The organism is Flavobacterium sp. WC2509 (genome assembly GCF_052683105.1).
In genome coordinates this window covers 115,344-173,014 of the sequence record NZ_JBQZFG010000001.1, presented here as the reverse complement: position 1 = coordinate 173,014, position 57,671 = coordinate 115,344, and the positions used below count along the sequence as shown (strand labels likewise).

45 protein-coding genes (1 of these 45 only partly in view) are annotated in these 57,671 nt (G+C 34.0%); 24 read left to right on the top strand and 21 right to left on the bottom strand.

Annotated elements, in window-relative coordinates; translation table 11 throughout:
• The 10 genes from ACUN3A_RS00675 to ACUN3A_RS00630 all read right to left on the bottom strand — a co-directional run.
• A protein-coding gene (locus ACUN3A_RS00675; protein ID WP_445549422.1) for an SRPBCC family protein crosses the window boundary here: on the bottom strand, window positions 1-142 show its 5' end (the start). 317 nt of this gene lie to the left of the window's left edge; only the first 142 of its 459 coding nucleotides appear in the window; it begins with the start codon at window positions 140-142; its stop codon lies beyond the left edge, outside the window.
• Window positions 143-342: 200 nt separating this feature from the next.
• Window positions 343-1,089, bottom strand: a complete 747-nt coding sequence (locus tag ACUN3A_RS00670; protein WP_445549421.1) for a hypothetical protein — start codon at window positions 1,087-1,089, stop codon at window positions 343-345.
• A 164-nt stretch (window positions 1,090-1,253) separates the two neighbouring features.
• Window positions 1,254-1,625, bottom strand: coding sequence for a hypothetical protein (locus ACUN3A_RS00665; protein ID WP_445549420.1), 372 nt, complete (start codon window positions 1,623-1,625; stop codon window positions 1,254-1,256).
• 172 nt (window positions 1,626-1,797) lie between these two features.
• Complete coding sequence (locus ACUN3A_RS00660) at window positions 1,798-2,601, bottom strand: HNH endonuclease (RefSeq protein ID WP_445549419.1); 804 nt, start codon at window positions 2,599-2,601, stop codon at window positions 1,798-1,800.
• A 626-nt stretch (window positions 2,602-3,227) separates the two neighbouring features.
• Complete coding sequence (locus ACUN3A_RS00655; RefSeq protein WP_445549418.1) at window positions 3,228-4,334, bottom strand: NADH:flavin oxidoreductase; 1,107 nt, start codon at window positions 4,332-4,334, stop codon at window positions 3,228-3,230.
• Between the two features lie 22 nt (window positions 4,335-4,356).
• On the bottom strand, window positions 4,357-4,482 hold the full coding sequence (locus tag ACUN3A_RS00650; protein ID WP_445549417.1) for a hypothetical protein: 126 nt from the start codon (window positions 4,480-4,482) through the stop codon (window positions 4,357-4,359).
• Window positions 4,483-4,552: 70 nt separating this feature from the next.
• Entirely contained in the window at window positions 4,553-5,971 is a 1,419-nt protein-coding gene (locus tag ACUN3A_RS00645; RefSeq protein WP_445549416.1) for a TolC family protein, read from the bottom strand.
• 273 nt (window positions 5,972-6,244) lie between these two features.
• On the bottom strand, window positions 6,245-9,469 hold the full coding sequence (locus ACUN3A_RS00640) for an efflux RND transporter permease subunit (RefSeq protein ID WP_445549415.1): 3,225 nt from the start codon (window positions 9,467-9,469) through the stop codon (window positions 6,245-6,247).
• A gap of 9 nt (window positions 9,470-9,478) precedes the next feature.
• Complete coding sequence (locus ACUN3A_RS00635; RefSeq protein WP_445552799.1) at window positions 9,479-10,621, bottom strand: efflux RND transporter periplasmic adaptor subunit; 1,143 nt, start codon at window positions 10,619-10,621, stop codon at window positions 9,479-9,481.
• A gap of 219 nt (window positions 10,622-10,840) precedes the next feature.
• The gene (locus ACUN3A_RS00630; protein WP_445549414.1) at window positions 10,841-11,419 is read right to left on the bottom strand and encodes a TetR/AcrR family transcriptional regulator; all 579 of its coding nucleotides are present in this window, start codon (window positions 11,417-11,419) and stop codon (window positions 10,841-10,843) included.
• Window positions 11,420-11,693: 274 nt separating this feature from the next.
• Between ACUN3A_RS00630 and ACUN3A_RS00625 the strand changes: the two genes are divergently transcribed.
• From ACUN3A_RS00625 to ACUN3A_RS00550, 16 genes are all read left to right on the top strand, one after another.
• Window positions 11,694-12,728 (top strand): LacI family DNA-binding transcriptional regulator, encoded by a 1,035-nt coding sequence (locus tag ACUN3A_RS00625; RefSeq protein ID WP_445549413.1) that lies wholly within the window; start codon window positions 11,694-11,696, stop codon window positions 12,726-12,728.
• A gap of 250 nt (window positions 12,729-12,978) precedes the next feature.
• Window positions 12,979-15,144, top strand: a complete 2,166-nt coding sequence (locus tag ACUN3A_RS00620; RefSeq protein WP_445549412.1) for an alpha-glucuronidase family glycosyl hydrolase — start codon at window positions 12,979-12,981, stop codon at window positions 15,142-15,144.
• A gap of 71 nt (window positions 15,145-15,215) precedes the next feature.
• A complete protein-coding gene (locus ACUN3A_RS00615; protein WP_445549411.1) occupies window positions 15,216-16,334 on the top strand; it encodes an endo-1,4-beta-xylanase in 1,119 nt (372 codons plus the stop codon).
• A gap of 241 nt (window positions 16,335-16,575) precedes the next feature.
• Complete coding sequence (locus ACUN3A_RS00610; RefSeq protein WP_445549410.1) at window positions 16,576-18,009, top strand: MFS transporter; 1,434 nt, start codon at window positions 16,576-16,578, stop codon at window positions 18,007-18,009.
• A 19-nt stretch (window positions 18,010-18,028) separates the two neighbouring features.
• On the top strand, window positions 18,029-19,057 hold the full coding sequence (locus ACUN3A_RS00605; protein ID WP_445549409.1) for a glycoside hydrolase family 43 protein: 1,029 nt from the start codon (window positions 18,029-18,031) through the stop codon (window positions 19,055-19,057).
• Window positions 19,058-19,077: 20 nt separating this feature from the next.
• The gene (locus tag ACUN3A_RS00600; protein ID WP_445549408.1) at window positions 19,078-20,814 is read left to right on the top strand and encodes a glycoside hydrolase family 43 protein; all 1,737 of its coding nucleotides are present in this window, start codon (window positions 19,078-19,080) and stop codon (window positions 20,812-20,814) included.
• A 99-nt stretch (window positions 20,815-20,913) separates the two neighbouring features.
• Window positions 20,914-21,924 (top strand): GntR family transcriptional regulator, encoded by a 1,011-nt coding sequence (locus ACUN3A_RS00595; protein WP_445549407.1) that lies wholly within the window; start codon window positions 20,914-20,916, stop codon window positions 21,922-21,924.
• Window positions 21,925-21,927: 3 nt separating this feature from the next.
• A complete protein-coding gene (locus ACUN3A_RS00590; protein WP_445549406.1) occupies window positions 21,928-23,412 on the top strand; it encodes a xylulokinase in 1,485 nt (494 codons plus the stop codon).
• A gap of 4 nt (window positions 23,413-23,416) precedes the next feature.
• Window positions 23,417-24,742, top strand: a complete 1,326-nt coding sequence (xylA, locus tag ACUN3A_RS00585) for a xylose isomerase (RefSeq protein ID WP_445549405.1) — start codon at window positions 23,417-23,419, stop codon at window positions 24,740-24,742.
• Between the two features lie 131 nt (window positions 24,743-24,873).
• Window positions 24,874-25,530, top strand: a complete 657-nt coding sequence (gene fsa, locus ACUN3A_RS00580; RefSeq protein WP_445549404.1) for a fructose-6-phosphate aldolase — start codon at window positions 24,874-24,876, stop codon at window positions 25,528-25,530.
• 485 nt (window positions 25,531-26,015) lie between these two features.
• The gene (locus tag ACUN3A_RS00575) at window positions 26,016-29,180 is read left to right on the top strand and encodes a SusC/RagA family TonB-linked outer membrane protein (RefSeq protein ID WP_445549403.1); all 3,165 of its coding nucleotides are present in this window, start codon (window positions 26,016-26,018) and stop codon (window positions 29,178-29,180) included.
• 12 nt (window positions 29,181-29,192) lie between these two features.
• Window positions 29,193-30,827, top strand: coding sequence for a RagB/SusD family nutrient uptake outer membrane protein (locus ACUN3A_RS00570; RefSeq protein WP_445549402.1), 1,635 nt, complete (start codon window positions 29,193-29,195; stop codon window positions 30,825-30,827).
• Window positions 30,828-30,844: 17 nt separating this feature from the next.
• Window positions 30,845-32,218 (top strand): glycan-binding surface protein, encoded by a 1,374-nt coding sequence (locus ACUN3A_RS00565; RefSeq protein ID WP_445549401.1) that lies wholly within the window; start codon window positions 30,845-30,847, stop codon window positions 32,216-32,218.
• Window positions 32,219-32,289: 71 nt separating this feature from the next.
• Window positions 32,290-34,506: an endo-1,4-beta-xylanase gene (locus tag ACUN3A_RS00560; RefSeq protein ID WP_445549400.1), complete on the top strand. Its 2,217-nt coding sequence runs from the start codon at window positions 32,290-32,292 to the stop codon at window positions 34,504-34,506.
• Window positions 34,507-34,624: 118 nt separating this feature from the next.
• The gene (locus tag ACUN3A_RS00555) at window positions 34,625-36,253 is read left to right on the top strand and encodes a GH35 family beta-galactosidase (protein WP_445549399.1); all 1,629 of its coding nucleotides are present in this window, start codon (window positions 34,625-34,627) and stop codon (window positions 36,251-36,253) included.
• Window positions 36,254-36,293: 40 nt separating this feature from the next.
• On the top strand, window positions 36,294-38,222 hold the full coding sequence (locus ACUN3A_RS00550) for a sialate O-acetylesterase (RefSeq protein ID WP_445549398.1): 1,929 nt from the start codon (window positions 36,294-36,296) through the stop codon (window positions 38,220-38,222).
• A gap of 221 nt (window positions 38,223-38,443) precedes the next feature.
• Here the strand turns inward: ACUN3A_RS00550 and ACUN3A_RS00545 are convergent, their stop codons facing one another.
• Window positions 38,444-39,019, bottom strand: coding sequence for a helix-turn-helix domain-containing protein (locus ACUN3A_RS00545; protein WP_445549397.1), 576 nt, complete (start codon window positions 39,017-39,019; stop codon window positions 38,444-38,446).
• 213 nt (window positions 39,020-39,232) lie between these two features.
• On the opposite strand from ACUN3A_RS00545, the gene ACUN3A_RS00540 reads away from it, so the two are divergent.
• From ACUN3A_RS00540 to ACUN3A_RS00525, 4 genes are all read left to right on the top strand, one after another.
• Window positions 39,233-40,915 carry a GH39 family glycosyl hydrolase gene (locus ACUN3A_RS00540; RefSeq protein ID WP_445549396.1) on the top strand — a complete coding sequence of 561 codons (1,683 nt, stop codon included), beginning with the start codon at window positions 39,233-39,235 and terminating at the stop codon, window positions 40,913-40,915.
• 106 nt (window positions 40,916-41,021) lie between these two features.
• The gene (locus ACUN3A_RS00535) at window positions 41,022-42,320 is read left to right on the top strand and encodes a PQQ-dependent sugar dehydrogenase (protein WP_445549395.1); all 1,299 of its coding nucleotides are present in this window, start codon (window positions 41,022-41,024) and stop codon (window positions 42,318-42,320) included.
• Between the two features lie 308 nt (window positions 42,321-42,628).
• Window positions 42,629-43,783 (top strand): porin, encoded by a 1,155-nt coding sequence (locus ACUN3A_RS00530; RefSeq protein WP_445549394.1) that lies wholly within the window; start codon window positions 42,629-42,631, stop codon window positions 43,781-43,783.
• 21 nt (window positions 43,784-43,804) lie between these two features.
• Window positions 43,805-45,235 carry an anion permease gene (locus tag ACUN3A_RS00525; protein WP_445549393.1) on the top strand — a complete coding sequence of 477 codons (1,431 nt, stop codon included), beginning with the start codon at window positions 43,805-43,807 and terminating at the stop codon, window positions 45,233-45,235.
• 677 nt (window positions 45,236-45,912) lie between these two features.
• On the opposite strand, the gene ACUN3A_RS00520 is transcribed toward ACUN3A_RS00525, so the two are convergent.
• Entirely contained in the window at window positions 45,913-48,738 is a 2,826-nt protein-coding gene (locus ACUN3A_RS00520; protein ID WP_445549392.1) for a glycoside hydrolase family 2 TIM barrel-domain containing protein, read from the bottom strand.
• Window positions 48,739-49,261: 523 nt separating this feature from the next.
• On the opposite strand from ACUN3A_RS00520, the gene ACUN3A_RS00515 reads away from it, so the two are divergent.
• Window positions 49,262-49,417 (top strand): hypothetical protein, encoded by a 156-nt coding sequence (locus tag ACUN3A_RS00515; RefSeq protein ID WP_445549391.1) that lies wholly within the window; start codon window positions 49,262-49,264, stop codon window positions 49,415-49,417.
• An 89-nt stretch (window positions 49,418-49,506) separates the two neighbouring features.
• Window positions 49,507-50,046, top strand: a complete 540-nt coding sequence (locus tag ACUN3A_RS00510; RefSeq protein WP_445549390.1) for a PRC-barrel domain-containing protein — start codon at window positions 49,507-49,509, stop codon at window positions 50,044-50,046.
• Window positions 50,047-50,189: 143 nt separating this feature from the next.
• On the opposite strand, the gene ACUN3A_RS00505 is transcribed toward ACUN3A_RS00510, so the two are convergent.
• The 7 genes from ACUN3A_RS00505 to ACUN3A_RS00475 all read right to left on the bottom strand — a co-directional run bounded on the left by ACUN3A_RS00505 (window position 50,190) and on the right by ACUN3A_RS00475 (window position 53,514).
• Window positions 50,190-50,612 (bottom strand): VOC family protein, encoded by a 423-nt coding sequence (locus ACUN3A_RS00505; RefSeq protein WP_445549389.1) that lies wholly within the window; start codon window positions 50,610-50,612, stop codon window positions 50,190-50,192.
• Between the two features lie 4 nt (window positions 50,613-50,616).
• On the bottom strand, window positions 50,617-51,003 hold the full coding sequence (locus tag ACUN3A_RS00500) for a DoxX family protein (RefSeq protein WP_445549388.1): 387 nt from the start codon (window positions 51,001-51,003) through the stop codon (window positions 50,617-50,619).
• A 230-nt stretch (window positions 51,004-51,233) separates the two neighbouring features.
• A complete protein-coding gene (locus tag ACUN3A_RS00495) occupies window positions 51,234-51,656 on the bottom strand; it encodes a VOC family protein (protein ID WP_445549387.1) in 423 nt (140 codons plus the stop codon).
• 10 nt (window positions 51,657-51,666) lie between these two features.
• Window positions 51,667-52,086 carry a VOC family protein gene (locus ACUN3A_RS00490; RefSeq protein ID WP_445549386.1) on the bottom strand — a complete coding sequence of 140 codons (420 nt, stop codon included), beginning with the start codon at window positions 52,084-52,086 and terminating at the stop codon, window positions 51,667-51,669.
• A complete protein-coding gene (locus ACUN3A_RS00485) occupies window positions 52,083-52,382 on the bottom strand; it encodes a hypothetical protein (protein ID WP_445549385.1) in 300 nt (99 codons plus the stop codon). Before ACUN3A_RS00485 ends, ACUN3A_RS00490 begins: the two co-directional genes overlap by 4 nt.
• Window positions 52,383-52,387: 5 nt before the next feature.
• On the bottom strand, window positions 52,388-52,837 hold the full coding sequence (locus ACUN3A_RS00480; protein ID WP_445549384.1) for an SRPBCC family protein: 450 nt from the start codon (window positions 52,835-52,837) through the stop codon (window positions 52,388-52,390).
• Window positions 52,838-53,085: 248 nt separating this feature from the next.
• Complete coding sequence (locus ACUN3A_RS00475; RefSeq protein ID WP_445549383.1) at window positions 53,086-53,514, bottom strand: VOC family protein; 429 nt, start codon at window positions 53,512-53,514, stop codon at window positions 53,086-53,088.
• A gap of 136 nt (window positions 53,515-53,650) precedes the next feature.
• On the opposite strand from ACUN3A_RS00475, the gene ACUN3A_RS00470 reads away from it, so the two are divergent.
• The gene (locus tag ACUN3A_RS00470) at window positions 53,651-54,628 is read left to right on the top strand and encodes a GlxA family transcriptional regulator (RefSeq protein ID WP_445549382.1); all 978 of its coding nucleotides are present in this window, start codon (window positions 53,651-53,653) and stop codon (window positions 54,626-54,628) included.
• Between the two features lie 422 nt (window positions 54,629-55,050).
• Here ACUN3A_RS00470 and ACUN3A_RS00465 read toward each other — a convergent pair whose 3' ends face one another.
• Together ACUN3A_RS00465 and ACUN3A_RS00460 are read right to left on the bottom strand one after the other, a co-directional pair.
• Window positions 55,051-55,569: a hypothetical protein gene (locus ACUN3A_RS00465; RefSeq protein ID WP_445549381.1), complete on the bottom strand. Its 519-nt coding sequence runs from the start codon at window positions 55,567-55,569 to the stop codon at window positions 55,051-55,053.
• A 155-nt stretch (window positions 55,570-55,724) separates the two neighbouring features.
• Complete coding sequence (locus ACUN3A_RS00460; RefSeq protein WP_445549380.1) at window positions 55,725-56,255, bottom strand: hypothetical protein; 531 nt, start codon at window positions 56,253-56,255, stop codon at window positions 55,725-55,727.
• Between the two features lie 703 nt (window positions 56,256-56,958).
• On the opposite strand from ACUN3A_RS00460, the gene ACUN3A_RS00455 reads away from it, so the two are divergent.
• Window positions 56,959-57,318, top strand: coding sequence for a helix-turn-helix domain-containing protein (locus ACUN3A_RS00455; protein WP_445549379.1), 360 nt, complete (start codon window positions 56,959-56,961; stop codon window positions 57,316-57,318).
• The last annotated feature ends 353 nt before the right edge of the window (window positions 57,319-57,671 follow it).

The window sequence follows — 57,671 nt, the reverse complement described above, 5'->3', positions numbered from 1 at the left end:
GTATAACAATCGTTTTTCCTATTTCTGATTCGCCAGTAGTGTCTTCCGTCCACCATTTAGATATCCCATTAATAGTTGACAAGGCTTCATACACTTTTTGAGACGAAGCTTTAATTCCTACTCGATGTTTTATATTAACCATGACTTTTTCATTTTGAGTTCTTGAATTGTCTGAATTTATTCTGCATTAATAACTAAGATATTGATATTGAGTTATTTGTCGCTAAATTAATTCCTTTTTTTGGATTTGCCAAATCATCCCAAATACAAAACCAACTTCCCATTAAGCCAGTTGCCGAAATCCGTTGTAGATGTTACCAGCAGTTTTTTGACTTTCTTTTATTAATATTGAAAATTTAGTTTTGTTAGTACTCCTGTATATGTTCCTGTAATATTATTTTGTGCATTTGAAAAAGAAAAATTGATTGTATATATTCCATTATTATATGAAATGCTTGTTTGTCCACTTGTCATATCATCAGAACTTAAAGAATTTTTCGAAACTAATGCTCCATTTTTAATTACAACATCTTTATTTATGCCAGTATGGTCAATAAATGGATCATTAAAATTCACATTAGTATGGGAGTTTTTGACATTGTATGTTGTGTATTGAACGCTTCCAGGATTTAGACTTGAACAATACATATTAAAATCTATTAGCTGGGTTATTTTGTCTGAATAAATGAAATTATTATTTTGTATTGTTACTTCGTCATTTGTTAAAATAATATAAAATCGTCTACTGTCATAAGTCACGTCAGTACCTGTATAATTTGGTTTTATAAATCCTTTTGTTAGATTTTTTTCTACACCGTTTATAATTAATTTTCCACTATTTGTTGGAGTGTTATCTGTTGGAGTGTTATTTGTCGGAATGTTATTTGTGGGAATGTTATTTGTGGGAATGTTATTTGTGGGAATGTTATTTGTGGGAACGTTATCTGTTGGAGTGTTATTTGTTGGAGTGTTATTTGTTGGAATGTTATCTGTTGGAATGTTATCTGTTGGATTATCATCATTTTTTGTACAAGATGAAAATAGAATTATTGAAGTTAATAATGTAAAAATTAATTTTAGTTTTCTCATAGTATTATTTTTTTAGGTGCAAAATTGCTTGTAACATTCTGTTACTATAGTGGGTTTGGGACTAAATTAATCTCTGTTTTCGGATTTGACACATCTCCTAAATACAAAATCAGCTTACCATTAAGCCTATTGCCCAAATCCGTTGTAGCTGTTGTGAGCAGGTATTATTTTTCCCAATGATCTACTCGAATACTAGTTAAAGTTGAGTCTGAGTTAAAACTTACAATCAAAGTTTTTGTTTCAATTGGGGCAATATCACTTCCATAATCTGTGTAAATTTCATATCGAAGTTGAAGAGAATCCTTTTCTTCACTCAACTGATTTTTTCCAAGTAGCCTCTCTGTTTCAGTGAATTTCATTCCAGGCTTTAAGTAATTTTTTGAAAGATCTTCAATCATTAATTCTCTATGATTATAGTCAATGTCATTTCGAGTATTCCATCTGCTTTGATTAAATTTTATTTCTTCTTGCTCTTGTTTACACGAAACAAATATTAGAATTATGACTAAGAAAGGTAAGTAAAGATTATTTCTCATTAGCAGTATTTTTGTTTATGCTTGTTCCTAACGTCTTGGTACTTCAGCGGGTTTGGGACTAAATTAATCCCATTCTTCGGATTTGCCAAATCATCCAAATACAAAACTATTTTTCCATTAAGCCAAATGCCCAAATCCGTTGTAGTGGCTGTTAGTGGTTCGTTGTTTTTATTTAGTCCGTTTTTCTGTCAATAAATATTTTAGTTCTGTGATATTCTAAATAAGTTTTCTTAATTGCTTTGTTTGGAATTTGTATTCTTTTTCCATTTATATTTTTTAGAATTTCGGTTAGAGGTAAACTTAATTTACTATTTTCTGAAACTGTCACAATATTAAGTTCGTCAGTTAATGTAAAATACCCTTTGTCAAATAATTTATCGTATAAAACAGATAAACAAAGTCCGTTAGTTGGGTCGAGTCTTGTTTCTTTTTTGTCTGCCCAAGGAATTATATGACTTGCTACTAATAAACTTTCTTCAGCTAATTTTGAAACACAACAACTATTGTTGAAATTTCGCAAAACTCCTTTTCTGAATTTAGATTGATTTATACGAACATTTATTTCTAGTTTTTTATTTTCAATTTCATAGTCGTTAAGTTCGTCCTCGATGTTGATTTTGTCTAATAGAAATGGATTAGCAAAAAACTCCTTAATATCTTTTGGATTTGGATTATTAGTTATTTTAAGAGTATGATTTTTTATGTTTCCAACCCATCTTTTTCCAACATTTGTCTTTGTGTCTTTGGAATAGAATTCTTCTTTGAATAAGTCTTTTATAAATTTGAAAGGCAAAACATAATAGTCTGTTTCTATATTCGGTTGTGAATAGATAATCAAATTGAAATCGTCTCCAAATTTGTCAATGTATATTGTTTTCAACTTATTGCTACTTACAGCAAACCAAAAATTTGTATGAGGTTGAGCAACCAAAACATAATTAGTCTTTTTTAATTCTCTTATTTTTTCCTCTGTCATTTCTGTTTTTCTCCGTTTCGTTTTTTTACAATGACCACTAACTAGATAGGCGCCACACTATAACTTATATACACCCAAATCTGCTCGGATAAGCACAACTAGCAACCATACATTTCCAAATATACTTTATTTTTTCAATTCATTAAATGTTTATTGTTTCCTTCCGAGCACTTGTATTTCATAAATAGTTATCTCATAACAATCCTATTGAATTTTTCATGAAAACGATGTCTTTTGCCAACAGAGTTATACAATAGGAGAATTAAGTTGGTCATAATGTATAACTAAGTTTGTATATATGAGAATTTAATTTACTTAAATGAGAGTATAGTTATCAATTATAATAACAAAGTTGGTCATAAAGGCTGACTTTGTTCTCTAATTTGAGAATAAAGTTCTCAAATTAGAGAACTTTATTGGTCATAATAGCTAATAGAGTTGTAATATTCCAACTGAGAATTAGAATTTTTGGATATTCTAAAAAATAGTATAAAGCGAAAAACGCCGTAAAACCGAAGTCTTACAGCGTCATTCAAATTAAATAATAAAAAAAGGGTATTGTCTCCAACCTCAGCCCAATGCAAAATACTGCTCAGTCGCTGAAATTGTTTATCTGCTTGTGAAATTTATTGTAATATCAATTCGCCCAAAGCTTCTTTACTGAATCCTACAAGCTGATCTGTTTTTCCAGCTCTTATTTTTGCAGTCCAATTTGGGTCTGAAAGTAAAGGTCTTCCAACGGCAACCAAATCAAAATCGCCTCTATCGAAACGTCTTGTCAGTTCATCCAAAGAGGCAGGCTGAGAACTTTCGCCTGCAAAAGCACCAAAGAAATCACCAGAAAGTCCAACAGAACCAACGGTAATAGTTGGAGCTCCGGTTACTTTTTTGGCCCATCCTGCAAAATTCAGATCCGATTTTTCAAATTCAGGTTCCCAGAAACGGCGTTGTGAACAATGCAGAATATCAACTCCCGCATCCACAAGAGGCGTAAGCCACGCATCCAACTGCTGAGGCGTTTCCGCTAGTTTATAATTGTAATCAGAAGGTTTGAATTGAGAAAAACGCATAATAACCGCAAAATCATTTCCGACTTGTTTTCTGATTTCTTTCACCACTTCAATTGCAAATCGATTGCGTTCCTTTAATGTTTTTCCGCCGTAAATATCAGTACGCAAATTGGTTTCAGCTCTAAAGAACTGGTCAATTAGGTACCCGTGCGCACCGTGAATTTCGATAGTGTCAAAACCTAATCTTTTGGCATCGGCAGCAGCTTTTCCAAAAGCAATAATCGTGTCTTCAATATCCTTTTCAGACATCGTATTTCCGTTATTGAAATCAGGACGATTCAATCCAGACGGGCCTTCAAAAGGAACTGGAGGAACCCAGCCCGAATGATGATTGTCCATAATTCCCATGTGCCAGATTTGTGGCCCCATTTGACCTCCGGCAGCATGAACTTCATCAATTACTGTTTTCCATCCTTTTAGTGCTTTATCGCCATAAAAGTGAGGAACATTCCCATCATTGGATGACGAAGGCCTGTCGATAACTGTCCCTTCGGATAGTATTAAACCCACTTCACCTTCGGCTCTTTTTTGATAGTAAGCTGCTACTTCATCAGTCGGAATTCCGTTTGGTGAAAAAGAGCGCGTCATTGGCGCCATTACGATTCTATTTTTAAGATTTAGCGTCTTCAGATTGAAAGGCGTAAATAAATTAGTTGTGCTCATATTTTTTATAATTTAGATTTTATTAATTTTTTGGAGCAGAAAGATTAGGTTTTTCATCAACACTTGTCCCGCTATCCGTTATAATCTTTGTGGGCTGAACCCCAGCCCACAAAGGATTTCCACTGCTATCGGGGCTAATAGAGAGCATTTTGTTTTTTTAACAGTATTCAAAAAAATCCGTGTTAATCAGTTCAATCCGTTTAATCTGTGGCCAATTATCATCTCCAACCGCCACCCAATGCGCGGTATAGCTCAGTATTGGCAGATAATTGTTCTCTTTTTATGTTGGCTAATTCTAACTCGCTTTGCAATAAACTCGCCTGTGCAGAAAGTACTTCAAGGTATTCTGCCATTCCGTTTTTGAATAACATTTTTGCATTTTTGATGGCTTGCTGTAAGGTTTTTACACGCTCTTGCAAAATGGATTCTTGTTGGTGCAGTTTCTCTACTTTTACCAAAGCATCCGATACTTCACTAACCGCTACTAACACCGATTGTCTGAAATTCAAAACCGCTTTTTCTCTTTCCGCTATAGCGATATTATATTGCGTTTTTAATTTTTTATTATTCAGTAATGGCTGTGTCAAACCTCCGGCAACAGTCCCGAATAATGAAGCCGGAATAGTAAACCAATTACTTGATTCAAAAGAATTTAATCCGCCTTGAGCTGTAATTCTAAGTGCAGGATACAAATCGGCTTTTGTGATTCCGACATTTGCATTCGCAGATTTCAGAGCCAATTCAGCGCTTTTTACATCAGGTCTTCGGTTTATTATTGAAGAAGGAATCCCGATTGAAGCATTATTTTTTACTTCTACAGCACTAAGAGCAATGCTTCTTTTTTTCGAATTTGGGAATGAACCTGTCAAAACACTCAAAGCATTTTCCTGAATCGCAATGTTTTGTTCCAATAAAGGAACCAATTGCGCCGCATTTAATTTCTGCGCCTCCGATTGCTGAATAGCTAATGAAGTTACTTGTCCGGCATCAAATTTCAATTTGATGATAGTGGTTGTGCTGTCAATTAACTGTACGTTTTTCTTAGCGATTTCTAATTGTGCATCCAGCATCAAAAGATTGTAATAGCCATTTGAAACATTTGCCACAATAGTAGTCTGCAGTGCTTTTTTCACTTCTTCCGATTGAAGATAATTAGCAAAAGCTCCTTTCTTCTGGTTTTTGATTTTTCCCCAAATATCGGCTTCCCACGAAAGTGAAACTCCAGTCGAAAAATCATCAATATGTTTTGCGCCTAATGCCTGATCCAGAGTTCTTCCCGTAAAACTGTTATCAGAAGGATTATTGGTATTGGCAGTTACAAATAAATTGGCTTGTGGTACATTTCCCCATTTGGCTTGCGTGAATCTGTATTGTGCGATTTCAATGTTTTTAGTCGCAATCTGCAAATCATTGTTTCTTACAACGGCGCTGTCAATCAGCTGAATGATATCTTTTTCTGTAAAGAAATTTTTCCACTCCAAATCACCGATGCTGGTAGTATCTTTTGAAACCGATGCATTCCTGAAATTCTCAGGAAATGCATTTTTTGGAGTTTCAATATCCTTCGAAACAGTACAGGATACTATTGTGGCGATCAAAATAGCGATCATCACGGTTTTGGTTATATACTTTTTCATTTTATTTTTCGTAATTAAATTTATTTTTAAACACATAGAAACATAGAATTTATAGGGGATTAAAAGAGTTTAATAGACGTTCCACTTCTCTCATAGTTCGTCTATGTGAAAAATATTTCTATTTCTATTCATTCTTTATTTTCGTAATTAGATCTATGTGTCTATGTGGTTCAATTTTTATTTATATAGAATTACACCTAACGAGTTAGTTGTAATCTTGGTTACTAAATTTCTGGACAGCTATCTTTTTTAGTTTCAAGATCTTTTGACACTTTATACGCTATGTACGTGAGGCTGATGATGATTGTCACCAGAATTGTTGTGATGTAATTTTCCATTTTTATTTTCGTAGTTATGAGTTACAGCTACTGGTTTTCCAGTAACTTTTTCTTGTAAATATTGGAATACGATGAATAAGACAGGGATGATTAACAACCCTAGAATTACTCCCGAAACCATTCCTCCGGCGGCACCAATACTGATGGAGTGGTTACCCTGAGCCGATGGACCTGTGGCGTACATCATTGGAATTAATCCAACAACGAAAGCCAGGGATGTCATTATAATTGGACGTAAACGCAGTTTCGCAGCGTCAATTGAGGCTTTGACTAATGGCTGTCCTGATTTTCTTTTTTGGACGGCAAACTCTACAATCAGAATCGCATTCTTGGCGAGCAATCCGATAAGCATTACCAAGGCAACCTGCACATAAATGTTGTTTTCAATTCCAGTCAAACCAATGGCTACAAATACTCCAAAGATTCCAGCAGGGATGGAGAAGATTACTGCCAAAGGCAAAATGTAACTTTCGTACTGTGCTGCAAGTAGGAAGTAAATGAATATCAGACACAATAGGAAAATCGTAGTTGATTGCCCTCCCGAAGAAATCTCTTCACGGGTTTGTCCAGAGAATTCATAGCTGTAACCTGCAGGTAATTGCTGTTTTGCCACTTCCTCGATTGCTTTGATGGCGTCTCCAGAACTAAATCCCGGTTTCGGAATTGCATTCACCGAAATAGAATTAAACAGATTGTATCTCGAAGCGGTTTCAGAACCATAAATACGGCTGAGTTTTACCAAAGTATTTATCGGAACCATTTCGCCGTTTTTGTTTTTTACAAATACACGGTCAATAGCTGTCGGGTCTGCTCTGTCGGCAATATCTGCTTGAACAACCACTCTGTAATATTTCCCAAATCGGTTAAAGTCGGATGCCTGAGCACTACCAAAATAAGCCTGCATCGTCTGGAGAATGTCTTTGACTTTTACGCCCAATTGATCGGCTTTTTGGTCATTAATATCCAATTGCAATTGAGGGTAATCGGCTTTGAAACTGGTGAAAGCAACAGCAATTTCTGGGCGTTTCATTAATTCACCAATAAATGTCTGCGAAATACCGCTGAACTTATCCAGTTTACCGCCCGTTTTATCCTGTAATACTAAATCTAAAGCTTCAACATTGCTAAATCCGGGTACAGTTGGGAAACTAAATACGAAGAAACTACCTTCTGAAATCGCACCCAATTTGCCACGAACCTGATTCATTATTTCATCAATATTTTTAATGCTTCCTCGTTCTTCATTTGGTTTAAGCAATACAAAAACAACTGCCGATGACGGGCTTGTAGAATTTGTCAACAAGTTGAAACCTGAAATAGCAGTTACAAATCTTGAAGATTCCAAACCTCTTAAAGTATTTTCGGCTTTAGTCATTACTTTTTGAGTTCCGTCAAGAGAAGTTCCCGAAGGAGTGTTCATTGCAATAGCGATAAATCCTTGATCTTCTGTTGGAATAAATCCTGATGGCGTAGTTTTTACCATTACAATAGTTGCAATTGTAATTAGAGCTAAACCACCTAAACTAACCCATTTATTACGGATTAAGAATTTTAATCCGCCAACGTAACGGTTGGTTAACGATTCAAAACTATTGTTGAATCCAGTAAAGAATTTCTCTTTAAATCCTTTTTTCTGATAAGGAGCATCTCCTTTAGCGTGATTGTCTTTTAAGAATAAAGCGGCTAGGGCAGGACTCAATGTCAAAGCGTTTACAGCAGAAATTACAATCGCAATCGCCATAGTGAAAGCAAACTGACGATAGAAAACTCCTGTTGAACCTTCCATAAAACCAACCGGCAGGAATACCGCAGCCATTACCAGTGTAATCGAAATAATCGCACCCGTAATTTCGTGCATCGCTTCGTGTGTTGCCACTTTTGGAGACAGATGTTTATGCTCCATTTTGGCGTGTACGGCTTCGACGACGACAATTGCATCATCGACCACAATACCAATGGCCAAGATTAATGCAAAAAGCGTTAAAAGGTTTATCGAAAATCCGAATAACTGCATGAAGAAGAACGTACCTAAAATCGCTACAGGTACTGCAATTGCGGGGATTAAAGTCGATCTAAAATCCTGAAGGAAGAGAAATACAACGATAAATACCAATATAAAAGCTTCCAGTAAAGTATGTTCTACTTGTTCAATAGACTGATCTAATGAAACTTTTGTGCTGTAGAAAATATTGTGTTTTATTCCGGCTGGAAAATCTTTCGAAGCCTTAACCATCAATTTGTTAATCGCAATCTGGATATCATTCGAGTTAGATCCAGCCAGCTGAATCACACCAATTACAACTCCTTTTTTACCATTCAAACGCGTTAAACTGTTGTAGGAGTAGGCGCCAAGTTCAACTCTGGCAACATCTTTTAATCGAAGTATGGAACCGTCAGCATTGGAACGAATGGCAATATTTTGATAATCTTCTGGTTTGGTTAGTTTTCCTTTGTATTTAATCACATATTCGAAAACTTCGGTGCTTCTTTCACCAAATTTACCCGGAGCCGCTTCCAGACTTTTGTCCTGAATCGCTGCCATAACTTCATTTGGCGTCACATTATAAGTGGACATTTGAGTTGGATTCAACCAAACGCGCATAGAGTAATCTTTTACGCCTCCAAAAATACTGGCAGCACCAACTCCCGGAATACGTTTGATTTCAGGAATAATATTGATTTGAGCATAATTGGCAACAAATGTCTGATCGTATTTGGACTCATCGTCGGTGTACATACCGATTGCCATGATAAAACTGTTTTGCTGTTTTGCAGTGATAACCCCTTGCTGAACCACTTCTGCAGGCAATTGACTTGTAGCTTGTGCCACTCTGTTCTGCACATTCACTGCAGCCTGATCGGCATCAGTTCCTAATTTGAAGAAAACCGTAATAGCTAAAGTGCCATCATTACTGGCAGTAGAACTCATATAAGTCATATTCTCCACACCATTTATGGATTCTTCCAGCGATGGAGCAACAGAACGCAAAACCGTTTCTGCGTTGGCTCCCGGATAAACCGCAGTCACCAAAACCGAGGGAGGCGCAATATCAGGAAACTGTTGTAAAGGCAATTTGGTAAGACCAAGTACTCCTAATATCACCAGTAAAATGGAGATAACGGTTGCCAGTACGGGTCTTTGTATAAATATTTTGAACATCTGTGAAAATTATTTTTTGTTAATGATTTGAGCAACCTTAGTATCTTTTTTCTCAGGCTGAATTAGTTGTCCTTCCTGAAGTTTGTCGATACCGCTTAATACGATTTGGTCTCCCGATTTTACACCGTCTTTGATAAGGTAGTTAACTCCGCTTTTGCCGATAACTGTGATAGGCATTTTGGTAACTTTGTTTTCTTTATTTACTGTAAAGACAAAAACTTTATCCTGCATTTCTATTGTAGCCGATTGAGGAACCAAAATCGCATCATCATGCTCCATTCCCAAACGGATTTTTCCTGTATTTCCAGAACGCAACGTTTTGTGTGGATTTAAGAATTTTGCTCTTACGGTAATAGCTCCAGTAGTTTTGTCAAATTGACCGTCTACCATATCTATTTTTCCAGTTTGTGGATAAGCACTGTTATCAGCCAATATTAAAGTAACTGGAGGAAGATTTTTGATTTTGTCACCAATGCTGTTTCCAGCATATTTTGACTTAAATTGGATGAAGTCAGTTTCACTCAAAGAAAAATAAGCATACACTTCGTTAACATCCGAAAGAGTTGTCAATGCGTCAATATCGGTTGCATTAACTAAACTTCCTTGTTTTTTAGGTAGTCTTCCGATGTAGCCATTTACGGGAGCTGTAATATTGGTGTATCCTAAATTGATTTTTGCTGACGCCGCTATTGCTTTGGCCTGTTCAATATTTGCGGCAGCAATTTTTTGGGAAGCCTTAGCCGATTTCAATTGATAATCAGAAACCACTTTGTTTTGAACCAGCGGAGTCAGTTTATCAACTTCAAGTTGAGCATTGATGTATGCCGCTTCAGCGGCGTGAAGACTTGCCAAAGCAGTATTTAATTGCTCACGGAAAGGACGTTCGTTTATTTTAAATAATGTCTGTCCTTTAGTAACATAAGCGCCTTCGTCAACCAAAACGCGGTCTAAATTTCCGCTTACCTGCGGACGGATTTCCACATCTACAGTTCCCTGTATAGCGGCAGGATATTCAGCATCGGTAGTTGTGTTTTCAGTAGTTACTGCCATAACGGGCAGGAGAGGAGCGGGCGCAGCAGCAGGTGCCTGCGTTTTATCTGCACAGCTGATTAAAAATACAGCCGTTAAACTTAAAAGGGTTATTTTTTTCATGATTGGAATTGGATTTAAATTGGTCTTAAATATTGCAGTTGTTTTTGGAATAATCGTTTCAGAATTCATGCTGTTTTTAATTTAAAGGTTAGTAATTTTGAATAGCAATAAATCTGGAATAATCGTTTCAGAATCAAAGCTGTAATTTAAAAAATGCGTATGCGTATTAGAAATTATTATCTGAAATAAACGTTTCAGAATTAGGTAAAAAAAAAGGAATTATTTAAATATATTTTTAATCAAAAATTCTGACATTTTTTTGATTTTGATTGGATTTCCATGAAGGATATACGATTGCTTCCATCCTGTAAAAGAAGTTGCAATGTATTCAGCCATTAAAGCTGCATCTTCGGTGTCGTCCATTTCGCCATCATCCATTACTTTTTGAACTATGGAAGCCATATATTCAATAAAAATATCATTGTTTTTGCTCATTACGTTTCGGACAATGCAGTCATCAGGAGCAATTTCAAAAATCGTTTTCATACCCAAACAACCTTTGTCGCAGGAAATGATCCAATCCGCTTTATCAGTAATAACTTTGATAAGTGCAGCTTTCGCCGATGTTTCTTTTGCTACTTTTTCTTTTACTTCCTGCATAGCATTATCAAAATAATTGCCAATGCATTTCATAAATAACTGATGCTTGTCGCCAATAGTATTGTATAAACTGCTTCTATTGATTTGCATAGCATCCACAAGGTCTTGCATTGAAGTAGCATTATATCCTTTTTCCCAAAAGACATTCATTGCTTTTTCAATTTTTTCAACCTCGTTAAACTCTACACAGCGAGCCATAATTATTTAATTTTATTTTGCAAATGTAAAACTATTTTTGAAACAAGCGTTTCAGAATCGATATTTTTTTCATTTTTTTTCAAAATGGATATTTATTTCAATATAAAACATTGGTTTTCCAGATGCGATAACTATTTTCGGAACGATATTAAAGATGTAGATGAATAGCAGTGTATAAAACTATTTTTGGGTAATTTGCGTGCAAATAAAATGCATTTTGGTTTTTTGGAGTATACTTAAAATGCTTATATTTACTTTTAAATGTATTGAATTAATGGAAGAAAATAAACATGTAACGATCTATGATATCGCTGAGAGACTTAATTTGGCTACGTCGACTATCTCTAGAGCATTAAAAGATCATCATACAATAAGTGATAAAACCATCAAGAAAGTTAAGAAAACTGCTGAGGAAATGGGATTTGTTCCTAATACTTTGGCGGCTGGTCTTCGTGGTAATAATACTAAAACAATTGGTGTGTTAATACCAACAGTTACACAGCCCTTTTTATCTTCATTAATTAGTGGTATCGAAGTTACAGCTCAAAAATCGGATTATACCGTAATTATCATGCAATCTCATGACTCGTATCTCGAAGAAGTGAATATGGCTAAGTCTTTATACAGTAATAGAGTGAGCGGTGTAATTTGTTCTTTGGCAATGGAAACTAAAGATACCTCACACTTTCAACAGTTTACTAATAATAAAATCCCGCTTGTTTTTGTGGATAGGGTACCCAAAGATTACAATACTTTTAGAGTAGTTATTGATAATTATGCAGCCGGATATAAAGCGACCAAACACCTTATAGAGCAAGGTTGTGTTCGTATTGCACATTTAACGGCTGGATCTGAATTGGGTAATCTTTACAGCGAAAGAAAGAGAGGATATGTTGAAGCTTTAAGAGATCATAATCTTCCGATTGATGAAAATTTGATTGTTAATTTAAAGGCAGTTACTTACAAAGATGGAGTGAAAGCGTGTAATAAATTATTCGACTTAGATCCAATTCCCGATGGGCTTTTTGCACCAGGAGATATACTTGCGGTAAGTGCGATACAAACAGCTAAGAAAAGAGGAATTAAAGTCCCAGAAGAGCTTGCTGTTATTGGTTTTAATAACGATCCAATTTCGCAGATAATAGATCCTAATTTATCTACTATTACGCACCCTGCGGAAAAAATGGGAAAGACAGCGGCAGAAATTATTATTTCCAGTCTTACCTCTCAAAAAAAGGATGATGTCAAAGAAATTACATTCCTAAATACAGAAGTTCTTGTTCGAGAATCTTCGGATAAAAAGAAATAATTTTTAGTTTACAATATTAGATTTAAAATCTGCTTGATGTCATTTTGACTTCAGCAGATTTTTTTTTGAAAAAAAAGAAACAAAAGTTTTTTTCTTAAAAGACAATACTATATTTTTACACAACCGATTGCATAAAGATATTTATTTTTTAAAATGTATTTTTTTGATTAAATTTTTATCAAATAGTAGTATTTTAGTAAAAACAGTTGGTTAATGTATAAATTTAGAAACGAAGAAAAACTGATAAGAAATGAAACATAAAAAAATGACCTTTCTGAGATTGATCGTCCTGATATTTGGGATATCAGGGTCAGTATCTGCTCAAAAGGATTATAAATTATGGCTTCAATATGATGCAGTTAGTAATTTGGATCTAAAATCCAACTATTTGTTTGCTATTGAAGGAATTGTAGCTTTAGGGAAATCTGAAACAATGACGATTGCCTCAAATGAACTGCAATGGGCTTTGACAGCTATGCTTGGAAAAAAAATCAATGTTGTCACAAAATTAGAAGAAAATAATAACATCATAATAGGTTCTAAGGCTTCTTTAAATTCAGAAATTCAAAAAACAATCGAATCTGATTTTAATAGAATCAATGACGAAGGTTTTATTATTAAATCCATTACCATTAATAATAAAAGTCATATTATCATAAGTGGAAAAAAGGAAGTGGGAGTTTTATATGGGGTTTATAGTTTTTTAAGACTAATTCAGACCAATAAATCCATTGAAAAACTGAATATTATTGATTCTCCAAAAACGAATATCCGTATTTTAAATCATTGGGATAATTTAGATCGAAAGGTAGAGCGTGGTTATGCTGGGTTTTCTTTATGGAATTGGCAAAAATTACCCGATTTTATAGATCAGCGGTATATTGATTATGCCCGGGCAAATGCTTCGATAGGAATTAATGGTACAGTTTTGACGAATGTAAATGCAAATGCTTTGATTCTAACACCACAATATTTAGAAAAAGTGGAGGCCCTTGCCAATGTTTTTAGACCTTATGGAATAAAAGTATATTTAACAGCTCGCTTTTCTGCTCCAATAGAAATAGGAGGTTTAAAAACAGCTGACCCAAAAGATGTTGATGTTGCCAATTGGTGGAAAGCCAAGGCCAAAGAAATATACGCGAGAATTCCAGATTTTGGAGGATTTCTTGTAAAAGCAAATTCAGAGGGACAGCCAGGACCGCAGAATTACGGCAGAGATCATGTGGACGGAGCCAATATGCTTGCAGATGCAGTAGCTCCTTTTGGAGGCGTTATAATGTGGAGAGCTTTCGTGTATTCAGAGCATGATGCGAATGATCGCGCCAAGCAGGCTTATGCTGAATTTCAGCCTTATGATGGGAGATTTAGAGAAAATGTTATTGTTCAGGTAAAAAATGGAGCAATTGATTTTCAGCCAAGAGAACCTTTTCACCCATTATTTGGAGCTATGCCAAAAACGCCTTTGATGATGGAGTTTCAAATAACACAGGAATATTTGGGTTTTAGTACGCATTTGGTTTTTTTGCCTAAATTATTTCAGGAGGTTTTAGAATCGGATACGTACCAAAAAGGCAAAGGAGCTACGGTTGCCAAAGTAATTGATGGTTCTTTGTATAACAATAAAATCACAGGAATTGCTGGTGTTGCGAATATTGGAAATGATTTAAACTGGACAGGACATCCTTTTGCTCAGGCCAATTGGTATGGCTTTGGAAGATTGGCTTGGAATCCCTATTTGGATGCTGATACCATTGCTGATGAATGGCTAAGGTGCACTTTTTCTAATAATGAAAAATTTATTAGTCCAATAAAAGAAATGATGATTCAATCGCGTGAAGCAGTCGTTAATTATATGACACCATTGGGATTGCACCATGTTATGGATACTGGTCATCATTATGGACCAGGACCGTGGGTAAGCAATTTGTCTAGACCAGAGTGGAATCCTGTTTACTATCACAAAGCAGATAAAAACGGAATCGGTTTTGATAGATCAAAAGCGGGGACTAATGCCGTTTCACAATATGCGCCAGAAGCCGCTAGTATTTTTGATAATATAAAGACATGTCCAGAAGAATATTTACTGTGGTTTCACCATGTTTCTTGGGATTATAAATTAAAAGATGGCCATAATCTTTGGGATGGTATGGCTTTAAAGTATCAGCAAGGAGTAAATCAAGTTTCAGCCATGCAGAAAACTTGGAACGCAACCGAAAAATATGTTGACAGCGAACGTTTTAAAGAAGTTCAGATGTTGTTGAATATTCAATATAAAGAAGCAAAATGGTGGCGTGATGCTTGCTTGTTATATTTTCAGCAATATTCGGGGAAAGAATTGCCAAAAGGAGTTGAAAAACCGACTCAATCTTTGGAATATTTTGAATCTTTGAAATTTCCTTTTGCGCCAGGAAATTAATTATAGAATTTTAAAGTTTCTGAAGCGTTTTAAAATTAATAACTTTAACTATTATCTAAAAATCATTAATAATGAAATTAATAAATAACTATATACCGCTTGTCTTTCTTTTTGTATTAGTGAGTTGTAATTCACAAAATACAAAATCAAATTCAGCTTCTTTAAAAGATAATTTTAAAGGTGATTTTTACATTGGAACCGCTTTAAGTGCTGACCAAATTGAACAAAAAGATGCTAAAGTTGACGAATTAATCCGAAAAGAGTTTAATGCTATCACTGCCGAAAATATTATGAAATCGATGTTTGTTCATCCTTTAAAAAATAAATATGATTTTGCTATGACCGATAAGTTTGTTGCTTATGGTGAAAAAAATAAAATGTTTATTCACGGACACACTTTGATTTGGCACAGCCAATTAGCGCCTTGGATGTCTGAGATTAAAGATAGTATCGAAATGAAAGCATTTATGAAAGATCATATTACAACTATAGTTTCTAAGTATAAAGGAAAAATTAATTCTTGGGATGTTGTTAATGAAGCTTTGAATGATGATGGAACTTTGAGAAAATCTGTTTTTTTAAACACGCTTGGTAAAAGTTATTTGGTAGATGCTTTTAAACTTGCAGCAAAAGCGGATCCTAAAGTTGATTTATATTATAACGATTACAACATCTGTGAGCCAAAAAAGAGAGAAGGAGCAATCGAATTAGTAAAAAACATTAAAGCAAATGGTGGAAAAATTGATGGTATTGGTATTCAGGGACATTGGAGGTTGGAAAGCCCATCATTAGAAGAAATTGAAAAAAGTATTTTGGCATATTCTGCACTTGGTTTAAAGGTCGCTTTTACAGAATTGGATATTACAGTATTGCCAAATCCTTGGGATTTAAAAGGAGCAGATGTAAATCAGAAGTTTGAAGGAAGTGCAAAAATGAATCCTTATCCTAAAACCCTTCCAGATTCTATTCAGACTAAATTGGCAGATCGTTATGCTGCTATTTTTAAAATATTTTTAAAACATAAGGATAAAATTAGCCGTGTAACATTTTGGGGAGTTCATGATGGACAATCTTGGTTAAACGATTGGCCAATCAAAGGAAGAACAAATTATCCATTATTATTTGACACTAAATTAAAACCAAAAAAAGCATATATTAGTGTTATGCAGCTAAAGGAAAATAAAAAATAATTTTACAACCAAAAAGGTATATTACTTTAAAATATGTAACAAACTATTGTTTTTAAAATTATTATATCAAATAAAATGTTATTTATTTTGCAAATATGTTTTTTTTACTATTTTTACACAACCGATTGTTTTTTTTAAATGATATTTGTTTTTTAGAAGGTTAAAACGAAGCATTCATTTAATAAAAAAACTATTATACTAAACCATTTTGTTTTTAAACACCAATTAACCATTACTACTAATGAATAACATTTCTCAAAAATTATCGATCAAAGAAAAAATTGGATACAGTTTAGGTGACTTAGCCGCTAATTTAGTTTTCCAGACTTTGATGACATATTTGGCGTATTTCTATACTGATATTTATGGATTGTCGCCAACACATTCTTCTATAATTATGTTAGTGGTAGGTTTAATTGCTGCGTTTATTTTTAATCCGATAATAGGGGTTTTAGCAGACAGAACGAATACAAAATGGGGAAAGTTTAGACCTTGGATTCTAATAACTGCAATACCATTAGGATGCGTTGCTTTGGCAGCTTTTACAACACCTAATTTTTCATATGATGGAAAAGTAATTTATGCCGTTGTTACATATACATTATTATTACTTTTTTATGCAAGTAACAATCTCCCTTATTCGGCTTTAAGTGGTGTGATTACTGGAGATATGTCTGAGAGAAATAGTTTATCGTCCTATCGTTTTGTAGCCGTAATGTTTGCACAGTTTTTTGTACAGGTTTTTATGCTTGGTATTATCAAAAGTGCGGGAGATGGAGATAAAGCAGTTGGTATTGAAAAAGTAATGACTGTATTGGCGATCATTGGTACGATTATGCTTTTGATCACATTTTTGACTACTAGAGAACGAATTATTCCAAAACCAGAACAAAAATCAAGTATTAAGGAAGATTTAAGCGATTTGGTAAAAAATAAACCGTGGGTAATCATGTTATCGCTGACGACTTTAGTATTTATCACTTTAGCTTTAAAAGGAGGCTCCTATGTGTATTATTTTGAAAACTATGTAGATAAGGAGCAATTAGCACTTTTTATTCAGCCGATTTTAGATTCATTGTCTAGCCTTGGATTGAATCACTTTGGAAATGATCCAGTTGCTGCAGGATTTGGATTGTTTAATGCTGGCGGTATTATTTTTATGATTGTTGGTATTACGTTATCTAAAAATTTGGCAGATAAATATGGGAAGCGAAATATCTTCGGAATATTTTTATTTATTTCGACGGTATTTATTCTGGCTTTTTATTTTTTTCCACCAGATAATATCCGACTTATATTCTTATCACAAATTTTTCATGGTTTTTTCTACGGAATAACAATTCCAATCCTTTGGGCCATGATTGCAGACGTTGCTGATTATTCAGAATGGATAAATAACCGTCGTGCTACAGCTATTATATTTTCGGCTATGATGGTTGGTCTAAAAGCGGGTTTGAGTATCGGTGGGGCTTTAACGACAATGTTTTTAGGATATTTTAATTATGTTCCTAACTCTTTATCTCAATCGGATGTTACTATAAATGGTATTAAATTATTAGTGAGTGTTTTTCCTGCGATTCCATTTTTAATAGGATGTGGTTTGTTGTTTTTCTATAAAATAGATAAAAAAATGGAAGTTCAAATTGAAAGCGACCTAAAAGAAAGAAGAAATTAATTATAAAATAAAGAAGAGTATGCCTGAAGATAGTATTGAACAAATTAATTTTGAGGAGATTAATAAAGCAGCCATTTCACAACCTTTAGTATCACACATGTACACTGCTGATCCATCAGCACATGTATTTAACGGTAAGATATATATTTATCCTTCTCATGATATTGATGCGGGAATTCCATTTAATGATAATGGAGATCATTTTGGTATGGAAGATTATCATGTGTTTTCTATGGAAAGTATCACATCTAAAACCGTTGATAATGGCGTTGCTTTGCATGTAGATGATGTAGCTTGGGCTGAAAAACAAATGTGGGCCCCCGATGCGGCTCATAAAAACGGAAAGTATTATTTGTATTTTCCTGCCAAGCGTCCTAATGGTATTTTCCAGATTGGAGTTGCCGTTAGCGATTCACCAACAGGGCCTTTTGTTGCTGAGAAAGAAGCAATCAAAGGAAGTTATAGTATTGATCCTGCTGTTTTTGAGGATGAGGATGGTAAACATTATATTTATTTTGGGGGAATTTGGGGTGGTCAACTTCAAAAATACCGTGACAATAAATATGGTATTTATAACAAAGAACCATTTGGTAAAGAACCAGCATTATTGCCTATTGTAGCAAAACTTAGTGACGATATGTTAGAGTTTGCCGAAGAACCAAAAGAAGTTCAGATTCTAGACGAAAATGGAGAACTTTTATTAGCAGAAGATAATGATCGTCGTTTTTTTGAAGCTTCATGGGTTCACAAATACAATGATAAATATTATTTCTCTTATTCTACAGGAGATACACACTTTATTTGTTACGCTATTGGAGATTCACCCTATGGACCATTTGTTTATGAAGGTCGAATTTTAAATCCTGTTGTGGGTTGGACTACACACCATTCGATATGTAAGGTTGATAATGAATGGTATTTGTTTTATCATGATTCAAGTTTATCAAAAGGAGTAACTCATTTGCGAAGCATGAAAGTGACCAAAATTGATTATTTAGCCGATGGATCAATTGTTGTAATAGATCCTTACGATAGAGAAGATTTATAGAAAATGATTCAGATAAAAATATGTTTCGAATAGCAAAAATAGATCTTAAAAATGTTGTCATTGCCTTGATGATTACGGTAACTCCGTGTAAAATAATTTCTCAGAAGAAAGAAATTGAGTCACAATCAAATTATGCTTCTTTTGATTGGTTTGATTACAAAGGAAAAGATGATGCTTACGCAAATGTATCAAAATCTTACAATGAATATTTTAATCCAATTTTAGCTGGATTTTATCCAGATCCGAGTATTTGCAGAGTTGGAAATAAATTTTACTTGGTTAATTCTTCGTTTTGTTATTTCCCAGGATTACCTATTTCTGAAAGTACTGATTTAGTAAACTGGAAGCAAATTGGTCATGTAATTACGCGTCCAGAACAAGCCGATTTTAAGAATTCACGTTTGTCTGGCGGAATGTATGCACCAACAATTCGGTACCATAAAGGCGGTTTTTATGTAATCTGTACCGATGTAAGTGGTGTGGGTAATTTTATTGTTACTGCCGAAAATCCTGCAGGGCCTTGGTCAAATCCAATTGTACTTTCAGGTGTAAATGGTATTGATCCGGATCTTTTTTTTGATGAAGATGGGAAAGTATATATCACGCATAACGGACCACCACCAAATAATATTTCTGTGCACGATGGACATAGAGCTATTTATATGATTGAATATGATTTAGTGAATAAAAAGACTGTTGGTGAGTCAAAATTAGTGATTAACGGAGGTACTGATATAGCTATAAAACCAGTTTGGATTGAAGGTCCACATCTGATAAAAAAAGGAGGATATTATTATTTGATTTGTGCGCAAGGCGGTACTGGATTCAATCATTCTGAAGTTGTTTTTAGAAGTAAAAGTGTTTTTGGACCTTATGAAAGTTATGCCAATAACCCAATATTAACTCAGAAAAATCTAGATCCAAATCGTAAAAATGAAGTTTCGACAACTGGTCATGCTGATTTTATTGAATTGCCAAATGGCGATTGGTGGACAGTCTTTTTAGGATGCAGACCCTACGGAATGGATTTATACAATACAGGAAGAGAAACGTTTTTGATGCCTGTTGAATGGAAAAATGATTGGCCAGAAATTATTGGAGGAAATCAAACAATTCCAATGATTAATAAAAGACCTAATTTGCCACTTTCAAAAGAAAAAATAGAACTGTTGAGCGGAAATTTTACTTCTCACGATGATTTTAATAACGCTAAATTAGATTTGAAATGGAGTTTTATTAGAACACCTCTTGAAAAATGGTTTACTTTAAAAGACGGAAAACTTCAAATAAAAGCCAGAAAAGAATCTATTTACACTGAAACAAATTTTTCTTTTATCGGAAGAAGACAACAACATTTAAAATTTGAAGTTTCTACAAAATTAGAATTCACACCAAAAAATAGTTCACAAGTTGCTGGTTTGACTGCCTTTCAAAACGAAAAACATTTTTTATTAATTGGAAAACGCCTGAATGCTGCTAATAAACTAGAAGTATTTTTAGAAAAAACTGCTATTAATAGTGTAAATGAAAAACCAGAGATTCTGGCAAAAAAAGAAATTGGAGATAACACAAAAGAACTATATTTAAAAATAGAAGGGAAGGGGCGTTTTTATGATTTTTATTATAAAGTAAACTCAAAAAGGGAGTGGATAATCCTAGCAAAAGATGTTGACGGAAGTATATTAAGTACAAAGGAAGCTGGAGGTTTTGTGGGTACGTACTTAGCTATGTATGCGTCAAGTAATCATTTTCGATAAAAAATCAACCTTTTTTAAAAATTTGACTATAAAAATATTTTTATATTGGATATTAGTGCTTAGTTTTGTAGCACACATAACAGAACAGAACACAACAGTATGGATATCGAAAATCAGGAAAAATTTATTTTTGTCATTAATCATGAAAGCGATATGCCCAAGTACCTGCAATTGGTAAACGGAATCACTAACGCTATTGCTGAGAATGTATTGCAAAAAGGAGAATTGTTGCCGTCAATAAATAGTATTTGCAAAACAAATAAACTATCGAGGGATACTGTTTTTAAGGCTTATTCGGTCTTAAAAGATCAAAATGTTATTGATTCAGTTCCTAATAAAGGCTATTACGTATGTGATGAAACCAGAAAAGTGCTTTTGGTTTTAGATACTTTCAAGGCGTATAAAGAGGTTTTGTATCATTCATTTGTAAATAATTTGCCCGATAATGTTATTACCGATGTGCAGTTTCACCATTATAATATAGATGTTTTTAAAACTATAATTAATAACAGTGTAGGGAAGTATTATAAATACGTAGTGATGAATTTTGATCATGAAGACATACTTCCAACATTGTCGGCCATTTCTAATGATAAATTACTCTTGATAGATTGGAATATTCATTCAAAAAAGGAAAATAATTATATTTTTCAAGATTTCGGAGAAGCGTTTTATGAGTCTTTGGTAAAGGCGGCAGACTTATTCAGAAAGTATAAAACTATACATTTTTTATATCCAAATTATACAAATCACCCTATAGAAACTCAAGAGTATTTTAAGAAATTTTGTCAAGATTTTGATTTTAAATTTGAAATTGTTACCAATCCAAAAGAGTTTAATATAGAAAAAGATATTGCCTATATAAGTGTGAGTGACCGGATTTTGGGACAATTTTTAGAACAATGTAAAGAGAAAGATTTAGAGCCTGGTGTAGATGTTGGTTTTTTGTCTTACAATGAAACGCCAATGAAGAAATTTATATATAAAGGGATTTCTGTGGTGTCAACAGACTTTAAGGAATTAGGAACAAAAGCAGCAGCATTTATTACGCATGATGAAGTTGTTCAGTGTTATGTACCAACCAATTTAATAATTAGAGAATCATTATAAATTATGTATTATATAGGATATGATATTGGAAGTTCTTCGATCAAGGTAGCTTTGGTTGAAGCAGAAACAGGAAAGAAAATAATTGTTTTGAATGAACCTCAAAACGAAATGGAGATTGTCTCTTTGAAACCCGATTGGGCTGAGCAAGACCCAGAAATGTGGTGGCAACATATTTGTGTAGCAACAAAAAGAGCAATTCGCGAAGCAAATATTGATGCTTCAAAAATAAGCGGAGTGGGTATTTCCTATCAAATGCACGGTTTAGTCGTAGTTGGTGAAGATGGAAATTCTTTACGTAATTCCATTATTTGGTGTGATAGTAGAGCGGTTGAAATTGGAAACAAAGCTTTTGCAGAATTGGGAGAAGATAAATGTATGACGCATTTGTTGAATTCTCCAGGAAATTTTACGGCTTCAAAATTAAAATGGGTCAAAGACAATGAGCCTGAGATTTACAAAAAAGTGTATAAATACATGCTTCCAGGTGATTACATCGCTTATAAATTGACAGGCGATATCACTACAACCAAAAATGGTTTGTCTGAAGGAATGCTTTGGGACTACAAAGAAAATAAAGTAGCTGATTGGTTATTAGAATATTACGGAATTGAAACTTCAATGACACCAACTATTGTTGAAAATTTTAGCAATCAAGGCGTTACAAACGAAAAAGGTTCTCAGGAATCAGGACTTCCTGTTGGAATTCCGATTGTGTATAGAGCGGGAGATCAACCTAATAATGCGCTTTCATTGAATGTTTTAAATCCTGGTGAAGTAGCAGCAACTGGCGGAACTTCAGGTGTTTTTTATGCGGTAACCGATGCTACAGTTGGAAAAAGTACCCGTGTAAATAATTTTGTACATGTTAATTTTGAAGAAAAAAATCCTAGAATCGGAAAATTATTAAACATCAATGGAGCTGGAATTCAGTACCGATGGTTGCGTAATAATATGGGCGATGAAACATACGAATCGATGAATCATAAAGCCGCTAAAATTGCAATTGGTTCAGAAGGTTTAGTCGTAATTCCGTTTGGAAATGGTGCTGAGCGTATGTTTAATAACAAAAACATCGGAACTCATTTCCTAAATCTGAATTTAAATATTCATAGTAGTTCTCATTTATTCAGAGCTGCTTTGGAAGGAATTGCTTTTTCGTTTGTATACGGAATGGAATGTTTAAAAGAGGATAATGCAACAATTGGAGTGATTCGCGCAGGGAATGATAATTTATTTCGTTCGGAAATATTTTCGAATACTGTTGCCTCTTTAATTGGTCACGAAATTGAAATTTACAATACTACAGGCGCGGTAGGAGCAGCAAGAGCAGTGGGATTAACGGATGGTGATTTTGAAAAATTTGGTTCAAATATTTCTAAAAATGATCACGTAATGACATTTTTGCCTTTGCAAAATAGCGAACCTTACCAAGAAGCCTATCAAAAATGGAAACAAGAATTAGAAATACTATTAATTAATAAAAAATAAGAAGATGATTAGTTTAGGAGAAAAAGAATATTACAAAGAAATAGGTCAAATTAAATTTGAAGGAAAAGAATCAGACAATCCGTTAGCATTTAAATATTACAATCCAGACCAAGTGGTTGCTGGAAAAACAATGCGTGAGCATTTTAGATTTGCTATTGCTTATTGGCATACTTTCTGTGGGCAAGGATCAGATCCATTTGGTCCAGGAACACAGCATTTTGCTTGGGATCAGCCAGCAGATGCGATTGAAGCAGCAAAACAAAAAGCAGATGCAGCTTTCGAATTCGTTACTAAAATGGGATTTGATTATTACTGTTTCCATGATTATGACTTGGTTAGAGAAGGAGCAACTTTTGCTGAATCTGAAAGCAGATTGGCTACGATAACAGATTATTTGAAAGAGAAACAAGCAGCTTCTGGAGTAAAATTACTTTGGGGAACAGCTAATGCTTTTTCGAATCCTCGTTATATGAATGGTGCAGCTACAAATCCTGATTTTAACGTATTAGCTAGAGCAGGTGGACAAGTAAAATTAGCTTTGGATGCTACAATTGCTTTAGGTGGTGAGAACTATGTATTCTGGGGTGGACGTGAAGGATATATGACTTTGCTAAACACAGATATGGGAAGAGAATTAGACCACATGGGACAGTTTTTGAGAACGGCTCGTGATTATGCTCGTGCACAAGGATTTAAAGGGAATTTCTTAATTGAGCCAAAACCTATGGAGCCATCTAAACACCAATACGATTTTGATTGCGCTACTGCAATTGGGTTTTTACGTAACCAAGGTTTAGATAAAGATTTCAAAATGAATATCGAAGTTAACCACGCTACTTTGGCACAACATACTTTTCAGCATGAAATTGATGTTGCTGCTCAAGCGGGTATGTTAGGAAGTTTAGATGCGAACAGAGGAGATTACCAAAATGGATGGGATACAGATCAATTTCCTAACAACATCCAAGAAACTACAGAAGCAATGTTAGTATTCTTGAAAGCGGGTGGATTACAAGGTGGTGGAATTAATTTTGATGCCAAAATTAGAAGAAATTCAACTGATTTGGAAGATGTTTTCCATGCGCATATTGGTGGTGCAGATACTTTTGCACGTGCTTTATTGACTGCTGACAAAATCATCACTTCTTCTCCTTATGATAAATTAAGAAAAGAAAGATACAGCTCTTTTGATTCTGGAAACGGAAAAGCGTTTGAGGAAGGGAAATTAGATTTACAGGCTTTATATAAAATTGCTCAGGAAAATGGGGAATTAAATCTGCAAAGCGGTAAACAAGAGTTGTTTGAAAACATTATCAATCAATATATTTAAAATTTTATTAGTTAGTTTATATTAGTAAAAGTAGGGTTGAAGAACGAGTTTTCAACCCTACTTTTTTTTGAAAAACTATTTTTTATAAATCTATTTACAATCAATTTAATAACCAAAAAACTAAAAAGAGAATGAAATTTTTTATTGACACAGCAAATTTAGAAGATATTAAAGAAGCCCAAGCCTTAGGAGTATTGGATGGAGTTACTACGAACCCATCATTAATGGCAAAAGAAGGAATCGCTGGAAAAGATAATATCTTACAACATTACGTAAACATCTGTAATATTGTTGACGGAGATGTTTCTGCCGAAGTTATTTCGACAGATTTTGAAGGAATGATAAGAGAAGGGGAAGAATTAGCGGCTTTGCATGAGCAAATCGTTGTAAAATTACCGATGATTGCCGATGGTATAAAAGCATGTAAATACTTTTCATCAAAAGGTGTTCGAACAAATGTTACTTTAGTTTTCTCTGCTGGTCAGGCACTTTTGGCTGCTAAAGCCGGAGCTACTTATGTTTCACCGTTTTTAGGAAGACTTGATGATGTTTCGACCGATGGAATGCACTTGATTGCTGAAATCCGTGAAATATATGATAATTATGGATATGAAACTCAAATTCTTTCTGCGTCTGTCCGTCATACTATGCATATAATTAATTGTGCCAAAATTGGTTCAGATGTAATGACTGGACCGCTTTCTGCTATCAAAGGATTGTTAAAACATCCATTGACGGATATTGGTTTAGCACAATTTGTAGAAGATGCAAAAAAGATGAAGTTATAATTCATTTTTTGAGGTTATAAATTTTAGTATTTGAGAGACAGCAACTTTCTACAGAATTAATTTTGTCCTCAAGCATTTTTTTAAGCTATAAATCAGCTTTTATTACCGTTAAGATTACTTAAATGTGGTGTAATTATATATTACTCTAACGTTTTCGTAATCTTTTTCTTTTAAAGAGAACTAATTTTTTGATTTTACTTTTTTATTGTTTTTTTAGTAAATGAATTGATTCGTTAGCTATATTTTATGTTGAATCTTTGTAAATCGATCTATTTTGAATTTTATTTATAATTTTAAGAATATAAATATTTTATATGTTTTTTTATTCAGCTATTTTTTTCATTTTTTTAAAAATAATATACGCAACCGATTGTGTATATTGTTATTTTGTATATATTTGTTTAACATAAGTTTCACATTACTATATCAAATTGAGATTAAGAATTTAACTAAGCCAAACTATAAATTAATTAAATTAACTATTTATGAATAACTTTTTATTTTTTAAAAGCGGACATATAAAACAATTGGGGTTTACCATTCTGATGTTTTTATTTTATGCGCACATGAATGCACAAACAACGGTGTCGGGAGTTGTTTCTGATAAGGCAGGACCTTTGCCTGGTGTAAGTATTATTGTTCAAGGGACAAAAAATTCTGTAGCTACAGATTTTGATGGAGGGTATAGCTTAGCGAATGTACCTGAAAATGCAATGATTACTTTTAGTTTTATTGGTTACAAAACACAAACAATTGCAGTATCAGGTAGAAAAAAAATTGACCTAGTATTAATAGAAGATTTAAAAACACTTGACGAAGTTGTAGTAGTAGGTTACGGTACAATGAAACGTAGAGATTTAACTGGTTCTATAGCTACTGTTGGTAGTAAAGCAGTTACACAAAGTGTTACTACATCTATTGAACAGCTTTTGCAAGGACGTGCTGCTGGGGTTCAAGTATCAGCAAATAGTGGTGCGCCTGGGGCTTCATCATCTGTTTATATTCGAGGTATTGGCAGTATTAATGGAGGAACACAACCTATTTATGTAATTGATGGAGTGATAATTGATGGAAATAGTGGTTCTGTAAATAGTAATCCACTTTCAGTTATTAACCCTTCGGATATTGTTTCTATTGATATTTTGAAAGATGCTTCGGCTACAGCAATTTACGGATCTCGCGCGGCAGGTGGGGTAATTCAGGTGACAACTAAACGAGGAAAAAAAGGAGATTTAGCTTTAACTTTTGATAGTTATGTAGGTTTGCAAGAAATTCCAAAAAATTTGCAAGTGCTTAATCTTAAGGAATATGGTGAGCTGAAAAATACCCGTTCAAGTTTAGGAATTGTAGAAAAAGATGCAACTTTTATCCGCACTGATTTATTGGGAGAAGGCACTAATTGGCAAAATGAATTGTTTAATAAGGCATTGATTCAAAATTACAATTTATCAGCTTCTGGTGGTTCAGAGAAGAGTACTTATTATATGGGGATTGGTTATTTGGATCAAGGAGGAATTGCTGAGGGTTCAATGTTTAACCGTTTTAATTTAACCGCTAATTTAGATTCTCAAGTAAAAGATTATTTTAAGATGGGTGTAAATTTTGCTCTTAGTGATACTAAACAAAACACTACGATAAACGATGGAGCATTGATTCTTACAGCGTTAAAACAGACTCCAAATGTGGCTGTGCGTAATGCTGAAGGTAATTTTGATGGTCCTGATACGGATCAATTTGTACAAAACAATCCAGTTGGATTGGCATCCATAAGAGACAATCGCAATGAAGGAGTTAGTATGAGAGCTAATACCTATGCTGAAATAACTTTTACTAAAGGGTTAACATTCAAAACACAATATTCTTTGGATTATGGTTTTTCAAGTGCTTATACTTTTGATCCTTCTTATACTTTTGGGCAGATTACAAATGATATTCGTCAAGGTACACGAACCAAAGCAAGTAGTAAAAACTGGATATGGAATAACATTTTAAATTACAATCGTACTTTTGATAAGCATACAATAAATGCTATGTTAGGGCAAGAGGCTCAAGAGAAATATTGGGAAAATTTATACGGATATGTTTCTGGATATTTGACTAATACTTCTACGGATTTATCTTTGGGTGATGCAACTACTGCAAGGGTAACTAATAATAGTACTAGTAGTTCATTGAGTTCCTATTTTGGTAGGTTATTTTATTCATTCGAGGATAAATATTCGTTAACGGCTACTATTCGTCGTGACGGTTCGTCGAGATTCGCTGATGAAAACCGTTGGGGCTGGTTTCCTTCTGCAGCTTTTGCATGGAAAGCGTCTAATGAGGATTTTTTAAAAGAGAATAAAGTAATTAATAACTTGAAATTTAGATTAAGTTGGGGAGCTGTTGGTAATGAGAATGTACCAAACTATGCATATACTTCAACGTATAATTCAACTGCTACGGCTAATTGGGGAACAGGATTATTGGCTTCCAATACAGCAAATAAAGATTTGAAATGGGAAACTATATATTCTTCTAATATTGGTTTGGATTTAGGTCTTTTCAATAACCGTATAGAGTTGGTTGCTGATATATATTACAAAAAGACTGATGATTTATTAAATCGATTGGCATTGCCAGCTTATGTAGGAACCTCTGGTCAAGGGTCAAGTAGTGCGCCTTGGTATAATATTGGATCACTTGAAAATAAAGGACTTGAAATCGCTTTGAATACCATCAATATTCAGAATAAAGAATTTAGCTGGACTTCTAATTTTATTTTTTCAATGAATAAAAATAAAGTATTGTCATTAAATACGGATACAGGACATTATGATGGAACTGTTCAACAAGGTTCAGATGTTACTGTGGTTACTCGTACCGCAGTGGGGCAACCAATTAGTCAGTTTTATGGATATAAAGTAATTGGACGTTTTGAAAAAGCAACTGATTTTTACTATAAAGATGCTGCTGGAAATGTAGTACCAACAGCTTTACCAAAAGATATGACAATTAGTGAAAATGGAGCTTGGATTGGTGATTATATATTTGAAGATGTTAATAAAGATGGCGTAATTGATGATAAAGATTTGCAAAACATTGGTAATCCACTACCTAAGTTTACTTTTGGTATAACGAACTCGTTTACATACAAAGGTTTTGATATGAGTATTTTTCTTGATGGATCTTATGGAAACGATGTAATGAACTATCAACGTCGTTGGTTAGAAAATCCTCGCGAAAGTACTAATTTATTAGAGACAGCACTTGGTTATGCACAATTGGATTTAATTAATCCTAATGGACCAAATGATTATCGTAATGTTCAAATTGTAGGTGGCGATCCTTCTATGCCACGTCTTGCTGCATCCTCTGCTGCATCAAATTCTAACTATCGTTATAGTGACCGTTTTGTAGAAGATGGGTCTTTTGTACGTATCAAAAACATTTCAATAGCCTATAATTTGCCAAGTTCTTTTGTTTCTAGAATTGGATTAGCAGGAATAAGAGTGTATTCTAATATGCAAAATATTCTCACATTTACTAAGTATTCAGGATACGATCCAGAAGTAGGTACATTAAATAATAGTGCACTTTATTCAGGTATAGATAACGGACGTTATCCTACACCACGTATTACTACCCTTGGAGTAAATGTTAAATTTTAAAAATTAAAAAATATGAAAAAGATACATATTAAACGCATTTTTCTTTTTGTTGCACTGTCTTTTTTGGGGACTGGTTGTAGTGATGAGTTTCTTGATAAGCAACCAAATGATTTGATAACCAAAGAGAATTTTTACAAAACAGAAGATGATTTTAAGGCAGCAACTGCTCCTTTATATAACAAAGTATGGTTCGATTTTAATGATAAATTTTATTATGGACTAGGAGATGGTCGTTCGTACAATTTATACGCTCCATTTTCTGATTATATTTATCCTTTTGCTGATTTGACGGAAACGGGTTTAACAGGACCATTAGTTTCTGCTTGGGGATCTTTGTATAATGTGGTGCAACAATCAAATAATGTTATTATTGGAATTGAAGGAAGCACTGTTGATGAGAAGATTAAAAACAAATATCTTGCCGAAGCACGTTTTATGAGAGGTACTGCCTATTGGTATTTGGCTTCTTTATGGGGAAATGCTATTATTTCTACAGATCCAGAGACTTTAGTTAAAAATCCTATAGTAAATACTAGTCCAACAAAAGATGTATACGAATTTGCTATTCGCGATATAGAATTTGCAGCAAAATATTTGCCAGAAACAGCTCCACAGGCAGGTCGTTTAACTAGGTATAGTGCTTTTGGAATGTTATCCCGTCTGTATTTGTCAGTTGCAGGTTTAAGCGATAATCCTAACTCTGGTACTAGAAATCAAGCTTATCTTGATTTGGCTAAAAAAGCAGCTACAAAAGCAATTAGTGGACCTTATGCTTTAATGGATAATTATGCAGATTTATTTAAAATTGATAATAATAATAATGTTGAATCTATGTTTGCTTTACAATGGGTTCCAAATGGCAGTTATGGTGTAAATAATAGCCAGCAAGCTTATTTTGCTTTAGGGTCAGATATCACTGGTGATGATGCCGCTTATGGGTATTGGACAAGAGCTTCTAATGATGTTTTGTATGAATATGAAACTAAGGATAAAAGACGTCGCGAAACTTGGATGGCAGATGACGATTTTTATCCAGAAATTAGCAAGGCAAACGGAGGTTATACTGTAGATCATGCAAATACTTTTGTAAATGTTAAAAAAGGGGTAGTTGGTTCGACGAAAGATAACAGTAAAATTTCTAAACAAAACTCAGCTTTAAATACCTATATGTTACGTATGGGAGAAGTATATCTAAATTATGCTGAAGCGACTTTAGGAAATAACGCTTCTACATCGGATGCAACTGCTTTGGGATATGTAAATAAACTTAGACTTAGAGCTGGTCTTGATGCAAAAACAGCACTAACTTTTAAAGATCTAATGCACGAGCGCAGAGTAGAATTGTGTATGGAAGGGCAGTATTGGTATGATTTAGTAAGAAGAGCTTACTATAAACAACAAGAAGTTGTTAATTATATCACAGGTCAATCAAGAGGAGTTATTGTTCCTATTACTTATGCTTCAGCAACTAATACCGTTTCAGTAGATGCGACTAGAGACAATTCTCCAAGAGCGATAGGTGCTATAGATGCTTCAATCTTTTTATTGCCTTATCCAGAATCAGAAGTAATTCAGAATCCATTATTAAATGAAGCACCTGTTCCTTATGATTTTAAAGAGGCTAAAATAACTGATTTGTTTAATTAAAACTGAAAAGACAAAATATGAAAAATTATATTTTAAATAAAAAGTATTGCGCCACTATTACAATGGTATTAGTGATGTTGGTATCGATGTTATTCAATGCATGCGATAACAATGATAGCAGCGAGGGTGGACCAATCACAATAAGTAAAGTCTTTTTGGAAGATGTAAATTCATCGGTACCAGATAGAGAAGTTCCTTTTGGACGTTTGGGACAGTTACTTCGTATTGAAGGGACAGGTTTTATAGGATTAAAGAAAGTATATATCAATGGCTTTGATACCTACTTCAATGTAGTTTTTGTGTCAAGCACTTCTATGTTAGTCAATATTGCAAATGATACGCCAATTATGGACGCAGATCCTTCAGTTCGTAATACGATACGTTTTGTAAATGATTCGAATGAATTTACATTTTCGTTTGAAGTTCGTTCTGCGCCACCAGTAATTGAACGTATCTCAAACACATTACCTAATGTTGGTGAAATGATTACTGTTTACGGAACAGGTTTAACAGAAGTAAAAAAAGTAGTTTTCCCTGGTAATGTTGTTGTTACAAATGGAATTACTTATGATAAAGACGGGAAATTTTTTACGGTAACTATGCCAGCTGGAGTTTCGGCTGATGGAGGTTCTTTGCTAGTAGAAAGTGCTAATGGTGGAGTCTATTCGCCTGCTTTTTTTAATTTCAAAAAAGGAGTGATTCTTAATTTTGATGGTAGCGGAACACAAGGGTATTGGAATACCACAAGCATGATTCAGCCTACGGATTTATTATCAGCTACTGTTGGTCTTGTAAATGTTTCTCAAGGGAAATATGTACCACATCGTCCAGTACGTGTACCTTCTTTTGCAGGTGGAACCAACCGTTGTTCAGAAGTTTGGACTGCAGGAAATGGTGTTGATAATTGGAGAAGTCAATTAACTCCTTTTATTCCTGCTTCAACTCCACTAGATCAGGTAGGATTACAATTTGATATTTATGTTCCAACTGCATGGACAAATACAGGTTTCCTAAAAATTTGTTTGATTAATAATTTTAATGGAGGGGAATGGGCTGGTGCTTGTTATAATGTAGTTCCTTGGTTATCCAAAGATGGTAAAGTAGTTCCTTTTCAATCAACAGGTTGGACTACTGTAACTGTTCCTTTGAATAAGTTCTATAGTTATTCAAAAGCACCTTTTACATTTGAGGATATTCTTAAATTTAGAGAAGCGGCAAGCTATCAAAACTTTGGTTTTTATTTTGAAAATTCTAATGTTAAATTGGCTAATGTAACTGGCGTAGCTAGTGAAGTTGAGTTTGCATCTTCAGCTACTTCAGTAGATGTTTATACAGATAATTGGAGAATAGTTTCCTTAAAAACTCCGACTTATAGCGATTTCCCTAATTAATTACAACTCTGGTATTGTTCTTGTAATCTATTAGTAATAAGCAATTTGTTTAATGAAAATAAAATAATAAAATGAAATACATTAAAATATTACCGGCAATTGCATTATCCTGCATGCTTTTTTCATCTTGTGATGATAATATGATGGAATGGGGAACAGATCCTGATCATGGCGAGGTGACATCAGCAGAACTTCCTCTGGAACTAGCTGAAAAAATCGGCAGATACGAACCTCTTAAAAAATATACTACTTTCAAACTTGGGGCTGGAATAGGACTGGACGAGTATATGAATGATGCTGATTATCGTAAGATCGTAAACGAAAATTTTCATGAGGTTACAGTTGGGTATGCAATGAAACATGCTCCAATGGTAGCTGCCAATGGAGCTATTAACTTTACTAAAGTAGATGCTTTTATTGCCAAAACAAAAGAGGCTGGGTTGTCTGTTTTTGGGCATACCTTGGTTTGGCACTCCAATCAAAATGCGAGTTATTTAAACAGTTTAATTGCTCCAACTATTATTCCAGGTTCTAGCGGTCCAAATACTGTAAGCATAACAGGTTTGAATGATGGATCTTTTAGCGGTTGGGCAAGAAACAATCCTGGCGCAGGAATTACAGCTGTCGATGGAGCTGGATTAACAAGTACTTCCAAAGCTATTAAGCTAGTTTCTAGTGCGACCTCTTCACAACCGTATAATTTGCAATTGACTTCTCCAGCCATACCAGCGGTGAGTGGACATAGATATGAAATTTCATTTTTTATCAAATCTGATCAAGCAGGTAAAGGACGTATTTCTTTTGATGCTAATGTAACGAATCAATATCCTTATGCAGATTGGTATGCTACTGGAGGTACTTTTACAGAAGCTTTTGCAACAACATCACTATGGCAACAAGTAAAGTTTACTATTAATAATACTAAAGTAGGTTCCTCAACATTTGCATTTAATTTTGATTTAGGTTATTTGCCTAATGTAACCTATTATATTGATGCTAATACTGTGGCAGTAGTTGATTTAGATGCTGCACCATTAGTTACAAATTTGGTTACTAATGGTAAGTTTAATACCGATATCAGCGGATGGTCACAATACAATCCAACATCAGGAGGAAATGTATATAGTCTTGCAACCGCAGCAGAAGCTTATGAAGGAAATGGCGCTATGAAAGTAATCAATACGTTTACTGATGCTACAACGCAATATAAAACTCAGATTCATGCTAATTTTACTTCTACTTTAACAGCGGGTAAGGATTATACAATTTCTTTTATGATTAAATCACTCGCTTCTGGTTCAGTTCGTTGTTCAACAACAGTGACTTCAGGAGGAAGTGCTAAATATCAAGGTGACCAAACGACTTCACCAACATGGAAATTAGTTGAATGGAAAATTAATGCTTCTGGAGCTGAAAATGGTTTCAATTTTGATTTAGGTGGCTTTGCAGGGACTTATTTCATTGATAACGTAGTGGTGTCTGATGGAGTTGCAACTGGTGGAGGTACAGGTACACCTTCAGTAACTATCGATAAACCAGATTCAGAAAAAGCTACCCTAATTGGAAATGCAATGACTGACTGGATTTCTAAAATGGTTAGTCACTATAAAAATGATGTTAAGGCTTGGGATGTGGTAAACGAGCCAATGAAAGAAGGCGGTAGTTTGCGTGATGGTAATGTAACGACATTGGCTTCCGATGAGTTTTATTGGGTAAAATATCTTGGTAAAGATTATGCTGTAACGGCTTTCAAATTAGCTCGTCAATATGGAAATCCTACTGATAAATTGTTTATCAATGATTACAATTTAGAGGCAAGTTTACCTAAATGTGATGGATTAATTGACTATGTGAAATACATTGAAAGTAAAGGAGCTACGGTAGATGGTATTGGTACACAAATGCACATTTCATTAACTACAGATAAAGACAAAATTGTTCAAATGTTCCAAAAAATGGCAGCCACTGGTAAATTGATAAAAATTTCAGAACTGGATGTAAGATTGGGAACTGCCACACCAACTTTAGTGCAATTAGCAGATCAGTCTGCAATGTATCAATTTGTAATTGATTCTTATAATAAGTATGTTCCTAAAGCGCAGCAATACGGAATTACGATTTGGGGTATTTCAGATAAAAAAGAGGAACACGTAAATTGGTTACCAAATGAATCTCCAAACGTATGGGATGCTAACTACAAACGCAAACATGCATACAAAGGTGTTGCTGATGGTTTAGCAGGAAAAGACATAAGTAAAGATTTTACAGGAGACATTATCATTAAATAAAGTTTTTAAATATTTTAGTTGATTAATAATCCATAGTACAAATTCATAAAGGGTTTATACTATGGATTATTTTTTTCTTACCTTTTTCGACGCTATTTTTTAATATTAAATAAACAGGATGTTTAATTGTATAAACTACAAATTTCTTTTGGTAATAGTATTGGTGACTCAATTTGGTTTTTGCCAAAATACAATGCCAAGCCTTCAAAAGAAGGGGAATAAAACCCAATTAATAGTTAATGGTAAACCATTTATTATACGAGGCGGTGAGTTAGGTAATTCCTCTGCCACTAGCATGGAAAGTATGGAACCCATTTGGTCAAAACTGACCGATATGAATCTTAATACCGTTTTAACGCCAATTTATTGGGAACTTATTGAACAGGAGGAAGGTAAATTTGATTTTTCGTTAGTAGATGATTTGATTCTTAAAGCCAGAAAAGAAAACCTTAAATTAGTTTTTCTATGGTTCGGATCATGGAAAAACAGTATGTCAAGTCACGCTCCAGCATGGGTAAAATTAAATCAGAAAAAATACCCGAGGGTAAAAGATGATAAAAATAAAAGCCATGAGATTTTAACGCCTTTTAGCGATAATAATTTGCAGGCAGATTTGAATGCTTTTCAAAAATTAATGAAGCATATTAAGGCTTTTGATCAAAAAGATCAAACGGTTATCATGATTCAGGTGGAGAATGAAATCGGAATGTTACCAACAGCGAGAGATTATCATCCATTTGCTAATGAAGCTTTTAAAAAAGAAGTACCAAATGAATTAGTGCAGTACATGCAAAAGAATAAAGAAAAACTAGTACCTGAATTTTTAGAACTATGGAAAAAAAATGGTTTTAAAACTTCTGGAACTTGGGAAGAAGTTTTTGGTAAAGGATTACAGACTGATGAAATTTTTATGGCTTGGTTTTTTGCAAAGTTTACTGATAAAGTGGCTAAAGCAGGGAAAGACAGTTATGCAATACCAATGTTTGTAAATGCAGCTTTAAATGCTCCTGGAAAAAAACCTGGTGAATATCCAAGTGCAGGTCCTTTGCCACATGTAATGGATGTTTGGAAAGCTGCAGGAAAGGCAATAGATTTTCTAGCACCAGATTTTTATAATCCTAATTTCAAGCAATGGAATGATTTGTTTACCCGTCAGGGAGATCCGTTATTTATACCAGAACATAAGTTTGATGCTACAGCGCCATTCAAAGGATTGTATGCCATTGGGCATTATGAAGCTGTTGGTTTTTCGCCTTTTTCTATCGAATCTGTTACTGATGCCAAAAAAGAACCTTTGGGGAAAATATATGATTTGGTAAAGCAATTAACTCCCGTTATCGAGCAATATAAAGGACTTGGAAAGATTGATGGTGTACTTTTGGATAAAGAAAATTCAGTACAAATTATTACATTAGGCAATTACGAGTTTACTTTTAAACACGATTATACTTTAAATTGGTCTGATGGTGCCAAAGAAGCTGTTTGGCCAATGTCGAGTGCCATTATCATAGAAATTACACCCGACGAATTTTATATAGCAGGTTCTGGAATTGTGGTAACTTTTAAACCATTAAAAAATAATGATTTAAACGCCGGAATTTTAAAAGTAGATCAAGGTAGATTTGAAAACGGGGTTTGGAAAACAATCCGTCATTTTAACGGAGATCAAACACATCAGGGAAGACATCTTAGGATTTCTGTTGGTGATTTTGAAATTCAAAAGCTAAAATTATATACTTACGAATAGTTGAATTTCTATAGAAGAACAATAAAATAAAGAAAATCAAATGAAAAAAATAACATTGTTTGTTGCACTATTTTTATGTGTAAGTCTCTATTCTCAAATAAAATTACCTCGCTTAATAAGTGATGGAATGATTTTACAACGTGATGTTAAGGTCAATATTTGGGGTTGGGCATCGCCAAAAGAAAAAGTGGAACTTGATTTTAATCATAAAACATACACAGCAATCACTGCTGAAGATGGAAAATGGATGATTGTGTTGCCTTCACAAAAAGCAGGCGGTCCTTATGAAATGACTTTAAAAGCCAGTAATACAATTGTACTAAAAAACATTCTTTTTGGAGATGTTTGGCTTTGTTCCGGACAATCGAATATGGAACTTCCAATGGAGCGTTTGAAATACAAATACAATGATGTTATCGCAAAAGCAAATAATCCAAATATCAGACAGTTTTTAGTGCCTGATCAGTATTTTTTTGAAAAGGAAAAATTAGATTTTGCCTCTGGCGAATGGATTTCAGCAAACCCTGTTAGTGTTTTGCAATTTTCGGGGGTAGGGTATTTTTTTGCTAATGAAATCTACAATAAATATAAAATTCCAATAGGATTAATAAATACCGCTTTGGGTGGTTCGCCTGCTGAGTCTTGGATTAATGAAGAGGGGATTAAAAAATTCCCAGAATATTATCAGGAATATCTAAAATACAAAGACGGAACATTAGAGAAAAAGATTGATGAAAACGATCGAAAGGTGAGTAGTAATTGGTATCAATTATTGAATACTATCGATATCGGATTAAAAAATAAATGGTCAGCACCAGAGCTAGAAGATTCGGATTGGAAAACCATGAAGGTTCCGGGTTATTGGGCAGATAATGAACTTGGGAATGTGAATGGAGCAGTTTGGTTTAGAAAAGAATTTAATGTATCTAAAGTAAATGCTAGTGAAGCAAAATTAGTTTTAGGACGAATTGTAGATGCTGATTCAGTCTATGTAAACGGACATTTTGTGGGTACTACTTCTTATCTGTATCCGCCAAGGATTTATACCTTTAACGCTAATATATTAAAAGAAGGTAAAAATGAAATTGCCATCCGAGTTATAAATAACAGTGGAAAAGGTGGTTTTGTAATCGATAAACCCTATGAACTTACTTTTGTAAACGATATTATTGATTTAAAAGGATTATGGAAATATAAATTGGGCGCAACGATGCTTCCATTACCGGGGCAAACTTTTGTGAGATGGAAACCTGTGGGTTTGTACAATGCGATGATAGCTCCTTTAAAAAACTATCCAGTCAAAGGAGTTTTATGGTACCAAGGAGAATCAAATACTAAAAAGCCGTCTGAATATTTAGCTTTGATGGAAACTTTAATTGCGACTTGGAGAGCGCAATGGCATCAGGAGAAGTTGCCGTTTTTATTTGTGCAACTCGCTAATTATATGGAATCAAACCCAAAACCTGTCGAAAGTGATTGGGCGGCTTTAAGGCAACAGCAAACAAACACTTTGAGAGTTCCTAATACTGGAATGGCCGTAACGATAGATTTAGGGGAATGGAATGATATTCATCCTTTAAATAAATATGATGTGGGTAAAAGATTGGCTCTACAAGCAGAAAAGTTAGTCTATGGCGAAAATAATTTAATTGCTTCTGGACCTCTTTTTAAATCAATGGCTTTACAAGGTAATAAACTCATTTTAAGTTTTTCTGATGCTGAGAAAGGTTTAATAGCTAAGGGAGGAACTGCTTTAAAAGGATTTGCAATTGCTGGTAGTGATGGCAAGTTTGTTTGGGCTGAGGCTGCTATTGAAGGAAATAAAGTTGTGGTTTCGAGTGAGGCTATTCAAAATCCTGAAAAAGTGAGGTACGCTTGGGCAAATAATCCTGAGGGAGCGAACTTATATAACAAAGAAAATTTACCAGCATCTCCTTTTGAGGCAGAAGTTCATCCTAATAAAAAGTAGGGGATAAGAGATTTATAATATGATTGGAATTACTTTTAGTTGTTATTTCTACTTTCTGCCCAGGATAGCAACGGAAAGCCCGCAAGGTCAGCCCCCTTAAAAAACAAAACCCAAAACAGCGACCAACGGAAGCTCGTTTTGGGTTTATGTTTTTTTGGGCAATGACCGCGGACTTGTAGTGAATAGCCTGAAATGGCAGCCTAAAAAATCATTTTATTATTTTAAACAAAAATATCAATATAAGTTACTTCGTCTGTAACGGGGATTATACCATGTTTTTGCAGGGCATTAAAATAGAGGCTATCACCAGTTTTAAGAATGTACTCGGTATCGCCAATCTGCATTTTCATAGTACCTTCTACAACAAAAACAAATTCTTCCCCTTCGTGCGATAATTGATGCGGAATAACTTCTCCCTTTCGGGCTACAAACAAAAAAGGCTGCATCTTTTTTTCATGATATTCGGAAGCATATGGAAATATCAAATATCCTTTTTCGGTCATAACCAGTTTTTCAACCGCTTCTTTACGGCTGGTAACAATGGCTTTGTCCCAACCATCCTGCTCCAATAAACCAGAAATTGTAGTGCCCAATGTGCTGGCTATTTTTACCAGCGTTGCTACTGAGGGTATTGTTTTGTTATTTTCTATTTTTGAAATCATACTTTTAGATAGACCACAACTGTCCGCCACTTCCTGTAGCGTCCGATTTTGGTTTATGCGCAGTATTCGTATTCTTTCGCCTACCTCAAGGCTATTACTTGGGTTTGTTTTAGTGTTTATTTTTTCGTTTTCCAAAGTACAAATGTTCAAATAGTTTGTGTAAACTCATTTTCGACGCAAATAAAAGCTAATTAAATAAGCCAATTGTTTTTTCGTTAAAATAAATTTTAAAATAAAGATACTGATTATAATGTTATATAATTATTTTTTATCAACTTTGTTGAATAAAAGTAAACAAAATATATTATCATAACCTTTGCGGAGATTCCGCATGTAACTAACCAACTTATGCATAAACTATTAAAGCGCTTCTTGGCTATTATTTTATTCTTCTATTCAGCCACCGCATTACTTGCTCAAACTCCCGAAATTAAAGTAGATCTGGCCAAAGAAATTGCACCAATGAAACCTGTTTGGGCATGGTTTGGCTACGATGAGCCTAATTATACCTACATGAAGGATGGTAAAAAACTTCTTAGCGAAATTGCTGCCTTAAGTCCTGTGCCGGTATATGTGCGTACGCATAGCTTATTGGTAAGTGGAGATGGAGTTGCAGCATTAAAGTGGGGATCAACGAATGCCTATACTGAAGATGCTAATGGTAATCCGATATACAATTGGAAAATTATAGATAGCATTTTTGATACCTACATATCGCGTGGAATGAAGCCGTTGGCACAAATTGGATTTATGCCCGAAGCACTCTCAACGCATCCTGCACCTTACAGACATTATTGGAAACCAGGCGATCCTTATACAGATATTATCACTGGTTGGGCATATCCTCCTAAAGATTATGATAAATGGCGTAATCTGGTGTACGAATGGGTAAAACATTCAGTAGCACGTTATGGGCAAAAAGAAGTAGAAAGTTGGTATTGGGAGGTTTGGAATGAACCTAACGGTCATTACTGGAAAGGTACAAGAGAAGAATTTTATAAATTGTATGATTATGCTGCTGATGGATTAAAAAGAGCATTGCCTACTGCAAAAATAGGAGGTATTAATATAGCAGGTACCAAAGGCAAAGGAGCTCAGGAATGGACAAATGATTTTATTAAACATTGTATCAGCGGAACTAATTATGCTACAGGTAAAATAGGTTCTCCAATGGATGCTATACTTTTCCATGCCAAAGGTTCACCTAAATTAGTTGACGGAGCTGTGAAAATGAATATGGCGCCACAACTTAATGACATACAAACTGGATTCAAGATGGCGATGTCGTATCCTGAAACTAAAAACCTTCCTCTTATAATAGGGGAGTCAGATCCAGAAGGTTGTGCGGCTTGTGGTATGGCTACTAATCCAGAGAATGCTTACCGTAATGGGACAATGTATTCCAGTTATACAGCTGCAAGTTTTGCTAGAAAATATTTATTGGCAGATGAGACGAAGGTTAATTTTCTTGGAGCTGTATCATGGTCGTTTGAGTTTGAAAATCAGCCTTGGTTTTATGGCTTTCGTGATCTTGCAACGAATGGTGTTGACAAACCGGTATTGAATGTTTTTAGGATGTTTGGAATGATGACTGGTACACGCATAGCAGCCGAAAGTAATCGTATGTACCCTTTACAAGAAGTAATTAAATCTAGCGTTCGCGGAGAAAAGTCGGATATTGGAGCTTTGGCAACAAAAGATACAAAATCAGCAGCGGTTATGGTTTGGAATTATCACGATGATGATAAACCTGGAATTACTGAAACGGCAAGTTTAACTATAGACAACATTCCTGCAAAAAAAGCGACCCTTGCGATTTATGTGATTGATAAGGAAAATAGCAACTCGTATGAAGTTTGGAAAAAAATGGGCTCTCCAAAAGAACCTACACCTCAGCAAATTGACACACTCGAAAAATCAGGGAAACTAAAATGCATCAGCACTAAAAAAATAAAAATAGCATCAGGTAAGGTAATAGTACCAGTACAACTGGAACGCCAAGCGGTAGCGCTTGTTAAACTGAACTGGTAGTAGGTTATCTTTTGATATTAAAATAAGAGAAAAAATCACTTAATTTCTGTAAATTGTAATGCGTTTTTTGTGACAATAAAACACTATTTACTATAAAATAAAAAAAATGAAATTCTATAACTATTTAAAAGTAAGCTGTTTTTTGCCAGCAGTTATACTTTTCACTACCAATAATACAGTACAAGCACAGGTATATAAAGATAATGTCGAATTACCTGAACCGTATGCTACAAAATCGAATAAAGCTTTTAGTAAAGTGATAGGTTGGAAAGACGGACAAAAACCTGTTGCCCCAAAAGGTTTTACAGTAACAAAATTTGCTGAAAAACTAGAGAACCCACGTTGGTTATATGTTGCAAAAAATGGGGACGTATTCGTGGCAGAATCAGGTACAAGGATACCAAAATCCAAACGCAGCGATGAAAAGGATGAATTTTTTGCGTCCAAATCCCAGAATTTTGGTAGCGCTAACCGTATTACGCTTTTTAGAGATAAAGATAAAGACGGAGTTTATGAAAGTAAATATTCTTATTTGGCAAACCTTAACCAGCCTTTCGGAATGTTAGTTCTTAATAATTATTTTTATGTAGCCAATACAGATCAACTATTGCGATTTCCATATAATGAGAAAGACACGACCAATACTGGGAAGTATGAAAAGATACTAGATCTCCCATCGGGTGGTTACAATAATCATTGGACACGTAATATAATTGCTAATCAGGAAGGAACAAAAATCTATGTTACTGTAGGTTCAGAAAGCAATGTGGCAGAACGCGGTATTGAATCTGAATATAAACGAGCCAATATTTTGGAAATTAATCCAGATGGTACTGGAGAACGTATCTACGCCAGTGGTCTTCGTAACCCTAACGGTATGGACTGGGCGCCAGGAACTAAAACACTATGGACAGCCGTAAACGAACGTGATGAATTGGGAGATGACTTGGTACCCGATTATACAACCAGTGTAAAAGATGGTGGTTTTTATGGATGGCCCTACTCTTACTTCGGACAACACGAGGATCCACGTCATAAAGGGGCAAGACCTGATTTGGTTAGTAAAGCCATAGTGCCAGATATTGCACTGGGGTCACATACTGCATCACTTGGACTTACATTTTATCGTGCTAAATCTTTCCCTAAAAAATATCGTAATGGAATGTTTATAGGGCAACACGGATCATGGAACAGATCAGAATTGTCAGGCTATAAAGTTGTTTTTATACCGTTTAAAGATGGTAAACCGTCGGGTAAACCAGAAGATTTTTTAACAGGTTTTATTGCCGATGCTGAAAAGAAAAGAGTGTATGGACGTCCGGTTGATGTAGCAGTTTTGGCGGATGGTTCTTTATTAGTAACCGATGATGCTGCTAAAACAATATGGCGGGTTAGCGCAAAATAATTTAGGGTAACTTAATGTATTGTTCTAAGTAATAATATAAATTATTAAAACAAAAAAACACTTGTAAAAACGTTTTTACAAGTGTTTTTTTTATTTTTTAAATTCTCATAAAAAGAGAGAAGTTTTGTGTTATATTATATTTTTATTAGGTATAATTTAATTTTATTTAATGCAATTTTTTCTACAACTCATTGTTTTTTTTCTTATTTTAGTTCTTGCTTATTGAGTTGATAAATAGGTTATTGCATCATTTTTATTTTTTCTTGCCATTAGTTTAAGATTTATAATAAAAACTTAATTTTTTATTTATGAGATGTAGACGTATACCTTTAATACTGTTTGTAGCGTTTTTTCTATTACCTCTTTTAACAGAAGCACAAAATACCTCAGCAGTTCAAACCGACACACCCGAAAGTACCGTAAAATATCCACAATTTCAATTTAAAGGTCTTTTGCAGGTAAGATATCTCGAAAGTTTTGGAGATAATGTTGATGTTTTGGGTGTTCATCATTCGACAGGTAATGTAACTCAAAGTTCATTTGATATTAAAAGAATGCGTGTTGGTCTTAATACCAAATTAAGCGAAGCTACCGAAGTTGTAATCTTGGTCAATTTAGCCGATTTTAAATCTGATCCTAAGGGCAAAGTTCTTGAAAATGCATATGGAAAATACACCTTTAATAAATATATTGCTTTAACCGCAGGTCAATTCAGACCCGCTTTTGGTATTGAAGAGCTTGTTCCTGTTGATATCATTAAATCGTTTGATTTCTCGAATCAATACTATGAATTCGGAAAAAATGGCTGGACGAGTTTTCAAATTGGTGCTTCTGCAACTGGAGCTTTAGATATTGGAAAAATCCCAGTAAATTATGCTTTTTCTATTTTGAATGGAAATGGAAAAGATCAGGAAATGGATAAAGACAACGGCAAACAATTTTCTACCCGATGGGTATTTCAGTTATCAAAAGAACACAAAATTAATTTAGGTTTGAATGGTGGTATCGGGAAAGTTTTCAAAGAAGATGTATTTGCAGTAGGTGCAGATATTACAAGTGATTTTAAACTTAACGATAGATTTAGTTTTGATCTGCAAATTGAATACAAACAAGGAACAAATCATAATTTATATTATTCTTTGCCTGTTGCTTCAAGAACTCCAAATGTTGCAGATTATCAAATGCGAGGTGTTTATTTTTTGCCTAATTTGAGATATATGGTAGATTATAAAAAATTAACCGCTTTAGAATTTTCATGTCGATACGAAAGATTTGATTCGAGTTATAAAATTGATTCCAATCTTAGACAAACTTGTATTCCAATGGTGAGTCTGGAATTTGGTAAGGCATATACAGGGCGAATTGAAATGGGATTTGAAATAGATCAATTTGACAAAAATATTCCTGATACTTCATCTTATGATGATAACTTATTCTTAATCCAGTTTCAACTCCGACTTTAATTTAACATAATTCCTTTTCTTATGAAAGAAGTAAAAATTACACAAACCATTATTACACTTGTTGTTGGACTTATAATCTGGTTTATTCCTGCTCCGCAAGGTGTTGTAATTGAAGCTTGGCATTTGTTTGCAATTTTTGTAGCTACTATTCTCGGAATTATTCTTAAAGCTGCTCCAATGGGAACAATGTGTATGATTGCGATCGCATTGATTGCTTTTACACAAGTTTTGGCTCCAGGAGAAGCAGGGAAATCTATTACTCTTGCTTTGAAAGGCTTTGGTGATAAAGTAATCTGGTTGATTGGGATTTCATTTTTCATTGCGAGAGGTTTCATTAAAACGGGATTAGGAAATAGAATAGCTTTCCTTTTTATCAAAATTTTTGGTAAAAGTTCACTGGGATTAGCCTATGGTTTAGGTTTAGCAGATTTAGTTCTGGCACCAGCCGTACCTAGCAATACAGCACGAGGTGGAGGAATTATTTACCCAATTATGAAATCAATGTCAATGAGCTTTGGTTCCATGCCAGATCAGCCTGAAACCCATAGAAAACTAGGTGCATTTTTAACATTGAATAGTTACAATATGAACTTGATTGCATCTTCAATGTTCTTAACAGGAACGGCGAGTAATCCAATGTGTCAAAAATTTGCACTCAATTTGGGCATTAAAATTTCGTGGATGTCCTGGTTTACAGCAGCTATTGTTCCCGGTTTGGTTTCTTTTTTTGTGATTCCTTTTGTATTATACAAAATCTACCCTCCTGAACTCAAAAAAACAGGAGATGCTCCACAAATTGCTAGTCAAAAACTTAAAGAAATGGGACCAATTTCAAGAAATGAATGGCTCATGCTGATGACTTTCTTTATCCTGTTATTTCTTTGGATAACTGGAGATTTGTTTTCAATAGATGCGACTACAACGGCCTTTATTGGTTTGGTTGTGTTATTACTGACTTCAGTTTTAACTTGGGAAGATGTCAAAGCCGAAAAAGGGGCTTGGGATACAATCGTGTGGTTTTCTGTTTTAGTTATGATGGCAAGCTCACTTAATGAACTTGGTTTTATTGGTTGGTTTAGTAATCTGGTAAAAGCGCAAATAGGAGGTTTAAGTTGGCAAATGGCTTTTCCTATTATTATTTTAGTATACTTTTTTAGCCATTACCTTTTTGCGAGCGCAACAGCACATGTGGCTGCAATGTATGCGGCTTTGTTAGGTGTTGGTATTTCACTGGGAATTCCAGGATTACTGCTGGCTTTTATGCTTGGTTTTGTAGGTTCTTTATATGGAACATTAACACATTATGGGCACGGACCAGCTCCCGTTTTTTTTGGTAGCGGATATGTTGACTTAAAAAGCTGGTGGGTAAAAGGTCTGATAACTGGAATTATTATGTTGCTTATCTATATGGTAATTGGTGGATTGTGGATGCGAATCATTGGTTATTTTTAAAATTGATATTTAAAAAATGTTACAGACTGCAATTATGAAACCATTTTTTTTATACCGTTTAAAGATGGTATAAATTCGGCTAAATCAGAAATTTTTTAACAGGTTTTATTGCAGATGCTAAAAGTAAAAGAGTCTATGGGCGCCCAGTTGATGTAGCTGTATTATCAGGTGGTTCCTTATTAGTAACCGATGATGCTGCTAAAGCAATATGGCGTGTTAGCGTAAAATAATTTTAAGGTAACTTAATGTATTGTCTTAAGTGATGGTATAATTATTCTAAACAAAAAACACTTGCAAGAACCTTTTTGCAAGTGTTTTTTGTTTAGAATATATAAGTTACAATTTATACCATTTGTAATTATAAAATGTTCTTATTGTCAGCTCGAGCGCAGTCGAGAACAACTATTGAATCTCGATTACGCTCGATCTGATAAAAAATAATTAGACTTCTCTATATAAATGGTATTATTGTAAAGTTACTTTAGAATTTTATTTACCAACGCAGAAATTAATAGCCCAGTTTTTACTTGGAATTACAGGTTATGAATTATAAAAAAAGTACAAATCTGTACAAATTAAAACAAACAACAGTATTCATTTTTCAATTGAAAGCAGAATTTTGATAAACTGTAATAACATCTTTTTTAAGAGCACATTAACCCTTTTTAAAGGAGTGACTACTTATTAAACTTGAAATAGATTTTATTAATCATATTCGGTGTTCCGCTATAATTTTTAAATTGATGTAACTGAGATTGTGGACCGTAATTTTCTGCTGTCTCAAATTTTGTCCCCACAGCAGGTATGGCATCCATAAACGATATGTTACCCGATGGGTAGGGGGGATTGGTGTAATTCTTTTTAATATCAAACTCACGTTGAACAGTAGGTGTAAATAAATGTAAAGTAACATCTTCTGATGCACAATATACTTCAAAAGGCGTAGGACACAGTAGCTTCATTCCATAGAATAAAGAATAATATCCCTTGAATTCAGGATAATTCCATACCTCTCCCGTTATGGCATCGTTATAGGTTTTATCCCATATATTTAGTGTGCCCCCTTTCAGTCTGTTATTATATACCCTGTATGGACCGTTTGCAAATATTTTTGCTCCTGTAATGTCTTTTTCTGGAAAATTAAATGTTATTCCACACATCTTAATTTTATCCAATGGTTTGTAATTGTAATCTAATTCTAATATCCCGTCTTTTTGCATAGTCCAGGTAAATTGATAAGGGGTTTTTCCCTTCGGGGATACATATGTGGCATCTATACTATAGGTTCCGTTAGAAGAACGAATAGAAACTTTTTCACATTTTAGTTCTTGATCTGTAATAAATACTGGGCCATTAGAAAGAGGTATTATTCCATCTGCATTTTTTACTTCATCGAGCATAGCAGTTTTTTTGTTGATTTTTACGGTAATGTTTGATGCTGACAGTATAAAGTGGGAGTCATTTTCGGTTTTGATTACTGCTCCATTTTGAGATGATTGACTGTTCAGAACTCTATCTGTAAAAAAGGCAGGTGAATTTAACTCGGAGCTCCATGTAAAGAGTTCTTTTCCATTAAAATCAGTAGCTGTAAGGTACAAAACATCGAAATCTTTCCAGTTAGTCGGTAGTGATAATTTAAGTTCTCCTTTGCCTCCAGGCACAATATTTGGAGCATCTATTTTTCCTTTCAGTTCTTCATTATCTCCATCCAAAGATTTAATTTTTTTAAGAGTATAAGAAAAACTGCAGCTGTTTGTGTTGGTAAAATCGTAACGGTTTTCGATGGTAAATTTGCCATCCCATGATGGGGTTATATATTTCTTTTCGACAGCTATAGGAGACCATATTTCTTTAACAGTATAAAAACTGCCTTCTTTTTCGCGATAGGGCCCAACTATTCCATCAGCACCTGAAGCCTTATCAGTATCTAAAATGTTGTTTTTATCGGTTCGTACCACACCTTCATCCGCGAAATCCCATAAAAACATTCCGGCAGAAAGCGGATTGGATAACATTAGATTCCAGTAATCATCTAAACCAGCACCATGCCCTCCATCATAAAGTCCGTGTAAGTTTTCAGTAGGCATGAAAATATCACGACCATTGAACATATTTTTTATCCCTGAATTATAGGTGATATAATGTACGGTATTAATATCGTCATGTAGTCCCCATGGATGCAGTACAGGTCGTTTTTGAATATCTAACTTTTTGAATAACGGATCCAGATCAAAATTAAATCCACCCTCATTGCCATTTGCCCAAAAAATGACTGACGGGTTATTCAAATCTCTTTTAAGCATTTCATTGACAAGAATTGTCCCTACCGGCGTATCGTAAGGAGGTTCCTGCCATGCGCAAAGTTCGTCTATTATATATAAACCCAATGAGTCACAAAGTTCTAAAAAATGTTTATCAGGTGGATAATGGGACATACGAACAGCGTTCATATTCATTTCTTTTATCAGCATTATATCCTGTAAACTTTGCTCTTTACTAACAGTACGACCAGTATTTGGCCAAAAGCAATGACGATTTACACCTTTAAATTTTATTTTTTTATTATTAATATAAACACCGTCTCTTGGCCGGACTTCTATCGTACGAAATCCGAAACGTTCAGTAATAGAATGTAATATGTTACCATTGTGACTAACAGTTATAATTGCATCGTATAAATCAGGAGATTCTGCCGACCATGGTTTAATATCTGATATTGAAGAAACAGCGGTTAGTTTTTTGCTTTTTTCTTTTAATACAGATTCAAATTCAGCTACTTTTTTTCCAGATTTTGTTTCAAAAATTTCAACCTTAGTTTTTGTATTAGCAATTTCTTTATCTAAAAATAATTCTAAATTAAAGGAGCCATCATGTTTAGCATTAATACCTGAATATTCTATGAAGGTTTTTGGAACAGCTTCTAAATAGACAGGTCTGTAAATACCTCCAAAAACCCAAAAATCAGCATCACGTTCTGCTTCGTTAACACTTTTATTGGATGACATTTTACTAACTTCAACTTCTAATTTATTATCAGATTTTGTTGTAATTAGATCTGTTATCTCGCGTTTAAAACGATAAAAAGCTCCCTGATGAACAGCTCCCGCTTGTTTATTGTTTACCGTTATTTTAGTATCTGTCATAGAACCATCGAATACTATAAAAACACGCTTGTCTTTCCAGGACTCTGGAATAGTAAAAGAAGTTCTATATAGTCCTTTTTCTGAAGATTTGACTTTCTCATATCCATAATTGTATGCACCAAATCCTTCTAATTCCCAACAAGAAGGCACCTTGATTTTTGTCCATTGTCCGCTGTTTCGCCCTGCTGTACAAAAGAAATCCCATTTAATAGTGTCTTCACCACTATCACCGGACAACATTTTTTTTTCAGTCTGCTGGGCTTTACCATTAAAAGAAATCAAGCAAAATAGCAGCGCATAAAGCAATGTATAGCTTTCTGTCACAACTTTAGTTATTGATGATTTGATTTGTTTTTGCATAATTTTAGTATTGAAAATTTTAAATCTTGATATGAAAATAGTGTTAATTCTAGCAATTCGATTTCTTCTTTTTTTAAAGAGAATCAATAAAAGTACTATTTTTTATTTTTTGAAGATTTGTTTTTTTTATAACGGGTATAATCTTATACCTCAATTAAAAAATCCTAAAAATATCCCCTTTGCTGTATTCCCATCCACACTTTAATAGTTAGTAGCTGTGAATTCTGTAACTTCTTACTGAAATTACGTACATCTTAGTCTAGTCTCCTTTGTATCTTTATTATTGAATTAAATGCGTTGGGTGTAATTTATAAATTTTTCATTGAACACATAGAAAACACATAGAAACATAGACTTTATTAAAAAAAGAAATGCATTTCTTTTACATAGAGAGCTATGTTGGTTTCAAACAAGTGAAACGCCTCCTTTTTGAGTATACAAAATCTATGTTTCTATGTGTTTAAAATAATTGCACCCAACTAGGTTAAATTAAAACTATTTTATAATCAAAAAAAATAAAGTCATGGCAGAAATTAAAATTGAGAAAAAAAAACCGGTATGGCCGTGGATTGTTGCTGGGCTGATAATCGCAGCACTTTTATTCTTCATCCTTTTGAGCAATACTGAAACTCAAAGTGATAGTAACGCAGCAATCGAAAAAAGTACAGATGTACGTTAAAAGGAACAGCTAAACAGCAGGATAATAGTGTTGTTTTACTTAGTGAGGAAATACAAACTATATTTTCCTGCAACTGTAGGCAGCAGAAAATGAATATTAATATTAAAAAAGAATTTATGGAAAATAAAGACAGAAATTTATACAGACTAGATGAACTTTCTGATTATAAGATTGCTTCAAATTATTCTGACATAAGAGGATGGAAAATAGTAGACGCTGATAACCGGACTATAGGTAAAATTGATAATCTGTGGGTTAATAAAGATATGCAGCGCGTTGTTTATCTGGATGTAAATGTAGATAAAGCATTGATAGAGGACAGCCGTAATGAGATACATGATGCTATAGCGAACGACGATGGAAAGGAGTTCGTTTATAAAGACGGAAACAGCCATATTATCATACCCATTGGATCTGTAAGCATAAATAAAGATACGAAGATTGTCATGGCTAACAGTATAGGATATCATACTTTTAGAAACACGAACCGATTTAACAGTCAGCAGAATTTTGACAGAAATTATGAGCGAAGTGTAATGAAGTCCTACTACCCTGAAAATGATGCTAGTCATAATGATGACAGTGATGATGACAGCTTTTACAAACGCCGAGAATTTGACAATCACTAGTATGATTGAATGCAGATATCCTATATCAGAGCAAAGATCAATCGTTTAAATTAATTAAAAAAGAGCAAAGGTGTAATAATCTTTGCTCTTTTTTAGATTTATGTTAAAACCTGATTCGGTTACTAATTTGAATCAGAAATTTATTAGTTTTTATCAAAGTTTACCGTCCATTCAATTCCATATTTATCCCTAAAACATCCAAAGTAAGATCCCCAACCGCTTTCTTCAATAGGAAATTCAATTTGCCCTCCAGCTGAAAGTCCGTTAAATAATTGGTCAGCTTCTTCTTTACTTTCGGCGCTAATGGCAATTTTGGATCGATTTTCGTTTTCATTTGTTTTTCCCATAATTTCGGGAACATCATTTGCAATTAAAATATTGCCGCCGATAGGCAAAGCAATGTACATTACTTTATTAGCTTCCTTTTCAGCCACTGGAAATTCAGGACTTGAAATGTCTTTGAAACGAATGATCTTTGTGAATTCTCCGCCAAATACTGATTTGTAGAATGTAAATGCTTCTTCGGCATTTCCATTAAAATTGATATGAATATTAATAATTGCCATAATTCTATGAGTTTAAATTATTTGAATTTATCTTATGATAAAATACATAAGAAACCATTAAAATAGCTAATACGATAAGAGGAAAGAAAGTTTGAAAATCCAGACCGTCAACAGCATAATGGCTGATGGATGCAAAAAGAAAATCGAAAGTAAATCCTGCATACGCCCATTCTTTCAACCGTTTTGGAATTTGAGGCACTACCAGAATAATAACGCCAAGAATTTTGAAAACCACTAATGCATTCCCAAAATATTCAGGATAACCCAGGTGTCTGATACCTTCTTTTGCTAATTCTGTTTGTGAAGTTAAAGCAGGCATTACCCCTTCAAATAGAAAAATTAGGATTGTTGATGTCCAAAAAATGATTTTGTTTGTTTTTGTAGTTGTCATTTTTTTATAGTTTTTAAATTAGTGATTTTTATTAACCCGTTGGGTGCAATTTTTTAAACACATAGAAACATAGATTATGTAAGTTTAAAAGAAGGCGTTTCACTTGTTTAAAACACACATAGCTCTCTATGTGAAAGAAATATATTTCTTTTTTGCATTCTTTTTTAATAAAATCTATGTTTCTATATGTTTATTTTTTTTTGAATTACACCCAACTCGTTTTTATTGATTTATGCCTTTAACAAAGTTTCAATGTCAAACTTAGTCATTTGCATAAAAGCTTCAATTACTTTGGGAGCTCTTTTGGGATCCGACATTAACTGATCTAAAATAGCGGGAACAATCTGCCAGGAAACACCAAACTGATCGTCTAACCAGCCGCATTTATTGTAGTTGCCATTTGCGCCTAATTTTTCCCAATAATAATCAATTTCTTCTTGGGTTTTACATTCTATAACATAGGAATTTGCAGGCGAGAATTGATATTGAGGCCCGCCATTCAAACCCATAAATGGAAACCCATTTAATTCAAATCGAACAACAATTGAGTTTTCGCTGGTGATTTTAGAATTAGGAAAGATGGAACAATAAAAATCTGCTGCTGTTTTGGCTTGATTTTCAAACCATAAACAAGGATAAATTGAATTATTCATAATGAACTTTTTATAAATGCTGTTTTTTGTTATAATCTAATATCCAATGATTGCCATATTTATCAGTAAGATCACCAAATAAAGCTCCCCAGAAACTGTTTTCTAATGGATGGTCTGCAAAGCCTCCTTCTGAAAGTTTTGCATAGTAATTGTATATTTCTTCTTCGGTACTGCAGCTGAGTGAAAGTGAAACGCTATTTCCTTTTATCAAACCATTTTCATTCACTATATCAGAACCCATGAGCAGGAATCCGTCTTTGGTAATTGTCGAATGCAGGATACAGTTTTTCATTTTTTGAGGCATTCTTTCAGACAGCGGCGATTCGCCAATGGTTTGAAAAGTCAGTTCGCCTCCTAAACATCCTGCGTAGAAAGTCATTGCCTCACGACAGTTGCCATTAAAAGTTAAATAAGAATTCAGTTTTATCATTTTCTTATTTCTGTAAATTTTAATCCCTCTGTTTTTAATAATTGAACTAGTTTTGGAATAGCAGATTTGCCAATGCCATGCAGCTGCAGAATTTCTTTTTCACTAAATTGAGACAGTTCCTGAAGCGTACCAATTCCTTTGTTTTCTAAAGCTCTTCTTGGAGGTGCTGAAAGTGATGAGAACAGCTCATTCTCCCATTTTCGTTCCTCTTCACAAACAGGGCATACCCGACAATCGCTGCTTTTATAAAAACGGTGGCCTTTTTTGCAGGTCCGTAAAGTTTTGATGTTCGTCATAAAAATTAGGCATCTTGAATTTCTGGTTCCACTAATTTTATTAATTTTTCTAATGATTCCTGCCAGCCCAAATAGCACATTGCTGCAGGAATTTCTGCGGGAATGCCTTCCTGCAAAACTTTTAATTCGGTGCCGCACAAAACTTCTTTGAACCAAATTGTGGTAATCATTTCTCCCGGTAAATTTGGTTCATCAAATCTATCGGAATTTTTAATTAATTCGTTGGGTTTGATGTCCAAAAAAGTGCCGCCAAAGGATTGCCCATTTCCTGTTGTGAAATTGGTAAATGACATTTTGAAACGGCCGCCAATTTTAAAATTCATTTCGTGAATGGTGCATAAAAAACCATAAGGAGGCAGCCAGCTGGCATAAGCCAATGGATCAGCAAAAGCACGAAAAACTTTTTCGGGTGAAGCTTTTAAAACCCTTTGAAGTGATACACTATTATTTTCCATTTTTATTATTATTAATCCGTTGGGCGCAATTATTTTAAACACATAGAAACATAGATTATGTAAGTTTAAAAGAAGGCGTTTCACTTGTTTAAAACGCACATAGCTCTCTATGTGAAAGAAATATATTTCTTTTTTGTATTCTTTTTTAATAAAATCTATGTTTCTATGTGTTTAAATATTTTTTTTGAATTACACCCAACGCGTTTATTATTATTATTATTATTATTATTATTATTATTAAATTTTAATTAGTTCATTACATTAAACATCCAGCGAATACCGAATTTGTCGAGACAGCAGCCCCAATATCCCCAAAATTCATCTCTCATTGGGGCCTGGTCACTTCCTCCTTCTGATAAAGCTGTATAAAATTTGTCTGCTTCCTCTTTTGAATCTAATTGAAGGCTGATAGTGGTATTGTTGCCTACAATCAATTTTTGCCCCATAGATTCAAACATGTCTGTTCCCATTATTACGGTACCGCCAATAATAGGCAGGGCCACATGAATTACATTATTCATTTCGGATTCTGGAAATTTTGGAGCATTAGGATCTGCCGGCATGTCTTTTAATTTCATAAAAGGTGCCGAAAATTCTGTACCAAAAACAGTTTTGTAAAAAGTGAAAGCCTCTTCTGTATTGCCTTGAAAATTGAGATAAATTGCTACTGTGCTCATGTCTTGTTTTTTAGTTGTTAAATACTAAAACAAAGTTCAGAAGAATTTATAAAATTTAAAATGTGTAAAAATGACAACATACAGGTGATTTACGTCAAAGTTAGTTTTAACTTTGCGTCACTCTAATTTTTTTAAAATGATGACTATAAGTATTTTAGTTCCAAATAGTTCAGTAATGCAGGCCATAGCTGATCCTCAATATTTATTCACAACGGTAAATCAGTTTTTGACTGCATCAGGGCAGGAGCAGTTGTTTACTATTCAATTAGTGGCTGCAGATAAGCAGGTAAAAATTAATGATGGATTATTTTCGATTACTGCTTCGCACCTTTTAGAGGAGGTAGATCAAACCGATTTGATTATCATTCCCGCCTTGTTTGGAGACATGAAAAATGCTATTCAGATCAATGAAAAATTATTGCCTTGGATTAATAAGCACTATGATAATGGGGCAGAGGTGGCGTCACTTTGTGTTGGTGCATTTTTGTTAGCATCCACAGGATTATTAAATGGAAAAAAATGTTCTACACATTGGGGGTATCAAAATGAATTTCGCGAAATGTTCCCAGATGTAGAAGTGGTTGACGGAAGCGTGATTACCGAAGAAAATCGGCTGTATTCAAGCGGTGGTGCCATGTCTTATTGGAATTTATTACTCTATCTAGTTGAAAAGTACACGAATAGGGAAACTGCAATATTAGCTTCAAAGTATTTTGCTATTGATATAGACAGAGAAAGTCAATCGGCTTTTGCTATGTTTCAAGGCCAAAAAAATCACAACGATGCTGCTATAAAAAAAGCGCAGGAATTCATCGAAAATAATATTCAGGAACGAATTACAATCGAAGAACTAGCCAATTTAGTTTCTTTGGGAAGAAGAAGTTTTGAAAGAAGGTTCAAGCTGGCGACAAACCATTCGGTTTTAGAATATATCAATAGACTAAAAATGGAGAATGCTAAACGAAGTTTTGAAACAAGTCGTAAGAATATTAATGAAGTAATGTACGATGTTGGTTATACAGATACCAAAGCGTTTAGAACTATTTTTAAGAAAATTACCGGTTTAAGTCCAATTGAATATAGAAATAAGTATAATAAAATGACAGCAGCTTAGTTTTTGGTAAGTTCACAATTTTATTCCTAACGCACAGCTAATGATGGAAAAAGGATGTTTGATATAGGAACAAAAAATGGATGATTTTACAATCATCCCATTCAGTGCACTTGAAGCGATTACAATTATAAAGTAAAGGCAGATTTGTACACGAACGAATTAAACTGACGAACAATTCTGTGCCCGAAGCAATAAGCCTTAAAGTTAACACACAAAAAAGCTGCAAGAAAATAATTCCTGTAGCTTTTTTTGAAAATTTAAAATTACTAATCTTTGCGGGCACAGAATGCAATTCTGCGCTATCGGGGTTTTTCAAATATTTAAAAAGGGAGACTGTCTAAATGAAATGCAGCCAAATCTCTTCAGATTAAATACGCATTTCTAGAATATACTTAAATAATCGTATTGAAAAGTATATTGAATTATCTTGTCTGACCAGAAAAGCCAGGTGCTATATAATAAATCTTATCCCTGATGTGTAAAACTTTTTGATCTCCAAACATTTCAATTAATAAATTAAAAGATTCATTAGTGCTTATTTTACAGTCTATTAACATATTAATCTCCATATAAAAAGGATAATAAAATTCAATGTTTTTGCCTGATTTTAGAATTGAATCGCTAAAAACCCAATGATCTTCAGTAAGCATAATCCTTTCTTTTATGAGTTTAATTAGATCATCGGGTAAGTTCCCCTCTGTATTTATGGATGCTATTTTGCTTTTAGGCGTTACTTGAAATTTTATTATTCCAGAAGCTGCTATGCACTTTGATAAATTTTCTTTGTCGAATTTATAATAGGCTAAAAAAGTGTTCAGAGGAATATAGTTGTTTTTCCCTTTAAAACTAAAAGCGATATCATTATCGATTTTGTGTTGGGCTGTAATGCAATTGGTAATGAATAAGGCTATTATAATTCTAATTGTTAAATGTTTTTTCATAGTTTCTATGTTTTACATTACTTAGTTATACTATATTGATTTTTTCAAGTTTGTAAAAAAATGAGGGAATCAATTCTTTCTGATAACCTCATATCTTCATGTTGTTAGAATATTTACAATATACTTAACTAATATTCTTTCAAAAACATACTGAATCATATTTGTGATACACTAAAATCGGGAGCTATAAAGTAAATTTCATTCCTTATATGCAAAACTTTTTGAGCACCACATAAATCACTTAATAAATTATATGATTCATGAACTTTAATTTTACAGTCAGTCTTAAGATTAATTGACAAGTAGAATGGATAATAAAACTCAATATTTTTACCTGATTTTAGAATTGAATAACTAAAAACCCAATGGTCTTCTGTAAGCATAATTCTTTCTTTTATAAGTTTGACTAAATCTTCGGGTAAGTTCCCCTCCGTATTTATGGATGCTATTTTGCCTTTAGGCGTTACTTGAAATTTTAATATTCCAGAAGCTGCCATGCACTTTGATAAATTTTCTTTGTCGAGTTTATAATAGGCTAAAAAAGTGTTTAGAGGAATATAATTATTTTTCCCTTTGAAACTAAAAGTGACATCCTTATCTATTTGATGTTGTGCCGTGATGCAATTGGTAATGAATAAAGTTATTACAATTGTAAATATAATTTTAATTAGCATGTTTCGTTTCATAATATCCATTATTTGAGTTGTTTAAATGCGTTTATTCCTTCTATGTTTCCAGTCACACCAGTATTATCGATGTTATCAATTCTGCGCATTTCTGCCCATGCATCAGTGCCGTCTAAACCATGTTATTAATTGCACCCTAGTTAAAACAAATGTTAAAGGACTTTTTACCAAAATTTATAAAACAATAAATTATAGGCGATATTTACATTACATTAAACCTCGCAGAGGTAAAAATACATTTGAATTAATTTTTCATAGTGGTGTTATCTATTCTTATGAGGGAGGTTTATTGTTCTATTTCTTTGCTTTGGCAATAATCAATATGAAATTCGATCAAAATAACATTTAATCCGCTCACCTAAGTCCTCTTTAATAGAAACAAGTAATCGTTATTTTAAGAATACTGAAGTCTTCCGACTTCGTACTCGTTGCTATATGCCGTTTCTGCCTTATCACACATACTCCAATAAGCACTTCAAGTATTTTGCGTGATCTACTGCTTGGACAATCGGAGCGGGTACGAAGTCGGGAGACTTCGCACAGCACAGGTGCATTTAAGAACGCTTTGTTTTTTATAGAACACTTCGCAGAGCGGGATTTATTACTCTATCTAGTAGAAAAATACACGAATAGGGAAACTGCAATATTAGCTTCAAAGTACTTTGCTATTGATATAGATCGAGAAAGTTAATCGGCTTTTGCAATGTTTCAAGGCCAAAAAAATCACAACGATGCTGCTATAAAAAAAGCGCAGGAATTCATCGAAAATAATATTCAGGAACGAATTACAATCGAAGAACTAGCCAATTTAGTTTCTTTGGGAAGAAGAAGTTTTGAAAGAAGGTTCAAGCTGGCGACAAACCATTCGGTTTTAGAATATATCAATAGACTAAAAATGGAGAATGCTAAACGAAGTTTTGAAACAAGCCGTAAGAATATTAATGAAGTAATGTACGATGTTGGTTATACAGATACCAAAGCGTTTAGAACTATTTTTAAGAAAATTACCGGTTTAAGCCCGATTGAATATAGAAATAAGTATAATAAAATGACAGCAGCTTAGTTTTTGGTAAGTTTCCAATTTTATTGATAACGCACAGCTAATTAAATCTTGTGAAGAAAGTATAGTTTGTAATTATTGATTTTGTATTAGTTATGCTATACGTTTGGACTACTTGTTGAACATGTATGATTGTGTTATGACAGTGTGCAAGAGTTTTTAATACTCTTAAATTTATCCCACTATACAACGTAAAACATGTTCCAGCTGAAGGCCTGAATACGAACAAAATTCCTCTATCGAGATTAATTGATGTTGTTCTTTTTTCAAGCTGTCTTTAATTTTATTTAAATACAACCTTGCCTGTCTGTATGTTTTACCAGTAATACGCTGTACATCTTTTGGATAAATACATA

Bases quoted from the DNA above. Each gene is read 5' to 3' on its own strand.
- ACUN3A_RS00670 (WP_445549421.1), bottom strand. From the start codon at position 1,089: ATGAGAAAACTAAAATTAATTTTTACATTATTAACTTCAATAATTCTA.
- ACUN3A_RS00665 (WP_445549420.1), bottom strand. From the start codon at position 1,625: ATGAGAAATAATCTTTACTTACCTTTCTTAGTCATAATTCTAATATTT.
- ACUN3A_RS00660 (WP_445549419.1), bottom strand. From the start codon at position 2,601: ATGACAGAGGAAAAAATAAGAGAATTAAAAAAGACTAATTATGTTTTG.
- ACUN3A_RS00655 (WP_445549418.1), bottom strand. From the start codon at position 4,334: ATGAGCACAACTAATTTATTTACGCCTTTCAATCTGAAGACGCTAAAT.
- ACUN3A_RS00650 (WP_445549417.1), bottom strand. From the start codon at position 4,482: ATGCTCTCTATTAGCCCCGATAGCAGTGGAAATCCTTTGTGGGCTGGG.
- ACUN3A_RS00645 (WP_445549416.1), bottom strand. From the start codon at position 5,971: ATGAAAAAGTATATAACCAAAACCGTGATGATCGCTATTTTGATCGCC.
- ACUN3A_RS00640 (WP_445549415.1), bottom strand. From the start codon at position 9,469: ATGTTCAAAATATTTATACAAAGACCCGTACTGGCAACCGTTATCTCC.
- ACUN3A_RS00635 (WP_445552799.1), bottom strand. From the start codon at position 10,621: ATGAAAAAAATAACCCTTTTAAGTTTAACGGCTGTATTTTTAATCAGC.
- ACUN3A_RS00630 (WP_445549414.1), bottom strand. From the start codon at position 11,419: ATGGCTCGCTGTGTAGAGTTTAACGAGGTTGAAAAAATTGAAAAAGCA.
- ACUN3A_RS00625 (WP_445549413.1), top strand. From the start codon at position 11,694: ATGGAAGAAAATAAACATGTAACGATCTATGATATCGCTGAGAGACTT.
- ACUN3A_RS00620 (WP_445549412.1), top strand. From the start codon at position 12,979: ATGAAACATAAAAAAATGACCTTTCTGAGATTGATCGTCCTGATATTT.
- ACUN3A_RS00615 (WP_445549411.1), top strand. From the start codon at position 15,216: ATGAAATTAATAAATAACTATATACCGCTTGTCTTTCTTTTTGTATTA.
- ACUN3A_RS00610 (WP_445549410.1), top strand. From the start codon at position 16,576: ATGAATAACATTTCTCAAAAATTATCGATCAAAGAAAAAATTGGATAC.
- ACUN3A_RS00605 (WP_445549409.1), top strand. From the start codon at position 18,029: ATGCCTGAAGATAGTATTGAACAAATTAATTTTGAGGAGATTAATAAA.
- ACUN3A_RS00600 (WP_445549408.1), top strand. From the start codon at position 19,078: ATGTTTCGAATAGCAAAAATAGATCTTAAAAATGTTGTCATTGCCTTG.
- ACUN3A_RS00595 (WP_445549407.1), top strand. From the start codon at position 20,914: ATGGATATCGAAAATCAGGAAAAATTTATTTTTGTCATTAATCATGAA.
- ACUN3A_RS00590 (WP_445549406.1), top strand. From the start codon at position 21,928: ATGTATTATATAGGATATGATATTGGAAGTTCTTCGATCAAGGTAGCT.
- xylA (WP_445549405.1), top strand. From the start codon at position 23,417: ATGATTAGTTTAGGAGAAAAAGAATATTACAAAGAAATAGGTCAAATT.
- fsa (WP_445549404.1), top strand. From the start codon at position 24,874: ATGAAATTTTTTATTGACACAGCAAATTTAGAAGATATTAAAGAAGCC.
- ACUN3A_RS00575 (WP_445549403.1), top strand. From the start codon at position 26,016: ATGAATAACTTTTTATTTTTTAAAAGCGGACATATAAAACAATTGGGG.
- ACUN3A_RS00570 (WP_445549402.1), top strand. From the start codon at position 29,193: ATGAAAAAGATACATATTAAACGCATTTTTCTTTTTGTTGCACTGTCT.
- ACUN3A_RS00565 (WP_445549401.1), top strand. From the start codon at position 30,845: ATGAAAAATTATATTTTAAATAAAAAGTATTGCGCCACTATTACAATG.
- ACUN3A_RS00560 (WP_445549400.1), top strand. From the start codon at position 32,290: ATGAAATACATTAAAATATTACCGGCAATTGCATTATCCTGCATGCTT.
- ACUN3A_RS00555 (WP_445549399.1), top strand. From the start codon at position 34,625: ATGTTTAATTGTATAAACTACAAATTTCTTTTGGTAATAGTATTGGTG.
- ACUN3A_RS00550 (WP_445549398.1), top strand. From the start codon at position 36,294: ATGAAAAAAATAACATTGTTTGTTGCACTATTTTTATGTGTAAGTCTC.
- ACUN3A_RS00540 (WP_445549396.1), top strand. From the start codon at position 39,233: ATGCATAAACTATTAAAGCGCTTCTTGGCTATTATTTTATTCTTCTAT.
- ACUN3A_RS00535 (WP_445549395.1), top strand. From the start codon at position 41,022: ATGAAATTCTATAACTATTTAAAAGTAAGCTGTTTTTTGCCAGCAGTT.
- ACUN3A_RS00530 (WP_445549394.1), top strand. From the start codon at position 42,629: ATGAGATGTAGACGTATACCTTTAATACTGTTTGTAGCGTTTTTTCTA.
- ACUN3A_RS00525 (WP_445549393.1), top strand. From the start codon at position 43,805: ATGAAAGAAGTAAAAATTACACAAACCATTATTACACTTGTTGTTGGA.
- ACUN3A_RS00520 (WP_445549392.1), bottom strand. From the start codon at position 48,738: ATGCAAAAACAAATCAAATCATCAATAACTAAAGTTGTGACAGAAAGC.
- ACUN3A_RS00515 (WP_445549391.1), top strand. From the start codon at position 49,262: ATGGCAGAAATTAAAATTGAGAAAAAAAAACCGGTATGGCCGTGGATT.
- ACUN3A_RS00510 (WP_445549390.1), top strand. From the start codon at position 49,507: ATGAATATTAATATTAAAAAAGAATTTATGGAAAATAAAGACAGAAAT.
- ACUN3A_RS00505 (WP_445549389.1), bottom strand. From the start codon at position 50,612: ATGGCAATTATTAATATTCATATCAATTTTAATGGAAATGCCGAAGAA.
- ACUN3A_RS00500 (WP_445549388.1), bottom strand. From the start codon at position 51,003: ATGACAACTACAAAAACAAACAAAATCATTTTTTGGACATCAACAATC.
- ACUN3A_RS00495 (WP_445549387.1), bottom strand. From the start codon at position 51,656: ATGAATAATTCAATTTATCCTTGTTTATGGTTTGAAAATCAAGCCAAA.
- ACUN3A_RS00490 (WP_445549386.1), bottom strand. From the start codon at position 52,086: ATGATAAAACTGAATTCTTATTTAACTTTTAATGGCAACTGTCGTGAG.
- ACUN3A_RS00485 (WP_445549385.1), bottom strand. From the start codon at position 52,382: ATGACGAACATCAAAACTTTACGGACCTGCAAAAAAGGCCACCGTTTT.
- ACUN3A_RS00480 (WP_445549384.1), bottom strand. From the start codon at position 52,837: ATGGAAAATAATAGTGTATCACTTCAAAGGGTTTTAAAAGCTTCACCC.
- ACUN3A_RS00475 (WP_445549383.1), bottom strand. From the start codon at position 53,514: ATGAGCACAGTAGCAATTTATCTCAATTTTCAAGGCAATACAGAAGAG.
- ACUN3A_RS00470 (WP_445549382.1), top strand. From the start codon at position 53,651: ATGATGACTATAAGTATTTTAGTTCCAAATAGTTCAGTAATGCAGGCC.
- ACUN3A_RS00465 (WP_445549381.1), bottom strand. From the start codon at position 55,569: ATGAAAAAACATTTAACAATTAGAATTATAATAGCCTTATTCATTACC.
- ACUN3A_RS00460 (WP_445549380.1), bottom strand. From the start codon at position 56,255: ATGAAACGAAACATGCTAATTAAAATTATATTTACAATTGTAATAACT.
- ACUN3A_RS00455 (WP_445549379.1), top strand. From the start codon at position 56,959: ATGTTTCAAGGCCAAAAAAATCACAACGATGCTGCTATAAAAAAAGCG.